This is a genomic window from Thermoanaerobacterales bacterium (assembly GCA_030019475.1).
Lineage (GTDB): Bacteria > Bacillota > Desulfotomaculia > Desulfotomaculales > JASEER01 > JASEER01.
The window spans coordinates 30,612-72,496 of record JASEER010000009.1 but is presented as its reverse complement, the minus strand read 5'-3'; the positions used below and the strand labels follow the sequence as shown (position 1 = coordinate 72,496).

The 41,885-nt window shown below is 62.6% G+C and carries 39 protein-coding genes and 4 tRNA genes; 13 read left to right on the top strand and 30 right to left on the bottom strand.

Annotated features, from left to right (window positions below; translation table 11 throughout):
* From QMC81_04130 to QMC81_04100, 7 genes are all read right to left on the bottom strand, one after another.
* Window positions 1-205, bottom strand: a 205-nt coding sequence (locus QMC81_04130; protein MDI6906666.1) for an ATP-binding cassette domain-containing protein, incomplete at its 3' end; no start/stop codon positions are given.
* A 95-nt stretch (window positions 206-300) separates the two neighbouring features.
* Entirely contained in the window at window positions 301-1,506 is a 1,206-nt protein-coding gene (locus tag QMC81_04125; protein ID MDI6906665.1) for an ABC transporter substrate-binding protein, read from the bottom strand.
* A 112-nt stretch (window positions 1,507-1,618) separates the two neighbouring features.
* On the bottom strand, window positions 1,619-2,686 hold the full coding sequence (locus tag QMC81_04120) for a branched-chain amino acid ABC transporter permease (protein MDI6906664.1): 1,068 nt from the start codon (window positions 2,684-2,686) through the stop codon (window positions 1,619-1,621).
* 5 nt (window positions 2,687-2,691) lie between these two features.
* Window positions 2,692-3,576, bottom strand: coding sequence for a branched-chain amino acid ABC transporter permease (locus tag QMC81_04115; GenBank protein ID MDI6906663.1), 885 nt, complete (start codon window positions 3,574-3,576; stop codon window positions 2,692-2,694).
* Window positions 3,577-3,578: 2 nt separating this feature from the next.
* The gene (locus QMC81_04110) at window positions 3,579-5,486 is read right to left on the bottom strand and encodes an AMP-binding protein (protein MDI6906662.1); all 1,908 of its coding nucleotides are present in this window, start codon (window positions 5,484-5,486) and stop codon (window positions 3,579-3,581) included.
* Window positions 5,487-5,503: 17 nt separating this feature from the next.
* Window positions 5,504-6,268 carry an ABC transporter ATP-binding protein gene (locus QMC81_04105; protein MDI6906661.1) on the bottom strand — a complete coding sequence of 255 codons (765 nt, stop codon included), beginning with the start codon at window positions 6,266-6,268 and terminating at the stop codon, window positions 5,504-5,506.
* Window positions 6,269-6,529: 261 nt separating this feature from the next.
* Entirely contained in the window at window positions 6,530-6,811 is a 282-nt protein-coding gene (locus QMC81_04100; GenBank protein MDI6906660.1) for a DUF503 domain-containing protein, read from the bottom strand.
* 102 nt (window positions 6,812-6,913) lie between these two features.
* Between QMC81_04100 and QMC81_04095 the strand changes: the two genes are divergently transcribed.
* Window positions 6,914-7,390 (top strand): DUF456 domain-containing protein, encoded by a 477-nt coding sequence (locus QMC81_04095; protein MDI6906659.1) that lies wholly within the window; start codon window positions 6,914-6,916, stop codon window positions 7,388-7,390.
* On the opposite strand, the gene QMC81_04090 is transcribed toward QMC81_04095, so the two are convergent.
* Window positions 7,383-8,165 carry an acyl-CoA dehydratase activase gene (locus QMC81_04090; protein ID MDI6906658.1) on the bottom strand — a complete coding sequence of 261 codons (783 nt, stop codon included), beginning with the start codon at window positions 8,163-8,165 and terminating at the stop codon, window positions 7,383-7,385. The genes QMC81_04095 and QMC81_04090 overlap by 8 nt on opposite strands.
* A complete protein-coding gene (locus QMC81_04085; protein ID MDI6906657.1) occupies window positions 8,162-8,701 on the bottom strand; it encodes a hypothetical protein in 540 nt (179 codons plus the stop codon). The genes QMC81_04090 and QMC81_04085 overlap by 4 nt, the downstream gene beginning before the upstream one ends.
* 129 nt (window positions 8,702-8,830) lie before the next feature.
* Here QMC81_04085 and QMC81_04080 point away from each other — a divergent pair, with 129 nt between their 5' ends.
* Window positions 8,831-10,066: a CapA family protein gene (locus QMC81_04080; GenBank protein MDI6906656.1), complete on the top strand. Its 1,236-nt coding sequence runs from the start codon at window positions 8,831-8,833 to the stop codon at window positions 10,064-10,066.
* On the opposite strand, the gene QMC81_04075 is transcribed toward QMC81_04080, so the two are convergent.
* Entirely contained in the window at window positions 10,032-10,763 is a 732-nt protein-coding gene (locus QMC81_04075) for a tRNA 2-thiocytidine biosynthesis TtcA family protein (GenBank protein MDI6906655.1), read from the bottom strand. The genes QMC81_04080 and QMC81_04075 overlap by 35 nt on opposite strands.
* Before the next feature lie 122 nt (window positions 10,764-10,885).
* Here QMC81_04075 and QMC81_04070 point away from each other — a divergent pair, with 122 nt between their 5' ends.
* Entirely contained in the window at window positions 10,886-11,101 is a 216-nt protein-coding gene (locus QMC81_04070) for an amphi-Trp domain-containing protein (protein MDI6906654.1), read from the top strand.
* Window position 11,102: 1 nt separating this feature from the next.
* Window positions 11,103-12,164: a type I glyceraldehyde-3-phosphate dehydrogenase gene (gene gap / locus QMC81_04065; protein ID MDI6906653.1), complete on the top strand. Its 1,062-nt coding sequence runs from the start codon at window positions 11,103-11,105 to the stop codon at window positions 12,162-12,164.
* A 70-nt stretch (window positions 12,165-12,234) separates the two neighbouring features.
* On the opposite strand, the gene QMC81_04060 is transcribed toward gap, so the two are convergent.
* The 9 genes from QMC81_04060 to QMC81_04020 form a co-directional block, all read right to left on the bottom strand.
* Window positions 12,235-13,134 (bottom strand): methylenetetrahydrofolate reductase, encoded by a 900-nt coding sequence (locus QMC81_04060; GenBank protein ID MDI6906652.1) that lies wholly within the window; start codon window positions 13,132-13,134, stop codon window positions 12,235-12,237.
* Window positions 13,121-13,777, bottom strand: coding sequence for a methylenetetrahydrofolate reductase C-terminal domain-containing protein (locus tag QMC81_04055; protein ID MDI6906651.1), 657 nt, complete (start codon window positions 13,775-13,777; stop codon window positions 13,121-13,123). The genes QMC81_04060 and QMC81_04055 overlap by 14 nt, the downstream gene beginning before the upstream one ends.
* Entirely contained in the window at window positions 13,764-14,195 is a 432-nt protein-coding gene (locus QMC81_04050) for a hydrogenase iron-sulfur subunit (GenBank protein MDI6906650.1), read from the bottom strand. The genes QMC81_04055 and QMC81_04050 overlap by 14 nt, the downstream gene beginning before the upstream one ends.
* On the bottom strand, window positions 14,192-17,257 hold the full coding sequence (locus QMC81_04045; GenBank protein MDI6906649.1) for an FAD-dependent oxidoreductase: 3,066 nt from the start codon (window positions 17,255-17,257) through the stop codon (window positions 14,192-14,194). Before QMC81_04045 ends, QMC81_04050 begins: the two co-directional genes overlap by 4 nt.
* 131 nt (window positions 17,258-17,388) lie before the next feature.
* Window positions 17,389-18,183: a dihydropteroate synthase gene (locus tag QMC81_04040; GenBank protein ID MDI6906648.1), complete on the bottom strand. Its 795-nt coding sequence runs from the start codon at window positions 18,181-18,183 to the stop codon at window positions 17,389-17,391.
* The gene (locus tag QMC81_04035) at window positions 18,180-19,304 is read right to left on the bottom strand and encodes an acetyl-CoA decarbonylase/synthase complex subunit delta (GenBank protein ID MDI6906647.1); all 1,125 of its coding nucleotides are present in this window, start codon (window positions 19,302-19,304) and stop codon (window positions 18,180-18,182) included. Before QMC81_04035 ends, QMC81_04040 begins: the two co-directional genes overlap by 4 nt.
* Window positions 19,305-19,322: 18 nt before the next feature.
* Complete coding sequence (gene acsC / locus QMC81_04030) at window positions 19,323-20,687, bottom strand: acetyl-CoA decarbonylase/synthase complex subunit gamma (GenBank protein ID MDI6906646.1); 1,365 nt, start codon at window positions 20,685-20,687, stop codon at window positions 19,323-19,325.
* Window positions 20,688-20,832: 145 nt separating this feature from the next.
* Window positions 20,833-21,990 (bottom strand): alkaline phosphatase family protein, encoded by a 1,158-nt coding sequence (locus QMC81_04025; protein ID MDI6906645.1) that lies wholly within the window; start codon window positions 21,988-21,990, stop codon window positions 20,833-20,835.
* A 79-nt stretch (window positions 21,991-22,069) separates the two neighbouring features.
* Window positions 22,070-22,417, bottom strand: coding sequence for a hypothetical protein (locus QMC81_04020; GenBank protein ID MDI6906644.1), 348 nt, complete (start codon window positions 22,415-22,417; stop codon window positions 22,070-22,072).
* A gap of 342 nt (window positions 22,418-22,759) precedes the next feature.
* On the opposite strand from QMC81_04020, the gene QMC81_04015 reads away from it, so the two are divergent.
* From QMC81_04015 to QMC81_04000, 4 genes are all read left to right on the top strand, one after another.
* Window positions 22,760-23,992: an IS110 family transposase gene (locus QMC81_04015; GenBank protein MDI6906643.1), complete on the top strand. Its 1,233-nt coding sequence runs from the start codon at window positions 22,760-22,762 to the stop codon at window positions 23,990-23,992.
* A gap of 272 nt (window positions 23,993-24,264) precedes the next feature.
* A tRNA-Pro gene (locus tag QMC81_04010) sits at window positions 24,265-24,341 on the top strand.
* 69 nt (window positions 24,342-24,410) lie between these two features.
* Window positions 24,411-24,495: transfer RNA gene (locus QMC81_04005), tRNA-Tyr, on the top strand.
* Between the two features lie 8 nt (window positions 24,496-24,503).
* A tRNA-Lys gene (locus tag QMC81_04000) sits at window positions 24,504-24,579 on the top strand.
* Between the two features lie 74 nt (window positions 24,580-24,653).
* Here QMC81_04000 and QMC81_03995 read toward each other — a convergent pair.
* A complete protein-coding gene (locus QMC81_03995; protein MDI6906642.1) occupies window positions 24,654-26,234 on the bottom strand; it encodes a diguanylate cyclase in 1,581 nt (526 codons plus the stop codon).
* 205 nt (window positions 26,235-26,439) lie between these two features.
* Here QMC81_03995 and QMC81_03990 point away from each other — a divergent pair, with 205 nt between their 5' ends.
* The 5 genes from QMC81_03990 (at window position 26,440) to QMC81_03970 (ending at window position 29,388) form a co-directional block, all read left to right on the top strand.
* Complete coding sequence (locus QMC81_03990; GenBank protein MDI6906641.1) at window positions 26,440-27,216, top strand: sulfide-dependent adenosine diphosphate thiazole synthase; 777 nt, start codon at window positions 26,440-26,442, stop codon at window positions 27,214-27,216.
* A 58-nt stretch (window positions 27,217-27,274) separates the two neighbouring features.
* On the top strand, window positions 27,275-27,811 hold the full coding sequence (locus tag QMC81_03985; GenBank protein MDI6906640.1) for an acyltransferase: 537 nt from the start codon (window positions 27,275-27,277) through the stop codon (window positions 27,809-27,811).
* Window positions 27,795-28,454 carry a DUF1405 domain-containing protein gene (locus tag QMC81_03980; GenBank protein MDI6906639.1) on the top strand — a complete coding sequence of 220 codons (660 nt, stop codon included), beginning with the start codon at window positions 27,795-27,797 and terminating at the stop codon, window positions 28,452-28,454. The genes QMC81_03985 and QMC81_03980 overlap by 17 nt, the downstream gene beginning before the upstream one ends.
* A 47-nt stretch (window positions 28,455-28,501) precedes the next feature.
* Window positions 28,502-28,589 (top strand) — tRNA-Leu (locus QMC81_03975).
* A 118-nt stretch (window positions 28,590-28,707) separates the two neighbouring features.
* The gene (locus QMC81_03970; protein ID MDI6906638.1) at window positions 28,708-29,388 is read left to right on the top strand and encodes an NAD(P)H-dependent oxidoreductase; all 681 of its coding nucleotides are present in this window, start codon (window positions 28,708-28,710) and stop codon (window positions 29,386-29,388) included.
* Window positions 29,389-29,467: 79 nt separating this feature from the next.
* Here QMC81_03970 and QMC81_03965 read toward each other — a convergent pair whose 3' ends face one another.
* The 10 genes from QMC81_03965 to QMC81_03920 all read right to left on the bottom strand — a co-directional run.
* A complete protein-coding gene (locus QMC81_03965; GenBank protein MDI6906637.1) occupies window positions 29,468-31,075 on the bottom strand; it encodes a methyl-accepting chemotaxis protein in 1,608 nt (535 codons plus the stop codon).
* 121 nt (window positions 31,076-31,196) lie between these two features.
* Window positions 31,197-33,368, bottom strand: coding sequence for a diguanylate cyclase (locus QMC81_03960; GenBank protein MDI6906636.1), 2,172 nt, complete (start codon window positions 33,366-33,368; stop codon window positions 31,197-31,199).
* A gap of 12 nt (window positions 33,369-33,380) precedes the next feature.
* A complete protein-coding gene (locus QMC81_03955; GenBank protein MDI6906635.1) occupies window positions 33,381-34,472 on the bottom strand; it encodes a hypothetical protein in 1,092 nt (363 codons plus the stop codon).
* Window positions 34,473-34,938: 466 nt separating this feature from the next.
* Window positions 34,939-36,588 (bottom strand): PAS domain-containing protein, encoded by a 1,650-nt coding sequence (locus QMC81_03950; protein MDI6906634.1) that lies wholly within the window; start codon window positions 36,586-36,588, stop codon window positions 34,939-34,941.
* Window positions 36,589-36,768: 180 nt separating this feature from the next.
* Entirely contained in the window at window positions 36,769-38,346 is a 1,578-nt protein-coding gene (locus QMC81_03945; protein MDI6906633.1) for a methyl-accepting chemotaxis protein, read from the bottom strand.
* Window positions 38,347-38,440: 94 nt separating this feature from the next.
* Entirely contained in the window at window positions 38,441-39,874 is a 1,434-nt protein-coding gene (locus QMC81_03940; protein ID MDI6906632.1) for a diguanylate cyclase, read from the bottom strand.
* 315 nt (window positions 39,875-40,189) lie between these two features.
* Window positions 40,190-40,573 carry an HIT family protein gene (locus QMC81_03935; GenBank protein MDI6906631.1) on the bottom strand — a complete coding sequence of 128 codons (384 nt, stop codon included), beginning with the start codon at window positions 40,571-40,573 and terminating at the stop codon, window positions 40,190-40,192.
* A gap of 38 nt (window positions 40,574-40,611) precedes the next feature.
* Complete coding sequence (locus tag QMC81_03930) at window positions 40,612-40,863, bottom strand: Smr/MutS family protein (protein ID MDI6906630.1); 252 nt, start codon at window positions 40,861-40,863, stop codon at window positions 40,612-40,614.
* Window positions 40,835-41,023 carry a hypothetical protein gene (locus QMC81_03925; GenBank protein ID MDI6906629.1) on the bottom strand — a complete coding sequence of 63 codons (189 nt, stop codon included), beginning with the start codon at window positions 41,021-41,023 and terminating at the stop codon, window positions 40,835-40,837. The genes QMC81_03930 and QMC81_03925 overlap by 29 nt, the downstream gene beginning before the upstream one ends.
* Window positions 41,024-41,273: 250 nt before the next feature.
* The coding region (locus tag QMC81_03920) for a hypothetical protein (GenBank protein ID MDI6906628.1) at window positions 41,274-41,885 on the bottom strand (612 nt) is incomplete at its 5' end.

The window sequence follows — 41,885 nt, the reverse complement described above, 5'->3', positions numbered from 1 at the left end:
TGCCGTCGAATTCTATCTGCCCGTCGGTAACCTCGCCGTTCTCGGCCTTAAGGAGGCCGGAAATGGCCTTCAGCGTCGAGGTCTTACCGGCCCCGTTCGCCCCAAGCAGGGCAACCACCCTCCCGTCTGGTACCGTCAGCGACATGCCCTTGAGGACCAGAACGACCCGGTCGTACATGACTTCCACGTTATTAAGCACAAGCATCAAGGCCCAACCCCTTCATCCGGGCCGGGGACCCGGCCGCCGGCCGGTGGGGCGCGCCGGGAGGCGCACCCCTTGGACAGCCGCCGTTTTCCCCTTTACTTATAACCGATCCAGTCGGTCAGGTAGACAAACTTGCCGTCTTTCACCTGCGCCAGGCGCACTTTCTCGGAACCCCGGTGGCTCTCTGCGGTATAGGTGACGGGTGCGCACAGGCCGCCGGTATCATAGCCATCCAGCGTCTCCAGGGCGGCGCGGATCGACTCGCCCGTCGGGTTCGTCCCGGCACGGTTGATGGCCTCGACCATGATCTTCGCCGAGACCCAGCCCTGGACGAACTTCTGGTTGACGTCCTCCAGTTTCTTGCCCTTGGCCTCAAGGTAGGCTTTTACCTCGCCCATCCCCGGTACCTGGTCGTAGGGGAAGGCGAAGGGGATGACCCCGATGTATCCCTCGGCCGCGGGCCCCGCCAACTGGATGACCTTCTCATCGGCGGCCCAGTTCAGCCCGATAAACTGTGTTTTCAATCCGAGCTTCTTAGCGTCCTTAAGGGTGGTCGCCGTCAGGTTGGATGTACCCTGGATAATGGCGAAGTCCGCCTGTTTCTTCTGCAGGCCCAGCATCTGGGTGGTAGCGTCCAGGGCCTTGAGGTCGATCACCTCGTCACCGATAACCTCGAAGCCGAGTTCGGAGGCGAACTTCTTAGCGTCCTCTACGGGCGAGCGCCCGAACGGAGTATCGTTAAAGACAAAGGCCACGCGGGGTTTCCGGCTTTCCTTCCAGTTCTCCTTCGCCCACTTCAGGGCGACCCGCGCCTGGTCGGAATAGGTAGCGGCTACCAGGAAGTTGTAAGGACAGGTGTTGATGTCCGCCAGCCCTTCCGAGTACGAGCCGGAGATGTAGGGAATCTTGTCGCGGGCGATAAAGCTCTTCAGCGCCTCGGTGTCGCCGGTGCCCCATCCGAGGATGGCTGCGACCCCGGTTGACTTTACCAGTTTGTCATAGGCTTCTTTAGCACGGTTAATCTGGTAAGCGTAATCGATATCTTCCAGCACGACTTTCGTGCCGCTGCCTTTGTTGTTGTAGTAATCAACATAGGCCCTGGCACCTTCGGCATAGGGCGCGCCGACGTCTCCGGTACCCCCGGTGAGATCGAAGATCCCGCCGATCTTCACGGTTTGCGCATCACCTCCGCTCCCGGCACCGGGCGTCTCACTGCCGCCGCCCCCGCCGCAGCCGGCAAAGGAGACGGCCAAAACCAGGGCCAGGAGCAAAGCCGCGAGGGAAAAGCACCGACTCTTCATAACGGTCAACCTCCTTACCACAATCGGGAAGATTTAGGATTCCGTCCCTTCAGTTCTTATGCACAGGAAGGCGCATCCCCCCTCAATACATCCCGCCTTGGGAGTCCTTAAGTTAGTAAGAGAAAGGCCAGAGCTTAAAGTAATCCTTAACGTTCTTCCAGAGCTTGGCCAGGCCCTCGGGTTCAAAGATCAGGAAGATGATGATGATAAGGCCAAAGACGGCCTCCTGCAGCGCCAGGATCGTGTTCCCGATTTGCGGGAAGAAAGGACTGATGCCATCCGCCGCCTCGCGCAGGATGATCGGCAGCAGGGTCATAAAGCAGGCCCCGTAGATGGATCCCATTACGCTGCCCAGGCCGCCGATGATGATCATCGCCAGGTAGAGAATGGAAACCGCAATCGTAAAGTGTTCCGGACTGATGACCCGCATGTATGCGCCCCAAAGGGCCCCCGAGATACCCGCGTAGAAAGAGGCAAGGGCAAAGGCCGTCAGCTTATAGCGGAAAAGGTTGATGCCGGCGACCGCGGCCGCCAGGTCGCGGTCGCGTACGGCCATAAGGGCCCGGCCGGGCCGCGTGCGGAAAAGATTGAGCGCGAAAACGACCGCCGCAAGGCAGAGGGCGAGGATCAGGTAGTAGAACGCGGTGTCGCTCTCCAGGCTGTAGCCGAAGAGCACCGGCGCCGGCAGCACGATCCCGGCCGGACCGTTCGTCAGTCCCACCCAGTGAATGATAATGAACTCAATGATCACCTGTGCCGCGAGCGTGGCAATAGCCAGGTAGAGCCCCTTCAGACGGAGTGACGGTATGCCGAACACCGCGCCGACCATCGCGGCCACGATACCGGCCGCGGGGAGAGCCAGCCAAAACGAGAGCCCGAGTTTGGCCATCAGGATTCCGGTGGTGTATGCGCCAACCGCCATAAACGCGCCCTGTCCGATCGAGATCTGCCCCGTGAACCCGGTGAGGATGTTCAGCCCCAGGGCGCCGATGACCGCGATGCCTACAAGGTTGGCCAGACCTACGTAGTACGGGTTCGCCACCAAGGGAAACGCCGCCAGGACGATGAGAATGAAGAGAACCTTCAGCCGGGCGGCCGGGTGAAAGAGGATCGCCATATCATCCTCATACGATGCGGTAAAGATGCCGCAGTCCATCACCAGCGGATTTCTAACCTGCACGCCAGTTACACCCTTTCAATAATCTCCTTGCCGAAGAGCCCGTAAGGCCTGAGCATCAGGACAATCACCAGGACGACGAAAGGAGTGACGTCCTTCACCCCGCCGCCGACGATGGGGTCCAGGTAACCTCCCGCCAGGCTTTCAATGAGCCCGATGGCGAATCCGCCGACAATGGCCCCGGAAACCGAGTCAAGGCCGCCCAGAATGGCCACCGGCAGAACCTTCAAGCCGATGCTGGCCAGGGTGGGATTGACCCCGTTGATATTCCCCAGGAGAATGCCTCCGATGGCCGCTACAACGGCCGCGATCGCCCATGTTATGGCGAACACTCGTTTGACCGAGATCCCCATGGAGAGCGCGGCCGTCTGGTCATCGGCCGCCGCCCGCATCACAATCCCCGTGCTGGAATACTTGAAGAAGAGGGTGAACAGGGCGAGAAGCCCTAACGCCAGGCCGAGGGACCACAGGTAAACCTGGGAGACAACCACGCCGCCGAGGTGAACGGGTTCGACCGGAAAGATGGGCGGAAAGGTCCGCGTATCGGTGCCCCAGATGACCTGGATAACGCCGCGCATCAGGCTTGAAAGGCCGATGGTGGCCATGATCATGGAAATCACCGGTTCCCCGATAAACGGCCGCAGCACCAGCCGCTCCACGACGACGCCCAGCAGCACGCATCCGAGCAGTGTCAGGAGCACCGCCGGAAGGAAGGGCACCTTGTAACCGGCCACAAGGGCCAGTGATACGTAGGCGCCGACCAGTAGAAATTCGCCCTGGGCGAAGTTGATTACGTCGCTGGACTTATAGATCAGTACAAACCCGAGGGCCACCAGGGCGTATACGCTGCCCACCACCAGGCCGCTCACCACAAGTTGAAGGAAGAAATCCAAGTCTACTCCACCCCCGCTTCGGGCATATCCACGATCACCAGTTCGGTGCCGATCGTGGTCCGGCGACCGTCACGGTACTGCACCACGGTCTCCACCTGTACCGCGTTTGCCGCACCATAGAGGGCCTCGACGACCGCCGCGTACTTCTCGGCGACGAACCCCCGCCGGACCTTCCGGGTGCGGGTCAGTTCCTCGTCGTCGGCGTCCAGCTCTTTGTGCAGGATGACGAACCGTCTTACCCTCCCGGCGGGAGGCAGGTCGTGATTGACCCGCGCCACTTCCCCGGCCAGCAGATCCCGGACCTCGGCTTTCGTCGCCAGATCGATGTAGGTGGTGTAGGGGATCTGACGGTCTTCCGCCCATTTGCCCACGTTGCCCATATCGATGTTCAACATCGCCGCCACAAAAGGCCGATCGCGGCCCAGGGCAACCGCCTCTTTAATGTACGGCGAGAACTTGAGCTTGTTCTCGATAAACTGGGGCGAGAAGGCGCTGCCGTCAGAGAGGCGCATGACGTCCTTCAGGCGGTCGATGACCACCAGGTGCCCGTCCTCGTCCAGGTAACCCGCATCTCCGGAATGCAGCCATCCGTCTTTGAGGGCCGCCGCGGTCGCCGCCTCGTCCTTGTAGTACCCTAGAAAGACGCTCGGACTGCGGGAAATGATTTCACCTTCCTCGCTGATCCGCACCTCGGTCCCGGGGATCGGCACGCCCACGGTGTGGAATTTGATGGCCCCGTCCCGGTGGGTAACCGAAATGCCCGCGATCTCCGTCTGCCCGTAGATTTGTTTCAGGTTGACGCCCAGGGCGTGAAAGAACCTGAAGACATCCGGACCGAGAGCCGCCCCGCCCGTGTAAGCATGCTTAAGGCGTGTCAGTCCCAGGTGGTCCTTGATGCCCGAAAAGAGAACGAGATCGGCCCAGAAATAGAGGAAACGCAAGAGAATTGAGGGCCGCCGCCCCGTGAAGCGGCAGTCCGCCATCCGATAGCCGACCGGCATCATAACGCGATAGGCGGTGCGCTTCAGCCGGCTCGCATCCTTGATCTTAACCTGCACGCGCGAGACCATATCCTCCCAGATCCGCGGAGGGGAGAAGACCACGTGAGGGCCGATTTCCTTAAGGTTCTGTTGTACCGTCTCCGGCTCTTCGGGGAAGTTCACCGTCATTCCCGACCACAGCCCGGCGGAAATCGACATCATCTGCTCCCCGAGCCAGGCCAGCGGAAGGAAGGAAAGGAACTCGTCCCGGTCCGTCCGGGGGTCTATCGACAAGAGGCTCCTGGCCATATTCAGGAGATTGGCGTGGGTGAGTACCGCTCCCTTGGGCGCCCCGGTCGTGCCGGACGTATAGGCGATAATGGCCACGTCCTCCCCGCGCCCTTCTTCCAGGGCCGCCTCAAAGTAACCCGGATGCTCCTCGCCGAAGCGGCCGCCCATCTCCTGAACCGCAGTAAACGACAGCAGCAGGTCGTCGCGATAGTTTTTCAGGCCCTTGGGATCGTAATAGATGACCCGCCTGACGCGCGGCATCCGGTCCTTGATCTCCAGCATCTTGTCGACCTGCTCCTGGTCCTCGACGACCAGCAGAACGGCGTCGCTATGGTCAATGACGTAGGCCAGTTCCCTTGGCAGGCTGTCCTGGTAAAGACCCACGGCCACCCCGCCCAAGGACTGCGCCGCAAGTTCGGACCAGACCCACTCCGGGCGGTTGTCGCCGATAATGGCCAGCTTGTCACCACGGCCGAAACCCAGGGCGGCCAGCCCCAGCGCGAAGAGACGTACCTGCTCCAGGTACTCCAGCCAGCTGATGGGCTGCCAAATACCGTAGTCCTTCTCCCGCAGTGCAACCTTTCGGCCGTAACGGGTGGCATTGCGGTATAGCAGTTGAGGGAGAGTTTCTTCCCGCATGGCTACCCCTTTCCCGCTCATTGCTGTCCGAGGTAGGCGCGTACGACCACCGGATCCTGCTGTACGTCGTCCGGGGTGCCCTCGGCGATCTTCCGCCCGAAGTCAAGGACGGCAACACGGTCCGAGATGTCCATCACGACGCCCATGTCGTGTTCGATAAGAATCATCGTGGTTCCCCATTCTTCCGCGATGTCCAGGATGAAGCGCGCCATGTCTTCCTTCTCCTCAAGGTTCATGCCCGCCATCGGCTCGTCAAGGAGCAGCAGGCGCGGCTCCAGGGCCAGGGCGCGCCCCAGTTCAACCCGTTTCTGCAGGCCGTAAGCCAGCGTGCCCACCGGTTTCTGCCGCACGTTTTCGATCTCCAGAAAATCTATGATTTCCTCGACCCGGCGACGGTGCCGGACCTCCTCCCGTCTGGCCGGCCCCCAGTAGAGACCGCCGGCCAGCAGCCAGTAGCGGATGTGGATGTGGCGTCCGAGCATCAGGTTCTCCAGAACCGTCATGTGCCGGAACAGCTCGATATTCTGGAAGGTCCGGGCGATACCGAGGCGCGCCCGCTCGTGCGGGGGCAGGAAAGTGATATCGCGGCCTTCGAAGCCTATACGCCCCTCACTGGGGCGGTAGAGCCCGCTGATGCAGTTCAGGAGGCTGGTCTTCCCCGCCCCGTTGGGGCCGATGACCGCCAGGATCTCCCCCTGTTGCACGTCAAGGTCAACCATGGTCAACGCCGTAACGCCGCCGAAGGTTAAAGAAAGGTTCTCAATCGTGAGCTGCAGGCTCAAGGGAACATCACCTTTGCATCTCGAGTGATGGCGGCCGCAGGGTAGGAGAGACATCAGGGGGCGCGAGAACGGCCGGACAATATTAGAAGACAGAATATTCTACACGAATAGGAAAAACCCTTTATGGCTGAAAAACTTTTTGTGGATCAGCCGGGTACCGCCAGGGATGGAAGTCAATGGGGGGCAAGCACCGGTGAATACGGGGGAGGACGCATGGGCGCGAGCCGTCCGGGCCGGGCCGGCGCCGCAGGGAACCGGAAGTCAGATAATCTCCGTGCTGTAGCCCTGGAGCTGCAAACTGCGGTCGGTTTCCACGTAGCGTGCCACCGCGGCCATCACCTCGTCCAGGTAAGCCGCGTCGTTGGCGACACATACGACGCCGAGGACGGCGCGTTGCCAGCTTTCCAGGGCGTCAACCTCGGCCGCCGAAACATTGAAGCGCGACCGCAGGCGGCTGAGAAGGCTCTTCACCAAACGCCGCTTGTCTTTGAGAGAGGACGCCTCGCCCAAATGAAATTCAAGGGTCAGGATGCCGACGTGCATACCGCTTCTCGCTCTTTCGCTCCGATTTCATTCCTTAACTTCATTGACCACCGGAACGCCCACCGATTATAATCAGGCGTAACCTTCCGGGGGATGATGCTTGTGGATACAGTAGGCCTTATACTGGCCGTTGTGCTTTTCATTGCCGGAACGGCGGCGATCCTTTTCCCGGTCCTGCCCGGCCATATCCTCATAGCGGCCGGGATGGCGGTCTACGGTCTGTTCACCGGTTTTGCCAACCTGACGGCTGGCTTTTTCGTGGGACAGGCCGTGGCCGTTGCGCTCGCCTTCCTCGTGGACTACGCCGCCAACGTCTGGGGAGTGCGGCGCTATGGAGGGTCCAGGGCCGCTCTCTGGGGAAGTATCCTGGGCACGTTGGTCGGCGTGTTTCTTCTCGGGCCGTTGGGGATTATCCTGGGCCCCTTCCTTGGCGCCTTCGGCGGCGAACTCCTGGCCAACGGCAACCCCGGCCAGGCCTTACGGGTGGGTCTTGGCACACTGGTGGGCTTTTTGGGGAGTACCGTTCTGAAACTGGCCATAGGCGCCGCTATGATCATCTGGTTCTTTATCGTTATCTAGCGCGGGACCGGGCGATCAGCGCCGCACCCAGAGCGCCGACGATCTGCGGCTCCGGCGGGACGTTCACCGGAACACCGAGCCGTTCGGCGATCGCCCGCACCACGCCGCGGTTCTTGGCTACCCCGCCCGTCATGGCCACCTCCCGCGCCAGCCCCACGCGATGAACCATGTTAACGGTGCGTTCGGCCACCGACTGCAGAAGCCCCCGCACGATCTCCTCGCGCGGCGTCCCCTGCCCCACAAGCGACACCACCTCCGACTCGGCGAAGACGGTACACATACTGCTGATCGGCGCCGCCCGCCGCGCGGATGCGGCCAGGTCGCTCAAGGCGTCAACCCTGGTTTCCAGGGCGCGGGCCATAACTTCCAGGAAACGCCCGGTTCCCGCCGCGCACTTGTCGTTCATGGCAAAATCAACCACCGTGCCCATGTCATCGAGCCGGATGACTTTGGAGTCCTGCCCTCCGATATCGATCACCGTCCGCGTGCCGGGGAGCAGGAAAACCGCGCCGCGGGCGTGGCAGGTGATCTCGGTGACCTGCAGATCGGCGAAGGGAACGTTCACCCTGCCGTAGCCTGTGGCTACCGTAAAGGCGATGTCACCGGGGGAGCATTCCGCCCGCTTGAGAGCCAGAGCCAGCGACTCCTCCGCAGCCCGCCTGCTGTCAGCACCGGTATTTATAACGCTATAGCCGAGGACCCTGTTTCCGCCCAGGATGACAGCCTCGGCGGAAAGAGACCCGATATCGATCCCCGCAACAATGTGCGTATTCAATAGTCATCCCCTTTCCATTCCTGCAAAGTCCCCTCGGGCAGGAAACGCCGGGCGTACTCGACCGCCTCCCGGAGAAACACCCTCTGCTCCTGGAGCAGGCGCAGTACCAGCCGCCGCCCCGCGGGGGTGCGTACCGCCTCCCGCGGGCCGATGCCGCCCAGATCTAAAAGCCGTCGGGCCGGGGGTAAGGACGCGCCGAACGCCTCGAGGAACATGATCGCCATCTCCTCGCCCAGTTCCTCACCAAGCTCAGACCCCACCGTCTCCAGGCTCTCCAGGTAATACAGCAGGATCTCGACCCGGCGGGCCTCTTCGCCCGCCGATTCCAGGGACGTGAATTCGCTCAGGCTCTCATACGCCTCCTCGACGTCCCCTCGTTGCAGGCAGAGCATGCCGACGACGAACCAGCCCCCGCTGAGCCGTTCGTCCCGTTCAAGCGCGGCCCGGCAGGCCCGTTCCAGGGCTTCCGGACCGCCCTTTCCCGGAGCCCTAAGGAGTGTTATAAAGGGTTTACGCTCATCGCCTGAACGGGGCATCCTTTACCATCCTCTCGAGACTTCGATTCGCCGGACCTTTTCGATTTCCTGCCCGTCCTACGCAGGAGAACATGTGCCGGGCGAAGAAGAACCCAATCTATTTATTTCCTGTGCTTGTAGGTGAAAACCATGCCCAGGGGTTTTATGCTGATCCTTGGCGTCATCGTACTCGGGACCATCGCGGCCTTCGTCGCCGGCGGCACCCTTCAGGTGGCCGCGCCCCCGCCTCCGGCCCCCGGGATTGCAGCCCCGCCGGCAGAGCAACGCCCCGTAGAGGTCAGCCTCGCCGCCGTCGGCGACTTCCTGATGCACCTTCCCGTTGTAAACTCCACCCGGGATGCCGCCACCGGTGCCTATGATTTCGACAGCCTTTTCACCGACGTACACCCGCTCCTTGCCGGCGCCGACTACACCGCGGCGAACCTGGAAACCAGACTGGCCGGACCGGGCCCCGGTTACCAGGGCTACCCCCTTTTCAACACGCCCGACGACCTGGCGCCGGCCATGCGGCGCCTGGGTATCGACCTGGCGACAACGGCCAACAACCACAGCATGGACATGGGCTGGCGGGGGATTGTCGCCACCCTGGACTGCCTTGACCGCGCGGGGGTGGCACACGTCGGAACGTACCGCTCCGCTGCGGAACGGGAGAAGCCTTTCGTCGTCGAGGTGCGGGGCGTTCGCCTGGGCATCCTGAATTACACGGCCACGACCAACGGCCTGCCCCTGCCGGCGGAACATCCCTACGCGGTGGCCAACCTTGAGGAACAACAGGTTTCCGCCGACCTCGCGCGTCTGCGCGCCCTCGACCCCGACCTGATTATAGCCTTTGTCCATTGGGGGACCGAGTACCGGCGCGGCCCCGACCCGCAACAACGGGAGTGGGCGGATAAGCTGGCCCGAATGGGAGTGGACCTGATCATCGGTCAGCATCCCCATGTCGTGCAGCCCATCGAACGCCTCGATCTCCGGACGGCCGACGATCGGGCTCGCACCTGTTTCGTCGTCTATTCGCTGGGCAACTTTATTTCCAACCAGCGCTGGCGCTATTCGGACAGCGGCATTATCCTTCACGTCCGCGTCACCCGCGACCCTGCCCGTGACGTGGCGGAAGTGACATCAGTATCTTATACGCCGGTCTGGGTCGATACCTTTACCGCGGCCGGCCGCCGCCACTACCGTGTCCTGCCCGTGCCCAAGGCGCTCGCCGATTACGAGGCCGGCCTCGACGGCCTCCTGACCGCGGAGGACTATCAGCGCCTCCAGGAGGTCCGACGGGAACTCGCGGACCTCCTGGACCGCCCTGAATGGGGCATTGCGCCGCATGAAACTACAGATCCTGCCGCCAGAGGTTCTCAAGCCTGACGTTGTGCAGCGACCGCAGGAACATCTCCCGAAAGTCAGGGTAGCGCGCCACCAACCACTCCGTAATCTCCCGCATCTCGTCGCGCTTCGTCCGCCCGTTGTACGGGCAGGGGTTGTCCAACACCGGCAGATTCTGACGCCTGCCGACCGCCACCAGCACTTTTTCCGGCAGGTAAACAAGGGGGCGAATCAGGCTCAAACCGGTACGGCAGAGATGCGTTTTGGGCATAAAGGTCTTGATCTGCCCGGTAAAGACAAGGTTCAGAAAAAAGGTTTCAATAACGTCATCAAGGTGATGCCCCAGGGCGACACATTGTGCGCCCAGCTCCAGGGCGGTGCGGTTTAACACGCCGTGCCGGAGCTTGCCGCACAGGGCGCACGGATTGAAGCCGGGCTTGGCGGAGATAATCTTCGCCACGGGGTAGGACCGGATGTGAAGCGGCACCCCGAGGTCGGCGCAGAGCCGGCGCAGGGGCTCGGTGTCCACCTCCCCCCATCCCAGTTCAAGGTGCACCGCCTCAAGAGTGAAGCGCAGGTGGGAGCGCTTCTGCAACTGGCCCAGTATCCATAAGAGGACTGTGGAATCCTTGCCCCCGGAAATCCCGGCGACAACGTGCGATCCCGGGGGGATCATATCATAGTCCTTAATGGCATGTTTGACTCTGGTCATGTACCGGCTGCCGTTATTACCACTCATGACGTCCCTCCGGAGGCCCACGTTGACACTATTGGTATCAATTGCTATAATCAGGGCGCGATAGCCTTTGTCTCCAGTATATCGAAAAACGGACCGGGTATAATACCCAGGGGAGTGACGGCGTGAAAATCCAAGAAAAGTGCCTGTGCACGCCGGAACAACTGACACGCCGGCTCCAGGAGTACCTGGATCAAATCGCGCGCGGCAGACTGACCGTTCAAGGCAAGACCGTCCGTCTGCCCGACACCGCCACGCTTGAAATCGAGCTGGAGGAAGAGGGCGACGGCGCCCTGGAGCTGGAACTCGAGGTTAAGTGGAGCTTCAAAGGAGGACGATAGCATGGCCATCAAGGTCGGCATCAACGGCTTCGGCCGCATCGGGCGCAATTTCTACCGCCTTGTCCATAATCACCCGGACATCGAGGTCGTCGCGGTTAACGACCTGACGAACGCCGCCACCCTGGCCCACCTGCTCAAATACGACTCGGTGCATGGCACCTTTGCCGCCGACGTCCGGGCCACCGACGGCAGCTTCTGGGCCGACGACCAGGAGGTGCGGGTGTTGGCCGAGGCCGACCCGGCGAACATCCCCTGGCGTGATTTCGGCGTGGAATACGTCATCGAGAGTACGGGCCGCTTTACCAAGGCGAAAGACGCCGCCAAGCACCTTGAAGCCGGGGCGAAGAAGGTCGTTATCTCCGCCCCCGCCAACGGCGAGGATGTCATGATCATCATGGGGGTTAACGAGGAGCGTTTTGACCCCGCGAACCACCGCATTATTTCTTCCGGCTCCTGCACCACCAACGCCCTGGCCCCGATCGTCAAGATCCTTAACGACCGGTACGGGGTCAAGCACGGCTTCATGACGACCGCCCATTCCTACACGAACGACCAGCGCCTCCTCGACCTGCCCCACCGCGACCTGCGGCGGGCGCGCGCCGCGGCGCTCTCGATCATCCCCACGACCACCGGGGCGGCCAAGAACGTGGCCATCGCTATTCCGGAGCTGAAGGACAAGCTGACCGGCCTCTCCTTCCGGGTGCCGACCCCCGACGTCTCGATCATCGACTTCGTCTGCGACCTGGAGCGCTCCACGACCAAGGAGGAGTTGAACGACACCCTCCGCGCCGCGGCCGAGGATGAACTGCAGGGCATTCTCGCTTACACCGAACTGCCTTTGGTGTCGGTGGACTTCCTGGGCAACCCGCACTCGTCCATCGTCGACGGCCTGTCGACCATGGTCATCGACGGGACCTTCGTCAAGGTCGTCGCCTGGTACGACAACGAGTGGGGCTTTTCGAACCGCCTCGTGGACATTATCCTCTTCATGCACTGGCGCGAGACCCTCGGCGACCGGGCCGAAGCACGGCCGGCCGAACGCGTCCGCACGCGGGAGCAATAAGGCCTCAACGATAAAACGCCCTCTCTAAAATAACGGGGGTTCGCCAGGCGAACCCCCGTTATGTTCCTTCTTACCTGAGACCGGCCTCGGAAACGATACGCGGCATGATCTCCTCCCAACCGATCGCCATAAGGTGCACGCCGGCCACCCCGGGGATTTCCCGCAGGGTGCGGACCGTCTCCACGGCGATGGCGACGCCTTCCTCCCGCGGGTCGGGCGCCCTCTCCATGCGCTCGACAAGACCCTCGGGGATGTAGATTCCGGGGACGTTTTCCCGCATGAACCGGGCCGCGCGGCCCGACTTCAAGACAATCACCCCGGCCAGGAGCGCCGCGCGCTGCGTTAGTCCCCGGGCATTTACCAGTGCCATAAACTGTTTGAAGCGTTCCAGGTCGAAGACGCCCTGCGTCTGGACAAAGCGGACCCCCGCCTCGACCTTCTTCGCCAACCGCAGCGCCCGCAGCTCCGGCGGCCCGGCGGTCGGGTTTTCCACGGCCCCCAGCAACAGCTCGGGAGCGGGGCCCTTCATTGTTTCCCCGTTGGCGAAACGGCCCTCCGTCAGGCCCTTCGCCACCCCCAGGAGCTGTACCGAGTCCAGGTCAAAGACCCCCTTGGCCTGCGGGTGGTTCCCGAAGCGCTGGTGGTCGCCGGTCAGGCAAAGGACGTTCCTGATCCCCAGGCTGGCGGCGCCGAGCAGATCGCTCTGGATAGCGATGCGGTTTTTGTCCCGGCAGGTCACCTGCAGGACGGCCTCGACGCCCTCGTCCTGCACGTGAAGGCAGCCCGCCAAACTGGAGAGGCGCACCACGGCAGACTGGCAGTCCGTGACATTGACGGCGTCCACCCAGCCGCGGAGGAGCCGGGCTTTTTCACGCATGTCCCGGGCCGCGGCATGCTTCGGAGGGCCGACCTCGGCGGTGACCGCGAAGCGCGCTTCGGACAAGGTCCGGGCCAATCTACTTACCGTCACGCCTTCGCCCTCCCATCCTGCCGCCCCGCCAATCCTTGGGTTCCCGGCAGACGGCCATCAGGTCCAGCCTGCCACGCGCCGCCAGGCGCTCGTAGATCATCAGCCACGCACACGGCCGCCCGGCATCCGCCTCGCATTTTCCGTCCTCGCGCGTTCCCCCGCAGGGACCGTTCAACAGCCCTTTGGCGCAACGGGCCAGCGGACAGATCCCCGCCGTAAGGTCCAGAATACACTCCCCGCAGAGGGCGCAACGCTCCTCCCACGTCCCGTCCGCCGTTAGACCCGCGGCGAACCGGGTGTTCATCGCCGGGATAACCCAGGCCTCAGGGAATTCATCGGCCAACTGCTGCACGCCCACGCCGCAGCCCAGCGAAACGACGGCCCCGGCCTGGGCGACCGCCTCTCCCAGGGGCGCGAGGAAGGCCGGGTCGCACTGCCTGGTAACGGTAACCGACGCCGTCCGGAGGGTGCCCCCGGACACCCGGCGCTGCAGCCGTAACGCCAGGCCCAGCGACTCCGCCTGCGTCTGGCCGCCGGCGAAGCACACTGTAGCACACGCGCCGCAGCCGACGAGGAGGAGGTTTCGGTAAGGTGAGACCAACCGTGCAATCTCCGCAAACGGCTTGGCTTCAACAACGATCATATCCCCCGTCCCCCCTCCTCAGCGGCGAAATCCCCAAGGCCCTGATGCGGGTTGCGAACTCATCGGCGATCTCGGCGAAGCGCGTTCCCATGGCCGCCGACAGGTTAAACATCTCCAGCCGTTCGGGTTCGATGCCGATCTCTTCAAGGCGCCGTTTTAAGTCCGACACCCGCTCCCGGGCGTGCAGGTTGCCCGTCCGGTAGTGGCATTCGCCCTCGAGGCAGCCGGCAACCATCACCCCGTCCGCGCCCTGTTCGAAGGCCTTGAGAAGCACGCCGGCTTCGACGGCGCCCGTGCAGGGAAGGGCGACGACCTTCACCGCCGGATCGTAGGCCAGCCGCATCGCGCCGGCCAGGTCGGCCGCCGAATAGGCGCAGTTGACGCAGCAGAAGGCCACAATCCGCACCTCCGCGCTCACGTTTCCCCACCGTCCTTCGGGTCCGCGAACAGGGCGCCCACCAGCGCCGTCAGCTGCCTGCTGTTGTATCCCGTCAGGCTGATCGCCTGGTTCGGACACCCGGCGACGCAGATCCCGCAGCCCTGGCAGGCCACCGGTTCGATCCGCGCCGTATGTCCATCCAGTACGGGTACGTTGTAGGGACAAACCCGGATACAGTTCAGGCAGGCCGCGCAGGCCTGCGGATTTACGACGGCGTATACACCCCGGGCTTCCAGAGTCCCCGCCCCCAGGAGCGCCCCGGCGCGGGCCGCCGCCGCACGTCCCTGGGCGGCGCTTTCGTGCAGCGCCTTCGGCGCCTGGGCGTCGCCGCAGAGGAACACGCCCTCTGCGGCGAAATCTACGGGGCGGAGCATGGGCTGCGCTTCCAGGAAGAAACCGTACTCGTCTACAGGCACTTTGAAGAGCCGCGCCACTTCCCTGTTCCCCGGCGCCGGTTCCAGTCCCGTCGCCAGGACCAGCGCGTCGGCCGTGATATCCAGCCTTGCCCCGAGCACCACGTCACAAACCTCAACCGCCACCCCTTCGCCGGCCGCAGCGGCCGCAGGCGGGCTGTCGGGGCCATACCGTACAAAGACCACGCCCCGCCGCCGCGCCTCGCGGTAGACCTCTTCCATCCGCCCGTAAGCCATAAGGTCCCGGTAAAGGACATACACCCGTGCGCCGGGGTGCCGCTCCAGCGTGGCCAGCGCCAGGGCCAGGGTGCGTCCGCAGCACATCCGGCTGCAATAAGGTCGCCGCTCTCCTTCCCGGCGCGACCCTACGCACTGGATAAACACCACCGTCTTCAGGTTTTCTGACGCGCTCAGCGCGGTCTCATAGGCTCCCTGTGTGTACACCGACGGGTGTCGTCCATACAGGTATTCCCCGGTGGTCCCATCCACCGCCCCTGTGGCCAGCACGACCACGCCGTGCGTTATTTCCCGGCCGTCGTCAAGAACACTCACAAAGCGCCCGACATGGCCGTGCACCCGGGATACGGTCCGCTCCAGGTGCACGTGGACCAGCGGGTGTTCCATAACGCGTGACACCAGACCGGCGACATAGCCCCGTACGTCCCGCCCCTCCGGCTCATACCGTAGGGTTCGGGCCCGTCCGCCGAGAGTGGATGCACGCTCGACGAGGTGGACCTCAAAACCCTGTTCGGCCAGGCCGAAAGAAGCCTCCAGTCCGGCGATCCCGGCGCCCACCACGAGCGCCGCCGGGGTCAGCCGGACGCTGACGTCGGCCACCGGTTCGAGCACCCGGGCCTTCGCCACCGCGCCCCGTACCAGGGCACAGGCCTTGGCCGTCGCCGCCTCCGGGGCGTCGCCGTGCACCCAGGCGCAATGGTCGCGGATATTGGCCATCTCGACCAGATAGCGGTTCAGCCCGGCCTCCCGGACCACGTTCCCGAAGAGCAACCCGTGTGTGCGCGGGCTGCAGGCGGCGATGACCACGCGGTTAAGCCCCTGCCGTGCAATGGCCCGCCGCAGGGCGGCCTGACCGTCGGCCGCGCACGCGTGTTTCTCCTCACGCACCCAGACCACGCCCGGCAACTCACGCGCCGCGCGCGCCACGCGCGCCACATCAACCGTTCCGGCGATGTTCGTGCCGCACCGGCAGACAACCACGCCGATCCGCGGCTCCTGTTCCGACCGGTCGCGCTCCGGCGGTACCACCGGCCTTTCCACCAGTGTCCCGCGATTTCCGGCCAGGAGCGCCATAGCCTGGGCCGCCGCGGCACTCCCCCCGGTCACAGAGTCCGGGATATCGCGCGGCCCGGTGAAGGAACCCGCGGCGAAGACCCCGGGGCGCGAGGTGCAGTTGCCGGCGATGTCCGTAGTAAGGCAAAAGCCGAATTCATCCGCAGCGATGCGGGCCGCGCCGGCGAGTTCCCGGTGCCCGCCCGCGGCCTCCTGACCCACCGAAAGGACGACCAGATCGAAACGCTCCCGCCGGACCGTTCCGTCTTCCATAGCGTAGCGGATCAGAAGGCTGCCGTCACTCTGCTCGTGCAGTCCCCCCACGCCGGCGCGCACGAATTGTACGCCCTCGGACCGGGCCCTCGCCAGATAACGTTCGTGGCCCTTCCCGTACGTGCGCAGGTCGCGGAAGAAGATCACCGTCTCCAGGGGCACTGAAGCCTGCTCTTTCGCCGACACGGCGGCCTTTACGGCCGCCATGCAGCAGACCGCCGAACAGTAGCCGCGCCCGATGGCCGGGTTCCGCGAACCGATACACTGCAGCCAGGCGATCCGCTCCGGAGCCCGCCCGTCCGAAGGACGTACCAGCCGTCCCCCCGATGGACCGCCCGCCGAGAGGATGCGCTCAAAAGCCACACTGGTAATGATGTTCCGGTAACGGCCGTAACCCAGGTAATTCAACGCAACAGGGGCAAAGGGGGCCAGCCCCGGGCTGAGGATGACCGCGCCGACATCCAGCGTTACCCGCTCCTCTTCATCGCGCTCAAGGTCGATAGCATGCGCGGTGCAGGCCTCGGCGCAGCGGCCGCAGTCGGTGCATGCCGCCCGGTCGATGACGAAGGCAGCCGGGTACGCCTGAGGATAGGGTTGGTAAATAGCCTTCCGTGAAGACAGACCGGCATTGAACTGGTCCGGAACAGAGACCGGGCAGACGGCGGCACAGGCCCCGCAGGCCTTGCATCGCGCCGGATCCACGCCCCGCGGCGTCACGGCCAGGGTCGCCCGGAACTGCCCCGCCTCACCCTGGAGGTCGATCAGCCGCGCCTGGGTCAGTGTATTTACACTGGGGTGGCGGGCGACGGCGGCCAGGTACGGCGACAGGGTGCAGAGGGAGCATTCGTTCGTCGGGAAGACCCGGCCCAGGGCGGGCATCCGCCCACCGGCCGCCGGCCCGGCCTCGGCCAGATACACCTTGAAGCCCGCCCGCGCCAGGTCAAGCGCCGCCTGCAGCCCCGCCACCCCGGCGCCGACCACCAGGACCGCCCCGGTCTTCCCGTGAGTCACTCCCGTAACACCCCCTTCAGCCGTCTTAATTATAACCGCTAGTTGCTCATCCAATGAAGGTTCCAGGGCGCCGGGCGTTCCCCCTGTCCCACAACATGCCCCGGGAATAATAGCGCCGGGGGTGACCGAAGGTGTGGTTCGAAACCGGCCTCGAATAACATGCCGCCGAATCGGCCGGGTTGCCGTTACCGCGCCCGGAAAACCTTCAGGTAACTGTCGCAGTAGACTTCTTTATTCATGAGCACCCGCGCCGTGGCAATGGCGTCGAGCAGGTCCGCGTCCTCGACGTCCAGGATCGCCGCGTCCAAACCGGCGGCCACCGCCATTACGGCAAAGGTCCGGTTGATCAGCGGCCGGTCCGGCGCACGTTGCGAGACGTTGGAAAGACCCACAACCGTAAGCGGCGCCGGACTGGCCAGGAGTTTCACTCCCCGCAGGGTTTCCAGTACCTCAGGGGCGTGCTCCTGAGCCACGTTAACGGGCAGGATGAGGGGATCGATGAAAAGGTCATCCATGGCCAGGCCGTGGGCGTCGGCATTGGCCACCAGCTCCATGGCCAGGGCCAGCCGGTCGTTGGCGTCCTTGGGGACGCCCTTCTCATTCATCGCCAGGCCGATGATCGCTGCCCCGTATTCGACCGCCAGCGGGAAGAGGACATCCATCTTCTCCTGGTCGGCGCTGGTCGAGTTGATGATCGCCCGGCCCCGGTGCGTCTCCAAACCCGCACGCAGGACCTCCGCATGCGGAGAGTCAAGGCAGCAGGGCAGACCGCAGGCATCCTGCGCCGTACGCACCAGCCAGGCCATGACCTCCGGCGCCTCGTCCGGCCCGACGCCGGGACCGGTGTTGATGTCCAGGTAATGCGCCCCGGCCGCGGCCTGCCGCCGGGCCCAAGCGGCTACCGGCTCTTTGTCCCGGTCGGCGACCGACTCCCGGATGTCACGGAACATACCATTGATGCGTTCTCCGATAAGGATCAACGTTCATCCCTCCATCCCGCCATTAACTCGCCGATCTGTTTCTGAAAGCGCCGCATGGCCTCCGGGTGCCGGAAGACGAACAGCGAGCCCCCGGCCTGAGCCAGGGTGGCGGCGGTGACCGCCTCCCACAGGACGGCGCGCTCCGCCTGCTCCCCCCACTCCGGACGATCAACGGCCAGGGCCTCCTTTGTCTTCCAGGCCTCGTAGCCGACAAAACATACGACCGGCGGTGCCAGCATGCGGTCGCCTCCCAGGGCGCCGAGCCGCATACGTTCCATAATTGAATAGGCGTAGTCCAGACCGTACCCGAGCGGGCCGATGGAGGGGTCCATCACAATCCTCTCCAACGGCAGGCCGGCATCAGTGATCAGGATGTTAAGCTGTTTGGCCAGGTTGATGTCCAGGGGACTGGTGGCGACGACGGCATGCCCGTGGATCTTGCAGGCCTCAACCACCGGCCGGTAATTCTCGGCCGTGACCGTCCCTATGAGGCAGCCCCGGCCCTCAAGCGCGGCCGCCACCGCCGGCAGGACCTCGGCGTCCCGCGACTCCACGCCGCAACCCAGGACGATAAGCGGCACGTCCACGGCGGCCGCTACCGCCTGCGCCCCGTTCACCGCCTCGGGTGCCCCGGCGTTAAACCCATCCGGGTCGGTGCTCACCAGCCGGAGCGCCACCATGTCGGCCCCCAGGGCCACGGCGCGCCGTGCCCATTCCGCCGGGTCTTGCAGCACCGGGCCGAACGCCCCGAAAAGCAAGGGCGGGAAGTCCCCGTCGACCCGGTCCCAAACCTCAAGAACAACGGCGGGCCGGTGCGGAATGGGTCCCTCGAAGTGCAGGAAGGGCAGCGCACCGTCACCGCCGAAGCTGACCCGGTTCGGTTCCCGCCCGAGGGTTACTTCTATGACGCGCCCCTTCCATCTTTCCCTTACGACTTCTACAGCCATGTTCCCTCTCGCCCGTCCCCGTTCCTGATATTTTACGGCTCCCTGCCGGCCACGGCCGCAGGTCCCTTCTCCGCCGCAGGCGCCCCGGAGGGCGATCCCGGCCCATGCCGCCGGTACAACCAGGTTCTCTCCGGGCGTGCCCTCGACGGTGACACCGCCGGGCAGGAAGCGCACCCGTGTAACCTTCCGGAGCTACCCCTCTTCCCGCCGCGCCTGACCGGGCCGACGCGTACGCAGGAAAGCCGGAATGGCAGACGACTCGCGCGGCCCTATAAGGACTTCCCAGCCGGAGACCTGCTCCAGCTTGTCCCGCAATGCGGCCAGACCCCCGGGAATGATCAGACGCCTGTGATTCACACGTTCGCCGATCCCGGACTGCTCCAGGAAGGCCGTAATTCTCTCGGGGGATAGTTTCCCGGCCGCCCAGGCCGTGAGGACCGAGGTCCCGTCGGTATCCACCGGCAGAACGAAGGCGTCGGTGCGGGAAGCCTCAATATCCCCGATGACGCAGAAGTAGGTCAGCGAGAAGTTCGTCGTCAGGAACACCGGCGCGTCCGGCCCGGGCCGGCCGACTTCGTAGACCCCGGCCTCAATGGCGATCGGCTTTTGCGGGTCGGTGTAGAGGTTCAGCCGCCAGGTGACGAGCGGCAGGACATCCGCCGGATCGGCGGTGTTCAACACCGTTACGGCGGCATACTTCGCTATCTGGACCGTGGCCGCCATTATCTGGTCTATCCTGTCCGCATCCCCGGCGAAGCAGACCGTCGGGTAACCGAAGGGGCGAAACCGGCGCTCAACCGCCAGGCGCCGGATGAGGGTCTGTTCGGCCACCACCCGGCCGGCCGTCCGCCCTCCCGGGTCCAACACGAGTTCCCGGTGACCCAATCCGGCCACCTTCTCCACCAGCGACGCCAGGTTATCCAAACCGTCGGCGTAAACGGCCAGCGGGGCCTTGAAGCGCATAGCCAGACGGGTAACCTCATCCCAGTCGGCCTCGGTCGCGGCATAAACCAGGGGCCGGTCCACGCCCGCCGCCTCCAGGCCGGCTTCCAGCGCCGCCGGATCCCCGGGCGCCAGAAGTGCCAGGGCCAGCCGGCTATGCTTGCGGGCGGCCCGGACGGCGGCCGCGAAATCCTCCACCCGGTCCGTTTCATGCCTTATCGCCGCAAGGTCGACTCCGACCACCTGTCCGACGCGCTCGAAAGAGAGATTATCGATGGCCCGTACCCGCGCCGCCACATCATCCGGACCCAGCCGGTCCGAAACCGTTACCGCGATGGCCGTCGGGCGCACGAAGCGCTTCTCATGCCGGAAGAGGACGGTCTCGTGCCCGATTTCGACCGCGCGCTCCCCGCCGCCAATGCGAACCAGGGCAATCGGAGGTTCCGTCGCCGCGCTCAGCGCATCCCGCACCTCGGGGCCGGCATGCGGGCAAAGGTCAAGCGATGCCCTTCCGGCCGCCAATTGCATTGCAAAAGCCAGGCACGTAGCCTGTCCGCATTCCCGGCAGTTCGTACGGGGCAGCAGTTTAAAGATCTGCAACCCGGTCAGCGCCATTCCGGAACATCCCCCCGGAACTAACACCATTACAAGATTTCCAACTAGCATAACGCATCCAGCTCCGCTTACGCAACAGGTTCAACGCACGCAAACGAAAACCCCGGGGGTCTTCGGCCCCGGGGCCGACCAACCTTTCTTGCTGTTATGAGAAGAGCAGGAATTTCTTCTTCAGATAGCGATACTCCCATAGATAACCGACACCGAAAAGGATCAAGAGTAAGAAGATAGTAGCTACCAGCGCCTTCACCTTGAGTTCCAGGCTCCCGATCTTCCGGTCGCGCTCGCTGATGGCCTGCGAAGTCTCGTCCCTTTCAGCCGTCAACCGCGCCTTCTCGTCCTGCACCTGGTACTGTTCGTCCCGCAGCCGGTAGATCTCCTGATAGGCGTTCACCTGTGCCTGTGCCAGGTCCTTGATCCGCTGCTCCATGAGATAGAGCCCGTTCTGGAAGGAGCCGGGCTCCATCGCGTTCCAGAGTATCAGCCCGCTCGCTTCCGGGAGCTTGCTGCCCAGAACGTAGGCCAGGGTGGGGGCGACATCGATGACTCCCGCCGGGGGCAACACCACCCCGCACTTAAACTGCAGGCCCTTAACAATCAGTGGCGGCGCATCGCCCGTGCCCGTCATCATGAACAGCGACTGGTCATACAGCCCTTGCTGGTGCAGGAAGTTCAACAGTTCGCCTATCCGGTTGTCGGCCTCGCTGACCGCCCGGGCGTACTCGTCGCTGTCCGGACCGGACAGCGCAAGGGCCTTCCCTGGCCCGCTGAGAACCATTACGCTTACGTAGGGCTTCTTCTCCCCGAGGTATTTGAGCGCGGCCTCGATCACCTCTCCGTCGTTGCCGCAGGCATGATAATGCCGCGCTCCCCGGGACAGGCCTTTCAATCGGCCGTTGCTGCCGTCAAAAAAAGCGGTGCCTATATTCTGCTTCTCCAACACTTCCAAAACCGTCGGCTCGGCCAGGCGGTCACCCGGCTTCAGAAACCGGTGAAGAGAAGGATCGGTGCCGGTCAGGATGGTCCCTGTGCTGGCCTCAAGGGTTGGAGGGAAAACGGGGATGGTCTCCGGCACACGCACTCCGGCCGAGCCGATCCCGTTGATGTTAGGCGCCTGCACCTTTTGCAGTATGTCCGCACGAAGGCCGTCGACAACCACCAAAAAGACATGGCGTGTGTATCGGGGGACCTGCTCAGGCGCTTGGTCCGGGTCTATATTTCCCCCGGTAGCAAACGCCAGGAGCGGCACCAGGGCTAGTACCACAAAAAGCAGGGTCAGCTTAGCCAAGCCCTTAAGAAGCATAAGGACCATCTCCCCCGCGTGAGTTACTCAGCATAACTATACGGGGATAATGGTCCCGGATATGCCAACAATTAGTATTTTATTGCGCCGCGCCGGGCTCGGCGGTGTTCTCCGGCTCCGTTGCGGGCGAACCGAAAAGGTGTTCCTCGATCCGCGCCAGGCGCGCGTTTAGATCCGCCAGGTCTCCTTTGGTGACGATCCCCCATTCCTCGCGGATCCGGCGGACCTCCTGGCCGACAGCGTTCCGGATCGCTTCCCGCTCCTTGTCGCCCTTCTCCATCAGTTCCGTCACGAACTTGCGCGCCTCGTTCGTGCTCACCTGGCCCTTCTCCGTCAACTCCCGTACCAATTGTTCCGCCTTTTCCTTGGTCAGCGAAAGGGCCCCGACACTCACCAACATGAGCTTGCGAAAGGTATCCAGCAGCATCCGTGCACCTCCTCGTATACTTTGAATTGGACAAACCGTTAAGTTAATGATTGATCTTATGGGCGTACCTCTGAGACAATCAACCTGGCGTTGGTCGGGGTCACTCTCGCTGCCTCCTGTTGCCCGGGAAACCGGTGACTTCTCTGTTAAGAGTGAGACCCTGCACTCGGTGTTGATTTCTGACCATGAGCTGCGCCGGCTGTTGCCCGGCCCCGGGTGACAGCAGCCCCGGGGTGCACCCCCGGACAACCAGTTGAGCGCTTATCGCCCGCGAGGTTGTTAACGCGCCGAGTTCTCAGGGGTCGCCCCAATTCTTGACCAGCGCAGGGAGGGTGGTGTGCAGTGCGTGCGATTTTCTGCGGCATCGATGTGAGCGCCGACTCCTGCGTGGTCTTGTGTGTTGACCAGTCCGGCCAGCCCTTGGGTCAAAGCAGAACGTTCAGCAATGACCTGGCCGGGGCAGAGGAATTGACCGCCTTCCTGCTGGAACTGGCCCAAAAGCAGCGGGCTACCCGGCTGGAGGTCGGCCTGGAGGCTACCTCGGTTTACGGGGTCCACCTGCGCAACTTCCTGGTGGCTGTACCATCCCTGGCCGCTTTGGAGACGAAGGTCTACGAGATCAATCCGGCCCTGGTGGCGGGCTTCAAGAAGTCCTTTCCCAAACGCCCCAAGACGGACAGCCTGGACGCTTTCGCCATTGCTGAACGGGTACGCTTCGGCCATCTTACGCCGTTCTCCCAGGAACGGCTGGTGACCGAGCCCCTCCTGCAGTTGACCCGTCTGCGCCTGCACCTGGTGCAGACGCTGGCGGTGGAGCAAAACCGCGCCTATAACTACATCTACCTGAAGTTCTCCAACTACCGCCGGGAGAAGCCCTTCAGCTCGGTCTTCGGTCGCTCTTCCCTGGCCGTGCTCAATGACTATACCCCGGAGGAGCTGCTGAATCTGGAACTGGAAGATCTGGCCGCCTTTATCCTGGAAAACGGCAACAACCGCCTGGGCGACCCGGAGGAATATGCCCGTTCCCTTAAGGCTACGGCCCGCCGCGCCTACCGCCTGCATCCCCAGATGGGCTCGGCGGTGGAGACGGCCCTGGCCATGACCATCAGCAATATCGATTTCCTGAAAGGCCAGGTCCGCAAGCTGGACAGGCTCATCGCCCGGGAACTGGACGCTATCCCGCAGACTTTGACCACCGTCCCCGGCATCGGGCCGGTCCTGGCTTCCGGCATCGTGGCCGAGATCGGGGATATCAGGCGCTTCGCCGGCCAGGCGGCCCTGGCCCAGTACGCGGGCCTCACCTGGAACAGGTATCAGTCCGGCAACTTCGATGCCGAGGACAAAAGCCTTACCAAGACCGGTAACCGCTACCTTCGCTACTACCTGGTGGAGGCGGCCAACTCGTTGCGGGTGCACAACGAGGAATACCGCTCCTATTACCAGGCCAAATATGCCGAGGTTACCAAACACCAGCACAAGCGGGCTTTAGTCTTAACCGCACGGAAGTTCGTTCGTCTGGTCTATGCACTGCTGAGCAAAGGCCAAATCTATGCGCCGGGGCAGGTGAACATTTAACTTCTTACCTCACTCCTCTATACTGGAATCTATTACCAGCTACTTAATTAACCTGTAGTTGGAGGATTTTGTATGGCCTTTTTGACTTAACCCCACTTAAATTCCATTAAGTTCCTCTTGACATTGCACCGTGAGTCTTATTAAGTAAGTATAACACACCGCAGGGCGCATAAACCCCGCCCTGACTCCCCCGGGAAAGCCTGTTGACACCCGTGCACGCCTTATGCTATACTCATCCTTGTCGGAAATGGCACCTTTTTAATCCCGGGCATCGGGATGTGGCGCAGGTTGGTAGCGCGCTTGCCTTGGGAGCAAGAGGCCGGGAGTTCAAGTCTCCCCATCCCGACCAAAAAGAAGTTCAGCGGGGCGCGAATTACCATATAGTCCGACATCTCATGCCGATCTCTGACATCATTGCGGAGGGGTACCCGAGTGGCCAAAGGGGGCGGACTGTAAATCCGCTGGCGCAGCCTTCGTTGGTTCGAATCCAACCCCCTCCACCATCAAGCATGGGCCATTAGCTCAATTGGCAGAGCAGGCGACTCTTAATCGTCAGGTTGTAGGTTCGATTCCTACATGGCCCACCATAAAGATGCCAAAGGCAAGGATTGTGGTCCTTGTCTTTTTGTTTTGGGCCGCTGCAAGCGGTAATGCCCCCGGCTCACGATACCTCGCCTATGCCCTTGGGCACGCCGGCCACACGGTTCCGCCCCTTGTTCTTGGCGCGGTAAAGGGCCTCATCCGCCTCGCGCAACATCTTATCGATTACCACCTCGCTGACCGTTTCCGCCCCTCCCTGCCAGGCCGTCACTCCTACGCTGATGGTGACCCGTACGATCACGTTGTCGACGGGGATCCGGCAATCCGCGACGGCGCGCCGGAGCCGCTCCGCCAGGCGCATTCCCCCGGCAAGGTCGCTCCCCGGACACATAACGATGAACTCTTCGCCGCCGAACCGCCCCACGGTGTCCGTAGGGCGAAGATTCTCCTTGATGACGTGCGCTACCGCGGCCAGCACCCGGTCACCGATCTGGTGGCCATAGGCATCATTCACTTCCTTGAAATGGTCGACATCGATCAGGAGAACCGCCAGGTTGGCCTCCGTCCGGGCGCAAAGTTCGACCTCCCGCAAAAGCTCATGGCTCACAAAGCGGCGGTTATAAAGGCCTGTCAGGTCGTCGGTCATCGCCTGGAACCGCGCCCGGTCGAGGTCCCGGCGCAACCCTGTGACGTCGCCCATCGTGACCGCCCAGCCGACCATTCCTGCCTGTGCCTCCACCGGCAAGGCGTAAACCGTCAGATAACGGGTCCTGGTATCCTCCGTCAGGCGCAATTCCCCTTCAAAAGGGGCCATTGTGCCTTGTTCCATATGCCTCGCAAGGTCATCGAAAAGGTCAGGGCTTTCCAACCTGTCTTCCACCCTGGACCGTATCTGGGCCATGTCATGTAAGGGCCACTGCCCGCCGAACAGGCGCCGCGCGGCCAGGTTGGCGTCCACCACCCGCCCTTCCAGGTCCAGAACCAGCACCACCTCGCGCAGATTTTCATATACCCCCTGCCGCACAATATCAACGACGTGGTAACGGAGGACGCCTATCACGAAGCAAAGGGCGCCGAGGGTGACCCCGATGACCGGTAAGGCCGGTGTCCCGGCAGGCAGCCTAACGCCGGCACCGAAAAGCAACGTTTCAAACCCTGCCGATATAAGCGGTATCAGGACTCCAGCCAGTAAGAACCCGGCCTGAAAGCGGGAGGCCAGGCGGCGCCGGCGTACCTTACCCGCTAAGACGCCGGCGGCAGCCATGGCGTAAAGGCTCGTTACGGCCAGAGAATACTGGAACGGTGCTCCGCCACTTAAGAAATATACGCCGGAGAAAGCATCAGCCATAATGTTTGTCGCCGGGGCGGCCGTGGCCGTGATAACGGCGATCGCTGCCAGCACCGGCACATGGAGAATCCCGATCGTCTTCCAGCCGGGGACGGTTTGAGTGTCATAGAGGGCGAAGATCAACCAGCCCAGTCCCAGGAGCATGAGGCAGGACAGGTGTCCAACGAGAAAGGTCCTTTCCCCCCCGCCGCCGGATGTTGTCAGGTAAAGATACCGGCCGAGCACAAACCCCATGGCCAGCAGATGGTTCACCACGAGGCAGACGTACACCATGGTCCGGCTGCTTCTGGCCACGATATATCCTAAAGTACCGACCAGCAACCCCAGCAAAACCAGGTGCAGACCAAACGGCACGGCCTTACCCCCCGTCCCCCCGGGTCTGGGAGTTCATCTACCAATCCCATTTGACGGCGCGATGCCAAAATCCTGCCTTTTACCCTAACTTTTCCAGATAGGCTGAAAACCCTACCGATGCCCCGCGCTTGACGGGAAAATCTGGACAATTATAATTGTATAGGTAACAACCTAGACTATTTATATAACCCGGGGAGGACATACCATGCAGTTGGACGAGCGCATAATAGCCAGGGCAATCATCGAACGTTATACCGAAAGGCTGCTCGCCAGCCTCGACGGGGATGTGGCCGTGGTGGGCGGCGGACCGGCCGGGCTTACGGCGGCCTACTACCTCGCCCGCGCCGGCCTGAAGACCGTCCTCTACGAGCGCAAACTAAGCCTGGGCGGCGGGATGTGGGGCGGGGCGATGATGCTCAACGAGATTGTCGTGCAGGAGTCGGCCCTGCCGATCATGGAAGAGGTGGGCGTCAACTGCCAGCCCTTCGACGAGGGCTATTACACGGCGTCGTCCGTCGAGTCGGTCGCCGCCTTAACCCTGGCCGCCGCCCGCGCCGGGGCCACCCTGCTGAACCTGGTCTCCGCCGAGGATGTCTGCCTGCATGAGGAGCGTGTCTCGGGCCTGGTCCTCAACTGGACGGCCGTGGACATCGCCCGCCTCCACGTTGACCCTATCGCCGCCCGTTACCGCTACGTCATTGATTGTACGGGACACGAGGCCCGCATCGTCAACCTTTTATCCCGCAAGGCCGGCGTTACCCTTCGCACCCCCCAGGGGCGGACCGTCGGGGAACGGCCCATGTGGGCCGAGGTCGCGGAAACCCAGGTCCTGGAATATACCGCCGAAGTCTACCCCGGGCTCTGGGTGGCGGGGATGGCCGCCAACGCCGTCGCCGGGGGCTACCGGATGGGGCCCATCTTCGGCGGAATGCTCCTTTCCGGCCGGCGCGCCGCGGAACAGGTGGCGCAGGCCTTACGATAAAGCCTAAGATCCCCGGATGCGTTCGGGGCTCTTGCGCCTCCGAAGGGGATGGTTCGACGTGCGCCGCCTGACGAGACACCCCGTTCCTCCGGACAAGAACAGCCTGTGGTATTGTTACCGGGACAAGAGCCGTGCCCGGGTGGTCTTCAACGCCACGGTCATCTGGCTCGCACGCTACATCCCCTGGCTGGGCTTGAAGAACCGCCTTTACCGTTTCCTCGGTGTGAAGGTCGGCAGGAACGCCGCCGTCGGAGCCATGGCTGTTTTTGATTTCTTCTACCCGGAACTGATCACCCTCGGCGACAACTGCGTCATCGGCTATAACGCCACCATCCTCTGCCACGAGTTCCTGGTCGAGGAGTACCGCACCGGCCCGGTGGTCATCGGGCCCAACTGCCTCATCGCCGCCAACACCACCGTCCTGCCCGGGGTGACCATCGGGGCCAACACTTACGTGTCCGCGGGTTCCCTGGTAAACCGCGACCTGCCCCCGAATGTCCTCGCCGGCGGCGTTCCCGCCCGGATAATCAGGCCCCGCGAAGCGGTGGCCACGAATGATGTTCCCGCCGAGATCCGCCGTGCGCGCGTCCGCTGACCGTAAAACCGCCCCCGGGGGCCTTTTGGCCTGGCTGCTCGCCCGCCCCCGGGCACTGGTCGCCATTCTCCTGGTCAACCTTGGCGGCACGGTTTGGGGTTTCATCTGGTACCGGGAACAACTGGCGGCCACCCCCTGGTATTTTTGGCCCTTTACTCCGGAGTGCCCCATCCAGTCCCTGCTCTTCGCCGCCGTCATCGCCCTGCGCCTTTTGGCCCGGCCCTGGCCCTTTCTCGAGGCCTTCACCCTCCCGGGCCTGATAAAGTACGGCACGTGGACCGTGGGCATCCTCGGCCACCACTGGGCGACCGGCGGCGTGCCGGACCTGGAGGGCGTCGCGCTTTTTGTCGCCCATCTCGGGATGGCCGTTGAGGGACTGGTTTTCCTGCCGCTCCTGGTACCCGCCCGTTACCTCGTGCTCCTCGTCGGGCCCTGGTTCGCCCTCATGGACTGGCTGGACTACGGCGTGGGCCTCCACCCCTACCTGCCCGGCGGGGACCAGATGGGCGTGGCTACCGGTCTGGCGGCCGCCGGGAGCATCGCCGTCACCCTCTATACCTTGACCTGGCTACGCAGCGCGCCCACCGTCCGAACGCGCCGCGGGCGCCGCGCGCGGACGCCCGGACGTCCGCAAGGCCGTTGACAGTGACCGTACGCTGTGCTATCATAGTCATTGTCATAAGAAGCCGTGCGGCAGTGGCGGAACGGCAGACGCGCTAGACTCAGGATCTAGTGGGCACTTTAGCCCGTGGAGGTTCAAATCCTCTCTGCCGCACCAATAACGCATCCAACCACTTGACCATCCCTTGGCAGGTGGTTTTTCTCTTTTGTATAGATCGTAACGGTCACGGGCAGCCTGTAACCAGAAATCCGAGAGGCAAGGTGAGGAAAAAGCCATGCGCGCCCTGATCGTCTATGCCCACCCGAACCCTAAAAGCTTTAACCATGCCATCCTTGAAACGGCACAGGAAGCCCTGCGCGACGGCGGCGCCGAGGTACGTGTCCGCGATCTCTATGCCGAGGGCTGGGACCCGAGCCTCTCCGCCGGGGACTTCGAGAGCCTTCTCGCGGGCCGCGTACCCGACGACATCGCCCGCGAACAGGAGGCCGTTTCCTGGGCCGACACCCTGCTCATGGTTTTCCCTGTCTGGTGGTTCGGCCCGCCGGCCATCCTCAAGGGCTGGTTGGACCGCGTCTTTTCCGTCAATTTCGCCTACCGGTCCACCGACCACGGCCTGGAAGGCCTCTTAAGAGGACGCCGGGCACTGGTCATATCGACGTCGGGCGCCGATGAGGCAGCCGCCGGCGCCAGTGGGATGATTCAGTCGATGCGCACCAGCCTGGTGGAGGGCACACTCCGGATGAGCGGGCTTGCCCCGGTGACCTACCGCAACTTCTACGCCGTCCCCTTTGTAAGCGACGCCGACCGTCACGCCATGCTTGATGAGGTGCGGCGCCTTGTCGGCGGGCTGTCCGGGATGCACCCGGACGTCGGCCGTTTCGGCGTTCTCCACGAGCAGCCCCCGGGCTGGTCCGCGGCCGGCGCTCCGCCCGAGCACCTTCCGGGCCCATACTGAGACGGAACGCAGGGCGAGGGGGCTCTCCTCGGAGAGCCCCCTCGCGCTTCAACCCCTTCGTTCTCCCGGATGCTCAGCGTCACCGGGAACGTTGGCCCAGTCTGAACCGGTCGGCCAGAGACTCCAGTTCCCCCGCCAGCCGCGCAAGGGTCTGCGTGGTGGCGGATACCTCTTCCACGGTGGCCGTCTGCTCCTCCGTCGCCGCGGCCACGTTCTCCACCCCGGCCGACATCTCCTCGGCCGCCGAAGCAACCGCCTGGATCTGATCCGCAAGATCCTGAACGGCGGTGATGATCTTTTGGAAGGTGGTCTCTACTTCCCCCACGACCTTTGCCCCGGCTTCGACCTGGGCTGTGCTCCGTTCCATGCTTTGGACGGCTTTCTGCGCGTCTCCCTCAATGGTATTGATGAGCGCATAGATCTCGCTGGCGGCCCCGGCGGACTGCTCCGCGAGTTTGCGCACTTCCTCGGCGACGACGGCGAACCCTCGCCCGTGCTCCCCGGCCCGGGCCGCCTCAATAGCCGCATTCAGGGCGAGAAGATTGGTCTGGTCGGCGATATGCGTGATCAGTTCCACGATTTGAGTGATTTTACCGGCGGAGGCGCTCAGGCCGTGCACAACGTTCCTGTTGGCGGCCGTGACCTCCTGGATGGCGTCCATCTGGGACTTAACGTCTTGGAGGACCTCGTTCCCTTGCCTGGCCGAGCCGGCGGCCTCCGTGGACAATTGGGCGATCTGCTGTGCATTGTTGGCGACGGTTTCCACCGTGGAGGAGACCTCGGCGATCGTGGACGCGTTCTCACTGGCTCCCGCCGAAACGCTCTGGGCGCTGGCGGACAATTCCGCGGCGGAAGAAGAAACCGTCTGCGCTTTTTCCTGCAGCTCCTTGACCATCTCCCTCAGGTTCACAAGCATCGTGTTAAAGGAGGCGGCCAAACGCCCGGTCTCGTCCCGGGACCGGACCTTGATCTCGTCACCGGTCAGGTCGCCGGCGGCAATCCTGGCCGCTCCGGCATCGACCAGACTTATCGGCGCAGCGATCATACGGGCGACATAAAGCGCGATGACCAGCCCCAGGATGATGGTCACGGCTGTGATGATGTTGGCCACAAACATCTGCCTCTTCGCCGCCGCCGCCGTCTGCGCGACCCCGTCGTCCAGGCGCTGCCGCTGTCGTTCGGCGACAGCATTGCCGGCATCCACCACCTTGCCGACGATTCCCTTCTGGGAGGAGAGGTACTCGGCCAACTGCCTTTCCGCTGCCAGGCGCTCCTCCCCAGTGGCGGCCTCCCGGGCGGCCACCAGGGAAATGACCCGTTCGGCGTATTGTTTGAAGGCCAAGGATGCGTCAGAGAACTCCTTGTAGATCCTCTTCCCCTCGTCGGTCTGTAGCAGAGGTTCAATCGCGGCCAGGTGGGCATCCGCGTTTTGCATCCGCTCCCGGCACTTCTCGCCGTCCGCCGGGTCTCCCCCTATTACGTAAGACCTGACGCTGGCGGCGGCGCTGCTGTAGTCACCGACGGCCGCCTCGGCCCAGGCATAGGCGTAGCCCTTCGTCTTGATCAGGGCATTGTAATCCTTGTCGACTCGGGTCAGAGTCCAGACCAGAAACAGGCAGCTACACAGCGCTAGCAGCAGGACTACCCCGAAGCCGGCCAACAGCTTTCCTCTTATGGTCAGAGTCATTCTATCCCCGACACGCCGGCGCCGCACTCGGTCCGGTGCGGCGTGCCGGTCCACCCCCCATGCTGATTTCTCTAAATCCCACTTAGGAATATTTAGAATCTTAAGGCCCACCCAATATCGTCTAAGCCGTTATAAGCGCCTCCTTCCCCACAGGCATTCCGTCATCCACTCTTGTGGCCGGCTCTCTCGCCAGGACCTCATTGATAAACAATGACGCAAGCTCCGGATCGAACTGTGTGCCCGTACACCTCTTGATCTCGGCCACGGCCTCGCCGGCACTCCTTGCCCGCTGGTAGGGCCGTTCGGAGGTGATGGCATCCCAGCTGTCCGCAAGGGCGATGATACGAGCCGGCAGGGGAATCCGTTCGCCGGCCAGTCCGTCGGGATATCCGGTTCCATCGTAGCGCTCGTGATGATGCAGGATGGCGGGGATGATGTCCTGCAGGGGCTTGAGATGACGGATGATGGCGGCGCCCGTCACCGGATGGTCCCTGATGAGCCGGCGTTCCCGCTCGTTTAAGACTCCGGGCTTATTGAGCACCCGCTCCGGAATGCTGACCTTGCCGATGTCGTGCAGGAAGGCTGCCAGCCTGACCATCCTGACTTCCTCCGCCGTAAGACCGGCCGCCCGAGCCAGGCGGCTGGCCCAATAGGCCACCTTTTCCGAATGACCGTAGGTGTAGCGGTCCTTGCTGTTGACCATGGCCAGCAGGCCCCCGACGTTGTATAGAAGCCCCTGCTCCTGGGGCCAATCGGCCTGCAACTCCTTAAAGGCGGAAAAGTACACCTCCACCCTGTTCTTGGCATTGCGCTTGGCGGTATACAGAGCCTCGTCGGCCAGCCTGACCAGCCCGTCGGCATCATCAGCGTCGCCGGGGTAACAGGCCACCCCCACCGAGACCGTGACCCGCCCGTCAGGCAGCGCCTCGCGGTGCGGGAAATGGTACTCCCTCACGGCGCGCCGTATCCTTTCCCCAAGCTCGACCGCCGCGGCCTCATCCGCGTCGGACAGGATAATGGCGAACTCGTCCCCGCCATACCGGGCGACGATGTCCGAAACGCGGGCGTTCCTTTCCAGTATCCGGGCCAGGGTCTGCAGCAGTTCATCGCCGGCCGGGTGCCCGAAGCAGTCGTTGTAGCTCTTAAAGTTGTCCACGTCCAGCATCAGGAAAGCCAGCCGCCCTCCGCCCGCCTCGGCTTCAGCCACCTTCCGCACCAGGGACTCCCTCAAATAGGTGTGGTTGTAGAGAGCGGTCATGCCGTCCCGAATGCTGAGCCCCCGCAGGCTTTCCTCTACCAGCTTCCTTTCCGTAATGTCCCGGACGATCAACGCCGCCCCGTGAATGGAGCCGCCTTCCGACCTGAGCGCCTGGCAGTCGACCAGCAGGGTATGACGCCGGCCTTCGCTGTCCTCATAATCCCGTTCTATATTGCAGGCATCGTCGCCGCTGGATATGACGTCCTCCACCGGGTACGAAAAGGCCACCTCGCCCGGTTGCGCCCGGCCGCTAAACACGCCGGAGAAGCGCCGGCCCACGACCTCTTCCCGGCGTATGGTGAAAATACTCTCGGCCACGCGGTTGACCGAATGGATGCGGCCGTCCCGGCGAATCACCATTACGGCGCTATGTGAATTCAGTAATACTAGTCGGTAGACCATATATTCCAGGGCCATCCGGTGGGCAACCAGGCTTCCGCCGGTCAACCCGGCCAGGATAATGAACAGTACAGCGCCGATCCCCCAGTAGAGCGCCCGGCTTGCCTCAAGGCCCGCCAGGCCGACCAGACTGTAGGTGTCCTTAAGGCGTTGGCCTCTGAGTGCTTCCTCGGAGGCAAGCATCTTTTCAGCCAGATCTTGTACACGGCTGCTCTCGGCGGCACGAACCGCGGCGGCCGTATCGCCCCGCTGCACCAGGGGGATTATCTCCTCCCGGCAAGCCTGGGTGTACTCTTCATGCGCGGCCAGCATTTGTTCCGTCAGGGGCCTGCGTGAATCACGTACACTGCGCAGCAACTGTTCAATCCGCACGCGGTTGAGTTCGGCCTGGCGATGGAATTCATCCAGACAGATCGGGTCCTTGTAGAGCATATACCCCCGCATAAAATAGGCCTGGGCGAGCAACCCGTAGTGCAGTTCGTCCGAGGCCACGACCTTGTCTATTTGCTCAGGGAAACCGCCCAGGACGTCTTTGACCTGTTTCATTTCATAGAGCACGAGGGCACTTAAGGCTACGGCGCCCGCCAGCACTGCTACCGACCCGAGTCTCAGGCCTTCCTCGACTTTACGCCGCATTCTTGCTGCCCCCTATCCGCTTCTTTGAGCCTCAGGTGTATGAACCACCGCCCGGATCAATCCCCCTTCCTGGTTACTGTGCAGGATCACCCGTCCCCCGTAACTCACGATGACCGCCTGCGCCACCGCCAGACCGGCCCTTTCGGTGTCCTCGGCCTTCAACCGCCGAGTGGATTCCGTCCCGGCCATTGATCGTCCCGAAGCCGGAGAAGCCCCGGAGGCCTCGATAACCACTTCGACTTCCCGCTTTTTTTGAAGATAGGCGCATTTAATGTGCAGTTGCCTCAAAGGCCGGTTTTTCATCGCTTCCAGAACCGGCCAGGCCAGTTCAAGGAGCGCATACCGCAGGACCCCCGGTTCGGCGCGCACGAAACACGGGAGGCGGTCGAACTCCCCGTTCACCCGTACTAAATACGACGACGCCAATATCTCCAGTTCAGGCACCAGGTCCGCCACCAGAGTGTTTAAATCGAACACACTTCGTGGAGCCTCACAAGCCGAAAAGAAGCTGAGAAAAGCGCCCATCCTGGCCGCGAGCTCATCAGCGGCCCTCAGTACCTGTTCCGCACGCCGCGCCGCCGCCGTTCCCTTTAATTCCTCAACGAGAAACTGCGCGTAGCCCCGGATGACGGACAACGGGTTGCGCAAATCGCCGGCCATCGCCCTTGCCACACTCTCCAGCGCAACGCAATCCCTTTCGGGCGGGCCGTATCCAATGCTCCCCGAGGAGAGGCACCGCACGAGAATCAACCAGAGCCCCCCGCTCCCCGTGCCTTCGAGAGCATGGGCATAAATGCGACAAGGAACCGTCTTGCCGTCAGCCGACACCAAGCTGACGGCGATTTCTTTCCCGGAACGGTTTGGTCCATAAAGTGTTTCGCTGCAAGTAATGTAACTGATGTCGTCCGCATACAAGACCCGGGTCTGACATCCCACCAGCTCATACGGCCCGTATCCCAGGAGTTTACTCAAACCCCGGTCATGCCAGACAATGCGGTGGTTCCGTACCACGGCCAGACCCTGGCGGTGTTCTCCTGCCGGCTCTGGAACGTCCAAGCCCCCCGCCGTATACAGTTCCGATTCGGTAATGGTGGAGTTAAGCACCGGATACGTCCCCACCCTTCCGGCTAATTGGAGGTCCGGACATACCGATTAACCCGACGGCATATAGAAACTCCGTAAACGAAGCGACAGCCCCTTCGTCACTGGGGCGGATCAAAGGCCTATACGCCAGCTTCTTGAACCAGCATACGGTACAAGGCCAAAATTCGACAAGTTTCACATTCGCAGGAAATGTGCCAATTGGCGTAAATAATTACTTGGGGCTTACGCATGGTACAGTCTGCTACAACTTTCAAGTGCATGGGATGGACTATCTAGCTATTGCTAAATGCCACCCCGATCCAATTGTGACCTCATGATCCACTGCAGGCATGGGGGGGATTATCCAGGACGGTCAATCTGAGCAGCGGCAACGCCTGTCGGAGGCCTACCCGTCTATAACTCACAGGGACTAAAAAAGGCGCCCGCAAAGGGCGCCTCTCTCTCCCGGCCCCAACCGGCCTGCCTGTCAAACCGCCGTATCATCCAGCAGGCAATAGATGCTTTCCAGGGCGAAGTTGGCCCTGCGGGCCAGCGCCAGGGCGTTCGGCAGGCTGGGAAACTTCGCGCCTTTCTCATAACGGAGATACTGGCTGAGGTTGAGGTCCAGGACCTGGTGGGCAAACTGCGCCGGCGTCATCCCGCGGTACATTCGTACCTGCTCCCAAAGGACGGCCACGGACAGCCCCTCCTTCGGGGCCCTGGCTACCCGGACTCCGTCCAGGCCGGCAATATCTTTAAAACGTACCGCCAAACGCCCCGTGGTCCCGGGGTCATCCCAAAGGCTAACAGTTCCTAGTTTTTGCCCACCGGCCTCAACCGAATGATTGTCAAGGACAAACACCCGTTCTCGGCCCGACCTGTCCGCCAGGGCATAAAAACGGCCTTCGGTAGACATCTGAGGCGCAGCCCCGTCGAGGGACGTCATCCTCTCCGCGTCGTCTCTCCTCTTCGACGGGCCGGCAACGTCACGCCCCAACGCGCCGAGCCTGACTCCTATGACCGCCTCGGCGTCAAACCCCGTCTTGCGTTGAAAAGTCCCGTTCACATACACTATGCGTCCGAAGGCATCCGTAATCACGACGCCGAACGGCAGGCTGTCAAGGGCTTGTCCCACAAGTTCCATCTTCTCGTCCGTCCGCCGCACTCTTCTTTCAAGCCGACGCTGATAAGTCACGTCTTCGAATAGAACCAGGCACTTGCCACAGTCCTGGTTTTCGGACCACACCGGGTGGATGCTATACGAGAGGATGGTGTCCTCGCCATCCAACCGCACGGTGATCTCCTGTCCGAAAATGGGCCGTTCCCCGTACAGCGCTTCCGCGATTTTTGCCTGCAGTTCCGCCCAGTCAGCCTCCAGCAGGGCAGGGGCCTCGGCAAAGACGTTCCTGCCAAGCACATGGCTTGCATCCAGGCCGGTTATCCTCTCGGCCGCATGGTTCCAGACCACTATGTTGAGCCTGCTGTTGACCACCATGGCTCCCATGGGCAGCGCGTCGAAGAGACCGTGGGTTTCCTTCTGCATTGCCTCCAGGGCCCCGGCCTTGGCCGCCAACTGCTGCTGTAAAGTAACCCTGGCGAGGTCGGCTTCAATAGCATGTCCGGCAAGCACCAGCAGGTCCAGCAGGGGCAGGGTGTCCTGGGCCGCCGCCACATACAGGCCCAGGGCGCCGACGGTTCCCCCGTCCTGGGCATGAATCGGAACACCCATCGTTACCCAGTTATGGTAAGCCGACCTGCCGTGTTCCGGCCCACGGAACATAACCGGCACTCCCCTGACCAGAGTAGTGGCGATCCCGCAGGGGCCCACAAAATCCTCAAGGAGGAGAGACCCCTTCTTCAGCCCCAGCTTCTCAACGTCCTGGGGGGAAAGCTGGCAAGTACGCACTCTCAGGCAGCACCCTTCCGCGTCAGTCATCACCAGCGCGAAGGTCCCCGCCATCCCTTGCAGCACGCCGCTCAGGCGTAACACCTGCCGGTCAAATATTTCCAACAGTCCGGCGTTGTCAAGCATTCTCTCCGCCAGCTCCGACGTGGTCACGGCGGGGACCGCAAGCGTCCCTTCGTCAACGCCGGGCGCCTCAGGACCCGTCGGACGTTCTCGTTTATCAGATACCAATAACTTCCCTCCTTTTTCGAGCGACTCGGGCAACCAAAAACCGCCTCTGCTTGTCCCATTTTACTATATCGCTGCTCTTTCAGCGATGATTTACGTGGTCCGTCGTCACTACGCGCTTCCGGCAATACTAAAGGCCGCACCTTTGAGGCACGGCCCTCGTACCTGGACTATAATGCCCGGCTATAACCTGAAACCCGTCACCTCCTCCCGCAGGCGCTCCGCCAGGCGGTTAAGCGAATCCGTGGCCGCGGCCACCTCTTCGACGGTGGCTGTCTGTTCCTCCGCCGTCCCGGTGACACTTTCGATCGTCGCCGACACCTCTTCCGTCGCCGCCGCGACGTCGTGGATCTGCTGCGCCAGGGCGTCGACTTCGGCGATAATGCTCTGGAAGGCCTGGTTGGCGGTTTGGACGATTTCGTTGCCCCTGGTGACCATCCGCAGGTCCTCCTCCATCGCCGCCACCGCGCGCTGCGCGTCGCTGCGGATACCGTTGATCAAGGCCCCGATATCCTTCGTCGCGGTGGCCGACTGTTCGGCCAGCTTGCGCACCTCCTCGGCCACGACGGCGAAACCGCGCCCCTGTTCACCGGCGCGCGCGGCCTCGATGGCCGCGTTCAAAGCCAGCAGGTTGGTCTGGTCGGCGATTAGAGTAATAAACTCCACGATCTTGCTGATCTCCTTCAGTTTCTGTTCCAGCTGTTTGACCGTCTCCCCGGCCAGGGCCGAGGCGCGCCTCCCCTTCTCCATCTGGTCCGCGACCTCTTTCAGCGTCTCCCGCCCGTTGTGGGCCTGGGCGGCCGCCTTCTGCGCCGAGGCCGCGATGGCGTTGGTGTTGTCGGCCACCTGGTGCACCGTCGCGGAAACCTCGCTCATTGCCGTGGCCGTTTCTGAAGCGGCGGATGCCACCTGTTGGCTGCTGGAGGTCAATTCGGACGTGGCTGACGTCACCTCCGCGGTAGACTTGTGTATATCGCCGACAAGTCCTCGCAAAGCGGCGACCATCTTGCCAAAAGACCGGCTGAGAACGCCGATTTCGTCCTTGGACCGGATTTCCACGTCGCCGACCGTCAGGTCGCCGTCCGCCACCCGCGTCGCCGCCGCTTCCAGCCTCTTGACCGGCGCCGTAATAACCTGCGAGATCAAGAGCGCGGCGCCGATCCCCAGCAGGATGGCGATACCGGCCACCGTCCAGGTGACCGCGGTGACCCGCTTCACCACGGCCGCAACCTGAGCCTGCGCCTTTTTCATTTCCTCCTCCTGGTAGGTAACGAATTCCCGCCCATCCTTGATGACCCCGCGCACGATACCCTTGTTCGCCAGGGTGATCCTTTCGATCTCCGCCGTTTTTTCTTGGGGGGTAAGATCCTCGCGGGCATGTACATTCATAATGGGGACCGCGTAGTCCGACTGAAAGCGCGTCAGTACGGCCCGGAAGTTGTTGAAGATTTCTTTCTCTTTCGAGGCGGTAAGTTTAGGTTCCGTATCCCGCAAGGCGCTCTGGACCAGTTTCGCCTGTGCGTCATATTCTTCGCGATACTCCGGAAGGCCCGTCAGCAGGTAGGTCCGCATCATGAGCGCCATATATTCATAGGCCAGCAACATCTCTTCCGTCTGCCGCACGAGGCCTACGCGATGGTCGATCAGCTCCCGGTAAGAGCGGTCGACCCTGGAGACTTGAGTCACCGTCAGGGTGGCAATGGTCACCAGCATGACAAGGACCACCAGGTAGCCGGCCAGGATCTTCTGTCGAACACGCATCTCAACGCCTCCTCGTATACTTTGAATTGGACAAACTGTTAAGTTAATGATTGATCTTATGGGCGTCCTCTAAAGTCGATATATCCGTAATACATCAGTGAGCCTTATCGCCGCCAACGACACGGTCTACAAAGATCTCAGCCAGTTCAGGGTCGAACTGACTCCCGGCACACCGGCGCAGCTCGTCCAGCGCCGCCTCAACACCAAGGGCGCGCCGGTATGGCCGGTCGTTGGTCATCGCGTCGAAGGCGTCCATGATTGAGAGCATCCGGCATGGAAGGGGAATGGCGAGGCCCGCCAACCCGTCCGGGTATCCCTTACCGTCCCATCGCTCGTGGTGGTACCGTATGAGCTCGGCCAGCGGAGCCATTTCGGCCACACTGCTCGCGATACGGTACCCGATTTCACTGTGCCGTTCCATTTCACGCCTCTCGGCGGGGGTCAACGGCCCCTCTTTGAAAAGGATACGGTCCGGCACGCTGATCTTCCCGATGTCATGCACCACGGCCAGTATGCGTAAGCGTTCACTGTCAACGGCACTTAAATTAACAGCAGAGGCAAACCTCTCGGCCATACCGAGCAGCCTGTCACTGTGCGCGCCGGTGATATCATCCCGCTCGGCCACCAAAACCTTTAGCATACTGATGACGGAGCGGGCAACCCCGCTCCGGCAGGATTTTTCCGTGCGGTAGAGATCATTGTTGGCTGCCAGAAGAACCGAGGCCATGGGCACGTCACACCGGTCTGCAAAAGAAACGCCGGTGAACATCGCCAGGGGTTCATCCGGCGCCGCTCCGGCCCTAATAAGCTGGACGGCGAGTTCGATTTCACCGGCGCGCGAACGAGCCGTTTCCACACCGGTCTGGCGAAGGACCGCCGCGAACTGGTCATCGCCCACCCGCGCCACGACATCGCCCGGTTGGAACAAGGACTCGATTGCCCGCGCCACCGTGCGTAATACTTCATCGGCTGCAGCATCGCCTTTGGTTATCCCAAGCTGCCGCAGTCCTTTGAGTCGGGCCACGATAATGCTGACCGGCAGGGCCTGCGCGCAACCGTCAAGACGTTTCACCTCCTCCCGGAAAAAGCGCCTGTTGTACAAGCCGGTCAACGGATCACGAAAACTGAGGTGTTTCATCTGTCTCTGCAAGGTCTCCAGTTCACGCCGCCTGACCTGCAATTCCTCAGCCAGCTGTGTGACAGTCGTAAGGCAGGCTTCCTCCGCCGCGTCCGCAACCCTGAAGATGGTTTTCAACACGGTCGGGAGAACCGGGCCGGTGTCCGGGAGAGCAAGGTTGGATGAGCCGGCGAGGCCCAACTGCACCCTTGCCGTAACCGCGTCACCCACGGGGATGTCCCACTCCAGCCTGTTATCATGGCCTTTCTGCGAACGACCCTTGATCTCCACCATTGTCCCGTCAATCACAACCCTTGCCCAGGCCACCTCGGGATTTACTTCGGCGATGACGCGCAAGGCCTCCTCCAACAGGTTCTTTTTGAGGAACGTCAAGTACCTGCCCGCGGCCATATGAAAAGTATCACCTCCCTGGGTTGCCAAATGGACTCATTTATCTCATATGACACACTGCTAATGATTGCAATCACAATCACTATCTCCCATAAAAGAATAGCTCTTCAAATCTGGAGCAAACGACATATTCTGCCCTTTTTCGGCTTTTCTTGTATCCATCACCATGCCTCAACCACCTTTGCCCTCGACCGGCTCCAGCCTGCGAAAGACCCTTTCCCGCCAAGCACTGCGCGAGCACCGCGCGGGCTAAACCGCATCCCCGTGGGCGACCGGCCCGCCGGGTACCGGCAGCTCAAGGCCCTGGTGGATGCCCTATTCTCTCTCCCAGGCCGTTACCGGCTTCTTTACCCTTCGCAGCCCCCCGGGAGGCCCCTCGACATCCCCGTTGAAGCGGGGGATCATATGGAAGTGCAGGTGCCGGATGACCTGTCCGGCGCAGGCGCCGACATTCGCCCCCACGTTGTAGCCGTCGGGGTGATAGCGCTCCTCGAGCATGCCCCGCACCCTGTGCAGCAAGTCGTAAATGGCCAGCATCTCCTCCGGTGTGGCTTCGAACAGAGAGCTGAAGTGCCGCCGGGGGATGATCAACGTGTGCCCCGGATTGACGGGGTACTTGTCATAAAACGCCAGTGCCAGGTCATTTTCGGCAATGATACTGTTCGCCGGCAAGTGACAGAAAATACAGTCTTGCCTCAAACCCGATACCTCCTGACTCTTCACCACATGCGGCGAGGCTATCTTATATCCAGGATGCAGGACCCGGGGTTATCCCGTTCCGGCGTGGCCGCGACCCCGGCCGTCCGCCGCGCGTAGTCGTAGACCATCTCCGAAAGGACCTCGCCGCACCCGTGGATCACCCGCAGCCGCCCGCCGCCGCGCCGCCGCATCTCGCGGATCTCACGCTCCAGTTCGGCCAGCGCCTCCCGCCTGGTAAATCCGTGAAGGTCACATTCGTTGTTAACCTTGACCTTGCCCGGACGGGCCATCGACCTCACCCCCCGTCTCTTTGGCCCGGGGCACGCCCAGTCCGTCCAGATAACGGATAATCCGCGGCACCGGCACTTCGCCGGCGGCCACTTCCGATCCATCAACAAACACCACGGGCGTACGCGCCGCGGCCATCGCCGCGCCGTAGCGATAGGCCACCGTCACCCGGGAACCGTAGAGACGCTGCGCTAATCCCTCCAGCAGCCGGTAGATGAACGACAGGTCGCGTCCGCCGGACGCGCACCCGCCCGGCGCTCACCCCGGCCTTCCGTACTCATTGGCCGGGACGTCGCCCACGACCTCCACCCTAATACGCATCCCGTATCCCTTTCCCGCAGCGCTATTGTGCCGCCCCAACCGGCACCCGGATCAAGTCCTATCCGGCCCACCGAAGCCCGGGCTCCAAGGATTAGGCGGGAAACCAGCTGCGCAGAGTAAGTTTGAGCTTGACAAACGCTGGATCAACGCAGCGTGCTAAACTAACATTTTGAGCAAGTCGCTGGTAGAGCGAAGAGGATCGCGCCTTACCCGCTAGGTATAGAGCCTCTTCGACGGCTTCCTTGGGTCGCCGGGGCTTAAGTTCACCCGGACGCAAATAGCCTTTTAGAATGAGCCAGGTTCGCAAGTCGGGCTGCATCCCGGCCCAACCGAGAATCCTTTCGACATGCGGTGAATTGCTCCAAACCCAGACTTCCAGTTCCGGATCGATGACCACCGCCGCCGCCCGGCCATTCCACCCCGATGTCGCCAAGCGCTCTTCGATCTCCTTTTCCAGCACTTTGCGGGTCGGTGTTTCACTACCGCAGCCTTCGCGGTCAAGTACAACCAGCGCATACTTGTACTGTTTTATAAGTCCTCGCAAAAAATCGTGAGCACGCAAGCGACAACCCGGATCATGTTCCGGGTGAACAAAGAAGTCATTGGTTATTTGGCGAATGTTCAAAGCGTCGCAACGAGTCAGAATTCCCTTGACGGCAAACTCAATATTTCTATCGGAAACAAGGACTACCATGTCTTTTAC

Bases quoted from the DNA above. Each gene is read 5' to 3' on its own strand.
- QMC81_04125 (MDI6906665.1), bottom strand. From the start codon at position 1,506: ATGAAGAGTCGGTGCTTTTCCCTCGCGGCTTTGCTCCTGGCCCTGGTT.
- QMC81_04110 (MDI6906662.1), bottom strand. From the start codon at position 5,486: ATGCGGGAAGAAACTCTCCCTCAACTGCTATACCGCAATGCCACCCGT.
- QMC81_04100 (MDI6906660.1), bottom strand. From the start codon at position 6,811: ATGCACGTCGGCATCCTGACCCTTGAATTTCATTTGGGCGAGGCGTCC.
- QMC81_04085 (MDI6906657.1), bottom strand. From the start codon at position 8,701: ATGCCCCGTTCAGGCGATGAGCGTAAACCCTTTATAACACTCCTTAGG.
- QMC81_04080 (MDI6906656.1), top strand. From the start codon at position 8,831: ATGCCCAGGGGTTTTATGCTGATCCTTGGCGTCATCGTACTCGGGACC.
- QMC81_04075 (MDI6906655.1), bottom strand. From the start codon at position 10,763: ATGAGTGGTAATAACGGCAGCCGGTACATGACCAGAGTCAAACATGCC.
- gap (MDI6906653.1), top strand. From the start codon at position 11,103: ATGGCCATCAAGGTCGGCATCAACGGCTTCGGCCGCATCGGGCGCAAT.
- QMC81_04055 (MDI6906651.1), bottom strand. From the start codon at position 13,777: ATGATCGTTGTTGAAGCCAAGCCGTTTGCGGAGATTGCACGGTTGGTC.
- acsC (MDI6906646.1), bottom strand. From the start codon at position 20,687: ATGGCGCTGACCGGGTTGCAGATCTTTAAACTGCTGCCCCGTACGAAC.
- QMC81_04025 (MDI6906645.1), bottom strand. From the start codon at position 21,990: ATGCTTCTTAAGGGCTTGGCTAAGCTGACCCTGCTTTTTGTGGTACTA.
- QMC81_04020 (MDI6906644.1), bottom strand. From the start codon at position 22,417: ATGCTGCTGGATACCTTTCGCAAGCTCATGTTGGTGAGTGTCGGGGCC.
- QMC81_03990 (MDI6906641.1), top strand. From the start codon at position 26,440: ATGCAGTTGGACGAGCGCATAATAGCCAGGGCAATCATCGAACGTTAT.
- QMC81_03970 (MDI6906638.1), top strand. From the start codon at position 28,708: ATGCGCGCCCTGATCGTCTATGCCCACCCGAACCCTAAAAGCTTTAAC.
- QMC81_03965 (MDI6906637.1), bottom strand. From the start codon at position 31,075: ATGACTCTGACCATAAGAGGAAAGCTGTTGGCCGGCTTCGGGGTAGTC.
- QMC81_03960 (MDI6906636.1), bottom strand. From the start codon at position 33,368: ATGCGGCGTAAAGTCGAGGAAGGCCTGAGACTCGGGTCGGTAGCAGTG.
- QMC81_03945 (MDI6906633.1), bottom strand. From the start codon at position 38,346: ATGCGTGTTCGACAGAAGATCCTGGCCGGCTACCTGGTGGTCCTTGTC.
- QMC81_03940 (MDI6906632.1), bottom strand. From the start codon at position 39,874: ATGGCCGCGGGCAGGTACTTGACGTTCCTCAAAAAGAACCTGTTGGAG.
- QMC81_03930 (MDI6906630.1), bottom strand. From the start codon at position 40,863: ATGGCCCGTCCGGGCAAGGTCAAGGTTAACAACGAATGTGACCTTCAC.